General features: G+C 43.8%; 41 protein-coding genes and 1 pseudogene. 29 read left to right on the forward strand and 13 right to left on the reverse strand.

Annotation, left to right across the window (positions count from 1 at the left end; genetic code table 11):
- Positions 1-582: 582 nt before the first annotated feature.
- Together ACFO4R_RS06980 and mscL are read right to left on the reverse strand one after the other, a co-directional pair.
- Positions 583-957 (reverse strand): class II SORL domain-containing protein, encoded by a 375-nt coding sequence (locus tag ACFO4R_RS06980; RefSeq protein WP_379788346.1) that lies wholly within the window; start codon positions 955-957, stop codon positions 583-585.
- Between the two features lie 373 nt (positions 958-1,330).
- Positions 1,331-1,711 (reverse strand): large-conductance mechanosensitive channel protein MscL, encoded by a 381-nt coding sequence (mscL, locus tag ACFO4R_RS06985; RefSeq protein ID WP_379788347.1) that lies wholly within the window; start codon positions 1,709-1,711, stop codon positions 1,331-1,333.
- 685 nt (positions 1,712-2,396) lie between these two features.
- On the opposite strand from mscL, the gene ACFO4R_RS06990 reads away from it, so the two are divergent.
- The 5 genes from ACFO4R_RS06990 to ACFO4R_RS07010 all read left to right on the forward strand — a co-directional run bounded on the left by ACFO4R_RS06990 (position 2,397) and on the right by ACFO4R_RS07010 (position 7,379).
- Positions 2,397-4,070, forward strand: a complete 1,674-nt coding sequence (locus ACFO4R_RS06990; protein WP_379788348.1) for a phosphoenolpyruvate carboxykinase (ATP) — start codon at positions 2,397-2,399, stop codon at positions 4,068-4,070.
- 350 nt (positions 4,071-4,420) lie between these two features.
- Positions 4,421-5,419, forward strand: a complete 999-nt coding sequence (gene trpS, locus ACFO4R_RS06995) for a tryptophan--tRNA ligase (protein ID WP_379788349.1) — start codon at positions 4,421-4,423, stop codon at positions 5,417-5,419.
- A gap of 12 nt (positions 5,420-5,431) precedes the next feature.
- On the forward strand, positions 5,432-5,890 hold the full coding sequence (gene lspA / locus ACFO4R_RS07000; protein WP_379788351.1) for a signal peptidase II: 459 nt from the start codon (positions 5,432-5,434) through the stop codon (positions 5,888-5,890).
- A gap of 13 nt (positions 5,891-5,903) precedes the next feature.
- Complete coding sequence (mnmM, locus tag ACFO4R_RS07005; RefSeq protein ID WP_379788352.1) at positions 5,904-6,479, forward strand: tRNA 5-(aminomethyl)-2-thiouridylate-methyltransferase MnmM; 576 nt, start codon at positions 5,904-5,906, stop codon at positions 6,477-6,479.
- 18 nt (positions 6,480-6,497) lie between these two features.
- A complete protein-coding gene (locus ACFO4R_RS07010; RefSeq protein WP_379788353.1) occupies positions 6,498-7,379 on the forward strand; it encodes a DMT family transporter in 882 nt (293 codons plus the stop codon).
- Between the two features lie 771 nt (positions 7,380-8,150).
- Here the strand turns inward: ACFO4R_RS07010 and ACFO4R_RS07015 are convergent.
- Complete coding sequence (locus ACFO4R_RS07015; protein WP_379788354.1) at positions 8,151-9,233, reverse strand: pyridoxal phosphate-dependent aminotransferase; 1,083 nt, start codon at positions 9,231-9,233, stop codon at positions 8,151-8,153.
- 434 nt (positions 9,234-9,667) lie between these two features.
- Between ACFO4R_RS07015 and ACFO4R_RS07020 the strand changes: the two are divergent.
- Positions 9,668-10,066 (forward strand): annotated as a pseudogene (locus ACFO4R_RS07020) (kinase/pyrophosphorylase); the annotation flags it as partial.
- Positions 10,067-10,215: 149 nt separating this feature from the next.
- Here the strand turns inward: ACFO4R_RS07020 and ACFO4R_RS07025 are convergent.
- The 5 genes from ACFO4R_RS07025 to ACFO4R_RS07045 all read right to left on the reverse strand — a co-directional run bounded on the left by ACFO4R_RS07025 (position 10,216) and on the right by ACFO4R_RS07045 (position 13,734).
- Entirely contained in the window at positions 10,216-10,632 is a 417-nt protein-coding gene (locus ACFO4R_RS07025; protein WP_379788355.1) for a hypothetical protein, read from the reverse strand.
- A 257-nt stretch (positions 10,633-10,889) separates the two neighbouring features.
- Positions 10,890-11,306, reverse strand: coding sequence for a hypothetical protein (locus ACFO4R_RS07030; protein WP_379788356.1), 417 nt, complete (start codon positions 11,304-11,306; stop codon positions 10,890-10,892).
- 268 nt (positions 11,307-11,574) lie between these two features.
- Positions 11,575-11,991 (reverse strand): hypothetical protein, encoded by a 417-nt coding sequence (locus tag ACFO4R_RS07035; RefSeq protein ID WP_379788357.1) that lies wholly within the window; start codon positions 11,989-11,991, stop codon positions 11,575-11,577.
- Positions 11,992-12,138: 147 nt separating this feature from the next.
- On the reverse strand, positions 12,139-12,549 hold the full coding sequence (locus ACFO4R_RS07040) for a hypothetical protein (RefSeq protein ID WP_379788358.1): 411 nt from the start codon (positions 12,547-12,549) through the stop codon (positions 12,139-12,141).
- Positions 12,550-13,512: 963 nt separating this feature from the next.
- On the reverse strand, positions 13,513-13,734 hold the full coding sequence (locus tag ACFO4R_RS07045; protein ID WP_379788359.1) for a hypothetical protein: 222 nt from the start codon (positions 13,732-13,734) through the stop codon (positions 13,513-13,515).
- 319 nt (positions 13,735-14,053) lie between these two features.
- Between ACFO4R_RS07045 and ACFO4R_RS07050 the strand changes: the two genes are divergently transcribed.
- The 6 genes from ACFO4R_RS07050 to ACFO4R_RS07075 all read left to right on the forward strand — a co-directional run bounded on the left by ACFO4R_RS07050 (position 14,054) and on the right by ACFO4R_RS07075 (position 22,442).
- A complete protein-coding gene (locus ACFO4R_RS07050) occupies positions 14,054-14,533 on the forward strand; it encodes a cell division protein ZapA (RefSeq protein WP_379788360.1) in 480 nt (159 codons plus the stop codon).
- A gap of 348 nt (positions 14,534-14,881) precedes the next feature.
- Positions 14,882-17,176, forward strand: coding sequence for a peptidase U32 family protein (locus ACFO4R_RS07055; RefSeq protein ID WP_379788361.1), 2,295 nt, complete (start codon positions 14,882-14,884; stop codon positions 17,174-17,176).
- Positions 17,173-19,536 (forward strand): endonuclease MutS2, encoded by a 2,364-nt coding sequence (locus ACFO4R_RS07060; protein WP_379788362.1) that lies wholly within the window; start codon positions 17,173-17,175, stop codon positions 19,534-19,536. Before ACFO4R_RS07055 ends, ACFO4R_RS07060 begins: the two co-directional genes overlap by 4 nt.
- 538 nt (positions 19,537-20,074) lie before the next feature.
- Positions 20,075-20,929: an S-layer homology domain-containing protein gene (locus ACFO4R_RS07065; RefSeq protein WP_379788363.1), complete on the forward strand. Its 855-nt coding sequence runs from the start codon at positions 20,075-20,077 to the stop codon at positions 20,927-20,929.
- Between the two features lie 18 nt (positions 20,930-20,947).
- Complete coding sequence (locus ACFO4R_RS07070; RefSeq protein WP_379788364.1) at positions 20,948-21,523, forward strand: nitroreductase family protein; 576 nt, start codon at positions 20,948-20,950, stop codon at positions 21,521-21,523.
- Positions 21,524-21,929: 406 nt separating this feature from the next.
- Positions 21,930-22,442 (forward strand): ferritin, encoded by a 513-nt coding sequence (locus ACFO4R_RS07075; protein WP_379788365.1) that lies wholly within the window; start codon positions 21,930-21,932, stop codon positions 22,440-22,442.
- Positions 22,443-22,899: 457 nt separating this feature from the next.
- Here the strand turns inward: ACFO4R_RS07075 and ACFO4R_RS07080 are convergent, their stop codons facing one another.
- Positions 22,900-23,646: a peptidylprolyl isomerase gene (locus ACFO4R_RS07080; protein WP_379788367.1), complete on the reverse strand. Its 747-nt coding sequence runs from the start codon at positions 23,644-23,646 to the stop codon at positions 22,900-22,902.
- A gap of 906 nt (positions 23,647-24,552) precedes the next feature.
- Between ACFO4R_RS07080 and ACFO4R_RS07085 the strand changes: the two genes are divergently transcribed.
- From ACFO4R_RS07085 to ACFO4R_RS07110, 6 genes are all read left to right on the forward strand, one after another.
- Positions 24,553-25,185 carry a helix-hairpin-helix domain-containing protein gene (locus ACFO4R_RS07085; RefSeq protein WP_379788369.1) on the forward strand — a complete coding sequence of 211 codons (633 nt, stop codon included), beginning with the start codon at positions 24,553-24,555 and terminating at the stop codon, positions 25,183-25,185.
- A gap of 275 nt (positions 25,186-25,460) precedes the next feature.
- A complete protein-coding gene (gene ybaK, locus ACFO4R_RS07090; RefSeq protein ID WP_379788370.1) occupies positions 25,461-25,937 on the forward strand; it encodes a Cys-tRNA(Pro) deacylase in 477 nt (158 codons plus the stop codon).
- 437 nt (positions 25,938-26,374) lie between these two features.
- A complete protein-coding gene (locus tag ACFO4R_RS07095; RefSeq protein ID WP_379788371.1) occupies positions 26,375-27,079 on the forward strand; it encodes a response regulator transcription factor in 705 nt (234 codons plus the stop codon).
- A gap of 10 nt (positions 27,080-27,089) precedes the next feature.
- Complete coding sequence (locus tag ACFO4R_RS07100) at positions 27,090-29,645, forward strand: sensor histidine kinase (RefSeq protein WP_379788372.1); 2,556 nt, start codon at positions 27,090-27,092, stop codon at positions 29,643-29,645.
- A 355-nt stretch (positions 29,646-30,000) separates the two neighbouring features.
- Positions 30,001-31,869, forward strand: a complete 1,869-nt coding sequence (gene htpG / locus ACFO4R_RS07105; RefSeq protein WP_379788373.1) for a molecular chaperone HtpG — start codon at positions 30,001-30,003, stop codon at positions 31,867-31,869.
- Between the two features lie 272 nt (positions 31,870-32,141).
- Positions 32,142-32,411 (forward strand): glutaredoxin family protein, encoded by a 270-nt coding sequence (locus ACFO4R_RS07110; protein WP_379788374.1) that lies wholly within the window; start codon positions 32,142-32,144, stop codon positions 32,409-32,411.
- A gap of 105 nt (positions 32,412-32,516) precedes the next feature.
- On the opposite strand, the gene ACFO4R_RS07115 is transcribed toward ACFO4R_RS07110, so the two are convergent.
- Positions 32,517-34,979 carry a transglycosylase domain-containing protein gene (locus ACFO4R_RS07115; RefSeq protein WP_379788375.1) on the reverse strand — a complete coding sequence of 821 codons (2,463 nt, stop codon included), beginning with the start codon at positions 34,977-34,979 and terminating at the stop codon, positions 32,517-32,519.
- A 365-nt stretch (positions 34,980-35,344) separates the two neighbouring features.
- Between ACFO4R_RS07115 and ACFO4R_RS07120 the strand changes: the two genes are divergently transcribed.
- A complete protein-coding gene (locus ACFO4R_RS07120) occupies positions 35,345-35,842 on the forward strand; it encodes a hypothetical protein (RefSeq protein WP_379788376.1) in 498 nt (165 codons plus the stop codon).
- A gap of 118 nt (positions 35,843-35,960) precedes the next feature.
- Here the strand turns inward: ACFO4R_RS07120 and ACFO4R_RS07125 are convergent, their stop codons facing one another.
- The 3 genes from ACFO4R_RS07125 to ACFO4R_RS07135 are packed head-to-tail and all read right to left on the reverse strand — an operon-like array spanning position 35,961 to position 37,824.
- On the reverse strand, positions 35,961-36,131 hold the full coding sequence (locus tag ACFO4R_RS07125) for a hypothetical protein (RefSeq protein ID WP_379788377.1): 171 nt from the start codon (positions 36,129-36,131) through the stop codon (positions 35,961-35,963).
- 6 nt (positions 36,132-36,137) lie between these two features.
- Complete coding sequence (locus ACFO4R_RS07130) at positions 36,138-36,509, reverse strand: hypothetical protein (protein ID WP_379788378.1); 372 nt, start codon at positions 36,507-36,509, stop codon at positions 36,138-36,140.
- Positions 36,510-36,534: 25 nt separating this feature from the next.
- Positions 36,535-37,824 carry a DUF1576 domain-containing protein gene (locus ACFO4R_RS07135; RefSeq protein ID WP_379788379.1) on the reverse strand — a complete coding sequence of 430 codons (1,290 nt, stop codon included), beginning with the start codon at positions 37,822-37,824 and terminating at the stop codon, positions 36,535-36,537.
- Between the two features lie 659 nt (positions 37,825-38,483).
- Between ACFO4R_RS07135 and ruvC the strand changes: the two genes are divergently transcribed.
- The 10 genes from ruvC to ACFO4R_RS07185 all read left to right on the forward strand — a co-directional run bounded on the left by ruvC (position 38,484) and on the right by ACFO4R_RS07185 (position 57,279).
- Complete coding sequence (gene ruvC / locus ACFO4R_RS07140) at positions 38,484-38,978, forward strand: crossover junction endodeoxyribonuclease RuvC (RefSeq protein WP_379788380.1); 495 nt, start codon at positions 38,484-38,486, stop codon at positions 38,976-38,978.
- A 60-nt stretch (positions 38,979-39,038) separates the two neighbouring features.
- Positions 39,039-39,629, forward strand: a complete 591-nt coding sequence (gene ruvA / locus ACFO4R_RS07145) for a Holliday junction branch migration protein RuvA (protein ID WP_379788381.1) — start codon at positions 39,039-39,041, stop codon at positions 39,627-39,629.
- A 381-nt stretch (positions 39,630-40,010) separates the two neighbouring features.
- A complete protein-coding gene (ruvB, locus tag ACFO4R_RS07150; RefSeq protein ID WP_379788382.1) occupies positions 40,011-41,027 on the forward strand; it encodes a Holliday junction branch migration DNA helicase RuvB in 1,017 nt (338 codons plus the stop codon).
- A gap of 20 nt (positions 41,028-41,047) precedes the next feature.
- Positions 41,048-42,448, forward strand: coding sequence for a SpoIID/LytB domain-containing protein (locus ACFO4R_RS07155; RefSeq protein WP_379788383.1), 1,401 nt, complete (start codon positions 41,048-41,050; stop codon positions 42,446-42,448).
- Between the two features lie 50 nt (positions 42,449-42,498).
- Entirely contained in the window at positions 42,499-43,518 is a 1,020-nt protein-coding gene (gene queA, locus ACFO4R_RS07160; protein WP_379788384.1) for a tRNA preQ1(34) S-adenosylmethionine ribosyltransferase-isomerase QueA, read from the forward strand.
- Positions 43,519-43,827: 309 nt separating this feature from the next.
- Positions 43,828-44,955, forward strand: coding sequence for a tRNA guanosine(34) transglycosylase Tgt (tgt, locus tag ACFO4R_RS07165; RefSeq protein WP_379788385.1), 1,128 nt, complete (start codon positions 43,828-43,830; stop codon positions 44,953-44,955).
- A 161-nt stretch (positions 44,956-45,116) separates the two neighbouring features.
- Positions 45,117-45,635: a flavodoxin family protein gene (locus ACFO4R_RS07170; protein WP_379788387.1), complete on the forward strand. Its 519-nt coding sequence runs from the start codon at positions 45,117-45,119 to the stop codon at positions 45,633-45,635.
- A 1,051-nt stretch (positions 45,636-46,686) separates the two neighbouring features.
- Complete coding sequence (locus ACFO4R_RS07175; RefSeq protein WP_379788388.1) at positions 46,687-47,133, forward strand: hypothetical protein; 447 nt, start codon at positions 46,687-46,689, stop codon at positions 47,131-47,133.
- Positions 47,134-47,287: 154 nt separating this feature from the next.
- Positions 47,288-52,348, forward strand: a complete 5,061-nt coding sequence (locus ACFO4R_RS07180) for an S-layer homology domain-containing protein (protein ID WP_379788389.1) — start codon at positions 47,288-47,290, stop codon at positions 52,346-52,348.
- Between the two features lie 398 nt (positions 52,349-52,746).
- On the forward strand, positions 52,747-57,279 hold the full coding sequence (locus tag ACFO4R_RS07185) for a stalk domain-containing protein (protein WP_379788390.1): 4,533 nt from the start codon (positions 52,747-52,749) through the stop codon (positions 57,277-57,279).
- Positions 57,280-57,671: the final 392 nt, after the last annotated feature.

The raw sequence follows: 57,671 nt of genomic DNA on the forward strand, positions 1-57,671 counted from the left end.
TGTAGGAAAAGATGCAGCGAGCCCGAACATCCTTGAAAAACAAAACAACAACTAATCGAGAGGTATTCAGGAAGCTATAAATGCGGAAGAACATTTTGAAGAAGTAAGATGAATAAAGATTAATAAATAAAGACTATCGGAGGCAACACTCCGAGAGTCTTTATTTATACGACACTCATCTCAGAGTATTTATTATTCATTACTTTGTCGATATCAGTGATTTGTGCTCTGTAGGAAATAAATGTTCGAGTCACAGGATCGATAAGACAACATTTCTAATGGATAATAATGTACAAGTTCTTGTCATTCTATACAAATCAATTCTTTTAATCATCTATATGTTCTATTACAGATGACATTTCAATGGAATAGGAATTTTAAATAGGGTACCGCATATTTAAGGCTGCGGTATCCTATTTTATTATATTTTTGTTTTTCACAAGGGACTATCGGATCATTTTGTGCAGTATATTTCCCTGATAAAAACATCAGGCTTATGAGAAGTGGTGTTTTTATCGGAAGAAGTATCATAAAAAAGGTTGCTTCTCTATTGAGAGAAGCAACCTTACATACTTTTAGAAATTATTTTACGACGACATCCTTACTGTTTTCCCATAGACCATGGATGTTGCAATAACTAAGAGCAACCAGTTTTCCGGAAGAAGGAAGTTTTACTCCTACAACAGCCTTGGGCTCAGAGAAAGAATTTGTCTCACCGTGTGCGGAAAACTTTGCATCTGCAAGCTCAATGATGTTCTTTCCGCCTTCGGGAATAAAGAAAAGTTTAAACCATGCAATATAGTGCTCCGGAGTATTCGGATGCGCGATTGCATCTCCTATCGATAGACTTACCTCTGTAACCTCGTCTTTTGAAAAGGTATCAGGACAGTTGATAACAGGAACGTGTTTTTCGCCCTTCCAATCTCCACTCTTGATAAAATCATTAAAAATACTCATAGTCATAATCCTCCCTAAAAAATTCATGAAATCTTATTACAGCTTATAATATACCCAATTGAGAAAAAAGAAAACATAAAACCTTGTTTTATCTGTGACACATTTCTGTTCCTTTGTAGTGCTATTCTCCTTTTGAAGTATCAGAGAAATAGAATGTGTATTTACCGAAACCGTTTTGAGCAATCATATACCCAAATTATATGACCGAACAGTTTGAGTAGATAAGAATATAATTTTATAAGTGAAATAGTAAAAAAATCCTGTTGAAAGAGCGGTGAAACTTTTTCAACAGGACAGATCTGATCAAATAATTGTATGAAGAGCTTGTCAACAACGGTTCGGATGGAACATGATGTGAGCAAGCGAGAACATACTATTTATTCTTTAATAGATCACGGATTTCCGTAAGTAGAACTTCTTCGTTCGACGGTGCCGGAGGAGCTGCAGGTGCCGCTTCTTCTTTTTTCTTGAACGCGTTCATCGATTTTACCACCATAAAGATCGAGAATGCAATGATCAAAAAGTTTACGACTTGTTGGATAAAGTTTCCATAAGCGACAGTTGCTTCTCCAACCTGAACCGAGAGCGAGGTAAAATCGACTCCTCCGATGATTACACCGACAATAGGCATAATGATATCATCGACTAATGAAGCTACGATTTTTCCGAAAGCACCTCCGATAACAACTGCAACTGCAAGGTCAAGTACATTTCCCTTCATGGCAAAGTCTTTGAATTCTTTTAATAGTTTCATAGAAAACACCCTTTCAAAACTTCTGAATACAATGAAATAATTACTTTTAGACCTATACCCCTGATACAAATTATTTAATCAAAAAATTTACACAATTTTATAAAATACAAGTATTTCATATGAGAGAAAACCTTTTGTTATACTATTCTCCAATAGAAGTGTGGTTATATTTATTTTATGACCACAAAAACCGTTTTATCTCTTGTTGAATACAGATTACTGATATCTATAACTCAAATGAATAATAGTATCAGTTATTTCAAACACGAAATAAGATATACAATATAAACAAAAAAGAAGAGAACGAGTGCCTTATAGGAGCAAAAGATGGAAAACTTTCAATTTTATTATAAATCATTCCATTGAAATATAAAGGAAAAAGAAAAAAATATCGGAGGAAGCAACTTCGAAAAAATGGGATGAGACTAAGTGATATATATAAAAGTATTGAAATTTCAAATAAAATTATATAGATCATGTGATGGATTTCATCTTAAAAAATGCAATTTCACAAAAAGTCAAAAAAGTATATCGTACTTGCAAAAAATATAGGGTTTATGAATGAAAAATATAGCAAATAGAATAAAAATAATAACATATTTGCAGGAAACATCTTTTCATTTTAAAAAACTTTGATATAATAGGGGATGTAAGACAATACAAAATATATCAAAGAGGTGCGGTTATGTCTACGATTAGAAATTACAAACGAGATGAAATAAATAAGAAAAATGAGAAGTTCTCAGCCTTGAGAACGACAATCGAAACTGTCTTTTACGGCAATAATGTAATCTATGTCAGGAACCTTGCACAAGCCTACGAGCTTGCCAAGAATTCGAGCGGGACCGTCGTGACCGGAATGGATGTATATGAGCCTGAAAAACTCGACCTTCCTTCCGATGCAAAGGTACTTCTGTATAACGATGGAGAAGTTACGGGGCGCTATGCCAAGGCGAGGGTGATCTTGAATAATAGGGATACAGATAAGGAAAAGACATTTTCCGCTCTTGCCAGAGAAGCTGCCTTCTATGCGCGAGATAAAAAACTTTACTACGCTCAGGCCTATGTCGGTCTGCATGAAGACTTTATGCTCAAGGCTCATCTGTTGATACAGGAAGGATATGAAAACACACTCTACAACTGGTTGCTGAACTTCCAAGCCGTCAATGAAAAATATGAAGAGATGTATCGAAATTCGAAGGAGTGGAACGAGACGGACATCTACGTCCTTTCTCTGCCCGATTATCTCCCCAAGGAACACGAAAAAGGATTGGCCTTGTTTGAGCCTTCACACAACTGTCTTTTGCTTTGTGGAATGAGGTACTTCGGAGAACATAAGAAGGGGACCTTGACCCTCAGTTGGGAGGTCGCGAACCGAAACGGCTATGTATCCTGTCATGGAGGATTAAAGAGATACAACTTGGAGAAGGAAGCCTATACCATCGCATTTTTCGGTCTTTCCGGATCGGGCAAATCGACTCTGACCCACGATAAACACGAGGACAAATTCGATATCAGTATCCTGCATGACGATGCGTTTATAATTTCCGAGAGCGATCTGTCGACGGTCGCATTGGAGCCGTCCTACTTTGATAAGACCCAGGACTATCCTGCGGGACATGAGGCAAACAAGTACCTTCTCTCCATCCAAAACTGCGGTGCGACCTTGGATGAGAATAACAAAATCGTACCCGTAACCGAAGACATTCGAAACGGGAACGGTCGTGCAATCAAATCTCATCTTTGGACAACGAATAGGATCAATAAGGTGGATGATCGCCTTAATGCTATCGTATGGCTGATGAGAGATTCTTCAATCCCTCCGATCATCAAGATCAAGAACCCTGTAGTAGCCTCCGTCTTCGGGGCGGTACTTGCGACCAAGAGGACGACTGCAGAGAGATTGGACAACAGTGCCGAGATGGAAAAACTCGTCATTGTGCCTTATGCAAACCCATTTAGGACCTATGCCTTGAGTGAAGATTACGAGAAGTTTAAGAATCTATTTGATAAGAAGGAGATCAACTGCTATATTATCAATACAGGGAGTTATATGGACAAAAAGATCCCCAAAGAGATTACCTTAGGTATCTTGGAGAAACTCGTGGAAGACTCTTTGGACTTTAAGCCTCTTTGTTGTTTCGACGAGATCGACTATGCCGAAGTCGAAGGTTTTGAAGTCGATTGCGACAACAGGAACTTCGATAAAATGTGGAAGAATGCTCTGGTCTATCGTATGGAGTATGTCAAGAGTCTTGAGGGAAGCCCTGACGAGCTTCCGACAGAAGTTATGAAGGAACTCGAAAAGTTGAAGTCCGAAGTGGAAGAGCATGCAAGACTTGCAACGCTGAAAAAGTAAATCTTGAAACTGTTTGATAGGTAAGCTATCGGCCCTCTTTGCCAACGGTGAGGAGGGCATCTTTTATTGCAGAGGCGGATTCGATGCTATTTTCCGGAAAAAGTATGGTTATATTCACGTGTTTTGTAATACTATGATCTATTAGAATTGACAGGCGCTAATGTCATAGTATGTGCTTTTTTTGTCCTTTAGCATACAGGATCGTGAAGTTTATCAAGTCTTTTCCAAGAATAATTCCGTAAAACTCGTCTAAGTGTGATATAATAATAAAATCACGAAAAATAACGCTTGCACCCATGCCTGTCTTTTGGGCAAGTGGTGTGATCGATAAGAATAAGGGAGAGAACACTATGGAGAAAAAAAGATTGTTCAGCGGAATACAGCCATCGGGCAAAATTACCCTCGGAAACTACCTCGGATCGATCTCGAACTGGATCGGTCTGCAAGATGAGTTCGACTGCCTGTTTTCGGTCGTGGATCTTCACGCGATCACGGTTCCTCAAGTAGCGAAGGAACTTAGGGAAAATACTTTGTTGTTGTTGGCACAGTACCTTGCCTGCGGGATCGACCCCCAAAAAAGCACAGTCTTTATACAGTCGCACGTTCCGGCCCATGCGGAGTTGAGCTGGGTGCTCAACACCATGACCTATATGGGAGAACTTTCGCGGATGACACAGTACAAGGACAAGTCGAAGAAGAGTTCCGACAACCTCAATGCGGGCCTGTTTACCTATCCCGTGCTCATGGCGGCGGACATCCTCTTATACAATACCGACCTTGTGCCGATCGGTGCCGATCAGAAACAGCATTTGGAATTGGCGAGGGATCTGGCGATTCGATTTAACGGAAGATACAGTGATACTTTCACCGTGCCCGAAGGGTACTTTCCGCCCATTGCCGCAAGGGTAATGAGTTTGCAGGAACCTACCAAGAAGATGAGCAAGTCCGACAGCAATGAGAACGGTTTTATCTCGCTTCTCGATACCGAAGATGTCATCGTCAAAAAGATAAAGAGGGCGGTGACCGATTCCGAGGGAGTGGTACGCTATAGCACGGAACAACCGGGGATCAAAAATCTTTTGGAGATTTACAGCAAGATGACATCGGAGAGTATCGAGGACATCGTTGCAAGGTATGAAGGAAGGGGTTACGGAGACTTCAAGGCGGATACTGCTGAAGTGGTCGCTCAAGGTCTGAGACCCATTCGCGAAAAGGCGGAAGAATTGCTCAAGGACAAGGCCTACCTCGACGAAGTCTATCGAGATGGAGCGCAGAGGGCGAACTCCATGGCAGGCAAAATGCTGCGTAAGGTGTTTAAAAAAGTCGGGTTTATTCCCCGTTCGATATAAGAAGGAGACAAGATGATATATGTGATCTCGTGTATTGTGATGGTTCTGCTGGATCAGGCGAGCAAGTATTATGCGAAGACTGTGATAAGATCGAGCGGAAGTATAGCGGTAATAAAAGGATTTTTTCATCTGACCTATCTTGAGAACAGAGGAGCGGCCTTCGGGATGTTGCAGGGGCAGAGAGTCATCTTTACAATTATGACGGTGCTCATCATTGCCATAATCCTCTCCTATGTTTCAAAGAACAAGGGAAGTATAGCTTTGAAGTGGATAGCTACTTTTATTATTGCAGGTGCGATAGGTAACCTCATCGACCGGTTGTTGTTGGGTTATGTCGTTGATTTTATCGATTTTAGAGGGATATGGAGTTATGTCTTCAATGTGGCCGATATGTTTGTAGTGTGCGGAGCCTTCGCCATGGCTCTGCGACTTTTATTGGAAGAGAAGGCGACAAAGAAGATACGGGAATAGAAAGGAAGAAGGTATGAATCGTATCACAAACTTAAATGATATTTCACTGTTCTTATGTGAACGTTATATGCCAAAGGTGGAAGTCGCTGTCGACATTACTTTGGGAAACGGTTTGGATGTTGAGAAGTTTTTGCCTTATATCGGCTGCAAACTCATTGCCATCGACATTCAGCAGGAGGCAATCGACAATGCCAGGAACAGGCTGGCAAAGACCGTGCCGGCAGAACAACTGCAAAAGGTCGAATTTGTGCATGATACCCATACCAATATCGATAAGTATGTGGAAAAGGCGGATCTGATCTTCGGAAACTTGGGTTATCTTCCCAATTCGAATCATAAGATCATGACAAGACCGGAAAGCACTCTGATCTGCTTGGGTAAGGCGCTCGATATCTTGAATGTGAACGGCCTGCTTTCGGTCGTGAGCTATCTGGGACAAGATAGGGGCAAGGAACATTCCATCATCAAATCATTTTTTGAAAGTTTGGATCCGAGACAGTTTAAGGTCATTGACATCAACCCTTTAAATCAGGACGAGATGGCTCCTACCTTGTTTCTCTGTCAGAAGGTCGATGAAACGAGGGAGTAAAAGATAGGGGGGACAAGTATGTCGAACAAAAGATGGGTTTCGTGGTTTCTTCTTATATTTACCTGTTTTGCGTGGGGAGGTTCCTATGTAAGTATCGAAATATGTCTCCGGGCTTTGGGACCGGCATACCTTCCGTTTTTTCGGTACCTGATCTCATCGGTCATCCTCTTTGTAGCTTTAAAGCTCGGCAAATCTCCTCTTTATCTTGAGAAGAAGGACTTGGGAAGAATCATCCTCTCCGCCTTGGCAAGTATCACCTTCTACTTTTACTTTGAGAATGTAGGTATCATGAAGATAGGGGCAAATGAAGCTGCGGTGCTCGTTGCAATGATGCCGATCATCGCCTTGGTGGCCAATCGGATCTTTCTGAAACAAAAGATCCTTCTCAGAAACATCATAAGCTCGCTGATCTCGATAGCGGGGATCTATCTGGTTATCGGAGGAGCGGAGTTCAACAGCAACTATGTCGGCTACCTCTATATGATGATGGCCTCTATAAGCTGGGTCACCTATATGATATGTACCAAACCCCTTGTTCAGAAGTACGACGGGCTGTTGATCACCTTCTACCAATGTCTGATCGGGACAGTGGGTTTTATCCCCATGTTGAAGACGGACTATGTGTATATAGAGAGGATCGACCTGCCCATCATGTTGCATTTTCTGTTTTTAGCCCTGATATGTTCGGCGGCCTGTACGTGGTTTTATGCAATCTCGATCAAAGAGCTCGGGGTCAGCATCTCGGCGATGTTGCTTAACTTTATACCGGTTGCGACCTTTATCTTCAGTTTCGTCTTTCTCAACGAGGTGCTTGCACCGATGAAACTGCTGGGCTCCGCCATTGCGATCGGCGGACTCTTGATGATGAAGGGCGATGAAGCTGTCGAAGAAGCAGCATAAACAAAGCGGTACCGAGAACAAACTTCCGGTACCGCTTACTCTTGCAACATAGGAAAACATCATACAAAGATATGGACCGAAGTTCCTGTTGTTTTGCAGAGAACAATAAGTTCATAAAAAGATTGTTTTTACGGTATTGTCTGTTTCAGGCGACCGGGGGTGAGGTTTTGCTTCCATCGTCACACAGCAATGTTCGATACATCCATACTGCGTTTCCCTGATCGCTTGATTCCAATACTACTCTTCAAGAAAGGTATGCTTATATCCGTCTTGACTATCAAAACAACGTTTTTTCGGATCTGAAAAAATCAAAACTTATTTAAAGGATAGAAGTATAAATATAGTATTACGATTTTGTTAAGGAAACACCGCACAAAGGCAAACTTCCGATTTTTCTTCGACTTTATAAAACACAAAGGTCTCTCATATCAATATTTTCAAGAATTTTATCCTTTGTACAAAATCGATTTTATGCTGATTTTCTGAATTATGCGGTATCGCCTTAATACTATATTTCAGTAGAGGGGTGATGGCGTTTATTTTGTGTCCACAAATATTCGTTTCATCTTCTATGCAATACAATTGTGGATTACTCAAAGAAAGAACGATATAATACTATTCTCCGTTTGAAATGTCGGGTACAAAAATATATAATTGTCGAAAAACAATTTGGAGGATCATGATTTTTAAAAGTATTCAACCTGTGTCAATTCTAATAGACAATAGTATAAAGTGCCAACACGCTGTTTTTTGGAGTTACAAGCGAGTTTCTTAGCGGAGCACCTCGGAGAGTTTCTCGATCAGAAGGCGGTTCTCTTTTGGAAGCAAGGTACATACTCGGAAAAAGTAAGGGCTCAGGTAGGAGAACGAGGTACAGTTGCGGATTGCCAACGCATCCTTAATCAACGCATTGTAGACTTGTGCCGCATCGATCCGTTTGGAGATGATTTCACATAGAATAAAGTTGCCATACGAATTATAGACCTTGAGTTCTTCAAAACGGCGGAGGCTCTCCAACAGGAATTCTCTTTCCGCAGTGATTTTTCGGAAGGTATCTTCGATATACTCCTTGTCAGTAAACATATGCTCGCCCATCATGGTCGCTATAATATTGATGTTCCACAGATCGGTGTGCGTTTCAAAATACTCCCTGACATCGGGATCGGAGCAGAGAGCATAACCGAGCCTCAAGCCCGGGGTGGAGAAGAATTTGCTCGTCCCTCGGATTACAAAGAGGTTTCGGTACTTTTTCGTCAAAGCACAGGAGGAAAAAACCTCCGTATCTGTAAACTCGACATAGGTTTCGTCAATCAAAATCTTGGAAGGGATGTTTTGTGCCAAGGTCTCGATCTCGCTGTAAGAAAAACAACTTCCGGTAGGGTTATTGGGGTTACAGAGGATGAGTAGATCGACCTCTTCTTCGAGGGAGAGTTGCACGATCTCTTCGACACTGCCCTTGAAACCTCGGTTCTTGGAAAGCACATAGTGGAAGATCTCACAGCCGCCTGTTTTTTTGATCTGTGTCTCATACTCCGAATAGGAAGGCATGACAATCAAAGCGCGTTTGGGCGAGGTGGCATTGATAAAACCGCTGATCAAGCCTGTTGCACCTTCTCCGAGAAGGATATCGTCGGGATCTGACTTGGAATAGGAGGCGATGGCCTCGCGTAGGGTGCGGTACTCGGGATCGGGATAGATGGAGATATTCTCAAGATGTGCTCTTACATAGTCGAGAGCCTTGCGACTTGTACCGAAGGGGTTGATATTTGAACTGTAGTCTTTGATATCTTCAGGTTTGAACTTGTATTTTTGAGACAGCTCAAAGAGGTTTGCACCGTGAGAGTTTTTTTTCATAAGGCACACTTCCTTTCGTATATATGGAAACTCATAGTTTATCTATTCGGATAAATCCTTCTTAACATTATTATATCATAGTTTCGGGAAGAAATTTTTGTGTTTTTCGTTGTTCAATCGGATGATATGACAATTCGATGGAACTTTTGCCAAGACAATACTGCACAATTTCAAAAATCCGCATAATACTATCCTTCCTTTATAATACACCGATGATGAAGTTCTTGCACGGCTCTAACAAACCCCCGTATTCCATAAAATGCAAGAGAAAATAAACAGTATGCTTTTAAACGTTTTCCTAATGTAACAGGAAAAAATAATCATCTTTATTTCAAAAAAATCATCACCATAAAGAAGGAGGTAAGTGTATGAACAGGCAATACTTCAATCGGGCGGCACAAGTTTTGAAAGAGTTGAATGCGTTTGCCATTCCTCTTATCACAAACCACATCATCGGTCCTACTCTTACACAGATCAACGCTATGACGGGCAAAGAACCTCGGAGAGAACCCGGGGTTATCCGGCAGTTGAACGACAGCTACTACAAAAGGGTGGAATCGATCGAGTTTGCAGTAAAATACGATGACGGAAAAGATCCGCGAGGAGCTTTGAAGGCGGACATCGTCCTTCTCGGGATCTCAAGGACCTCAAAGACTCCGTTGTCGATGTATCTGGCAAATAAAAACATCAAGGTCGCAAACATTCCTTTGGTACCGGAGTCGCCCTTGCCGGACGAAGTCTTTGAGGTGCAGAAGACGAGGGTCGTCGGACTTACAAATTCCCCTCAGAAACTCAATCAGATACGGACCGAGCGTTTAAAGGCTCTGGGTCTTCCAAAGGGAAAACGGAACTCTCCCTGTCTTTGACAGTATCTTCTTCTTGTATCCGATCATCTGTTAGCATTATTTATATCAAGGAACTGTACTCTGCAAGTACCGAGATCATAAAACAGATATTCCCATACCCTGATCGCAGAAGGGTGTTAATCATATTTTGATTTAGGAATAAAGGGAAAGTATTCCCAGAATTTTTTACCGTATTCTGCGAGAGGAGCAAATGCGTTGTAGTTTAGTACTCCAATAAAAAGTAGGCAAATTGATATAAATAAAAGGCAGACAAATCGTTTCAAGGTCAATTCGTTGTTTCTCTTTAATACATAGAGGTTGATGGAGAACAGACCTACTAGAGGTAAGAGGTAGAGAGGAGGATAACCAAAACCAAAAACGATACCTCCGCCAAATATAAAAATAATTTTTAAATCCAAAAAAAGGTCAAAGATCCAATTGCCCCAAGGATCAAAAACATCCGTATGGTAACGCACGAAAAAAAGAAAATGTAAAGCGCTGTAGAATATACAATACAGGGCGCCAAGTCTTATAGTATTTTTATAGAGTTTCATAAAGATATGCTCCTTGCTCTTTGTTAACATGTTATTTTTATTGACGGTCTACCCTTGCTGTCAATGTTTATTCCGCTTATTTAAGACAAGAGAAAGTTTTGCCGTTTCCGGATCGTGCGGAACTCTCCCTGTGTTTAATGATATTCGTATACTATTCTCCGTTTAAAATATCAGGCAAACAGTATATTTGCCGGAAACGCTTTGAGTGATCGTGGAATTCAAACTTTACGACCGGACAATCTTAATAGATAATCGTATTAATCATATTTCGGTCCGGGAATAAAGGGAAAGTATTCCCAGAATTTTTTACCGGACTCCACCATTACAGAGAACTCATCGTGGTTTCGGACCCCGATCAAAAGGATAAAGATCGATATAAACAAGAGGCAGGCAAATCGTTTCAAGGTCAATTCGTTTTTTCTCTTTAATACATAGAGGTTGATGGAGAACAGACCTACTGTAAGCAAGAGATATAGGGGAGGTAGATTAAAACCAAAACCGAAAGCTCCGAAGCCAATAAAAAGAATATCTAAATCCAGTAGAAGATCAAATACCCAGTCGCCCCAAGAAGAAAAAGTGTCTGTATAGTAATATAAAAAACGAAAAAGATGTAAAGCGCTGTAGAATATACAATACAGGGCGCCAAGTTTTATAGTATTTTTATAGAGTTTCATAACGATATGCTCCTTGCTCTTTGTTAACATGTTATTTTTATTGACGGTCTACCCTTGCTGTCAATGTTTAATCCGCTTATTTAAGACAAGAAGGAGAGTTCTTTGGAATGTTTTGCCGTTTCCGGATTGTGCGGAATTCTCTCTGTCTTTGGCGGTATCTTCTTCTTGTATCCGATCATCTGTTAGCATTATTTATATCAAAGATCTGTACTTTGCAAGTACCGAGATCGCAAAACAGATATCCCCATACCTTGATCGAAGAAGGGTGTTAATCATATTTTGATTTAGGAATAAAGGGAAAGTATTCCCAGAATTTTTTACCGGACTCCACCATTACAGAGAACTCATCGTGGTTTCGGACTCCGATCAAAAGGATAAAGATCGATATAAACAAGAGGCAGGCAAATCGTTTCAAGGACAATTCGTTTTTTCTCTTTAACACATAGAGGTTGATGGAGAACAGACCTGTTACAAGCAAGAGATATAGGGGAGGTAGATTAAAACCAAAACCGAAAGCTCCTAAGACAATAAAAATCGTTTTTAAATCCAAAACAAGGTCAAAGATCCAATCGCCCCAAGAGTCAAAAACATCCGTATGGTAACGCAGGAAAAAAAGAAGATGTAAAGCACTGTAGAATATACAATACAGGGCGCCAAGTCTTATAGTATTTTTATAGAGTTTCATAACGATATGCTCCTTGCTCTTTGTTAACATGTTATTTTTATTGACGGTCTACCCTTGCTGTCAATGTTTATTCCGCTTATTTAAGACAAGAGAAAGTTTTGCCGTTTCCAAATAGCGCGGAACTCTCTCTGTCTTTAATGACACTCTTTAATCATATTTTGATTCAGGAACAAAGGGAAAAGCTTTCCAAAAGTCTGTAGAAGATTCGGTGATCAGTCCATATCCTTTATAATTCAGTATTCCTACAAACAAGAGACAAACGAAAACAAGCAACAGGCAGGCAAATCGTTTAAAGGTCAATTCGTTATTTCTCTTTAACACATAGAGGTTGATCAAAATCAGACCGGCTATAAGTAGGAGATAGAGCGGAGGAGAACTAAAACCAAAAACCGTTCCTCCCCAGAAAAGAAGCATACTTCTTGTCCATACAAAAACAAAGAAAAACAAACCGCCTAAAAAACTATTTTCATCTGGAAGGATAAATACAGTATAATATAACGAAGCATAGAGTATACAATATAAGACAGCAAATCTTATAGTGATTTTATATAGTTTCATTGGATACACTTCCTACTCTTTTTCAATGTGTTATTTTTTATTGACGATCTACCCTTGCTGTCAATGTTTGATCCGCTTATTTAAGACAAGAAGGAGAGTTCTTTGGAATGTTTTGCCGTTTCCGGATCGTGCGGAACTCTCTCTGTCTTTGGCGGTATCTTCTTCTTTTATCCGATCATCTGTTAGCGTTGTTTATATCAAGGATCTGTACTCTGCAAGTACTGAGATCGCAAAACAGATATCCCCATACCTTGATCAAAGAAGGGTGTTATACTACCATTCCTTTGAATTATGGATATAAACAATCTATGATCCATAGAAGATAAACCGATTTTTCGTGATTTGAAAAATAGATATATCTATACTTTTATTGAAAAATAGTATTAATCATATTTTTGATTTAGGAATAAAGGGAAAGTATTCCCAAAATCCTTTGCCGGATTCTATAAAAGGTGAAAATTCATTGTGGTTTAGGACTCCGATCAAAAGGATAAAGAACGATATAAACAAAAGGCAGGCAAATCGTTTCAAGGACAATTCGTTTTTTTTCTTTAATACATAGAGGTTGATGGAGAACAGACCTACTGTAAGCAAGAGATAGAGAGGAGGATAAGCAAAACCAAAAACCATACTTGCGCCAAACATAAAAATAATATCTAAATCCAAAAAAAGGTCAAAGATCCAATCGCCCCAAGAGTCAAAAACATCCGTATGGTAACGCACGAAAAAAAGAAAATGTAAAGCGCTGTAGAATATACAATACAGGGCGCCAAGTCTTATAGTATTTTTATAGAGTTTCATAACGATATGCTCCTTGCTCTTTGTTAACATGTTATTTTTTATTGACGATCTACCCTTGCTGTCAATGTTTATTCCGCTTATTTAAGACAAGAGAAAGTTTTGCCGTTTCCAAATAGTGCGGAACTCTCCCTGTCTTTGACAGTATCTTCTTCTTGTATCCGATCATCTGTTAGCATTATTTATATCAAAGATCTGTACTTTGCAAGTACCGAGATCGCAAAACAGATATTCCCATACCTTGATCGAAGAATAGAAGGGTTTAATGAGTTCTATCCATTCTTCCCAAGGGATGATTTGATCGATTTGCTTGAGAAATTCTTTTTTCTTTGTTTTGACACTTAGAAGTTCGTCTGTAAGAATGGATAGATTTAGTTGTTTGTTCATGGCTCTCCCTCGTTCTCTATTATGCAGTATGGTTTCTAATTACTGGGTTTGATTCTGTTTTATATCTTTTATTTTATCATAGTTTTGTTCCTTATAGGGAACTATTAGCTCTTTTTGTGCGGTATTTCCCTAAATATAAAGAATAAACAAGTCTGTTGCGGCGATACCGGAATAAGAGTGATGTATTCGAACCGAAATGATCATCGGGACAAGAAAAATATAACAAGTATATGACATTTCGACATAAATAAGACGAAATTACTGAAAAAAAATACATAGTGTGATAAAATAAATCAAACGGTGCATCGGAGGAGCCTTTATGAATAAAATAACAATAAAGATTTTAAATCATGAATATACGATAGTCGGAGAAGAGTCGAAGGACTATCTTCTCGAACTTGCCTCTTATGTGGCTCAGGAGATGGAAGTTATCCTGCAGAAAAATCCGAAATTCAATTACACAAATTGTGCTGTTTTAACGGCAATAAATATCACGGACCAACTGTTTCGGGAGAAGAAAAAGAGCGAGGCTCCGGAGAGGGAGTACAATGTTCTCTTGCAAAAGCAGGAGAGTTTGGAGTTGGAACTGATCGAGAGGAATCTCGAGATTGAGCGCCTGCGAAAACAGTTGGATGAACAAGGTGTACAGGGAATGGATGTACAGAGGATGAAGGAAGAGTTTGAGGAGAAGTTGGCGGAAAAACAGAAAGAGGTGGAAGAGGCGGATCGTATTTCCAATGAGTTCCAAAACAGGATGTATCGCTTGCAGTTGGAATTGGAGAAACTGAAGCAAAAATGAGATAGGGTAATGGAAGGGCATTGTGGTTTACCATGAAGTCCTTTTTTTATAGGTAGTGTCAAAAGAGTAGCGGGTAATGCTTTGATATACTATATTTTTCTTGAAAAACCGGTGTATTGACATATTGATAGTTTATATTTAGTTTTTATCTTCGTTATAAACCAAAAGTGTTTATATCAAAGTCGGAATTACTATGAATTTCAACGTGCCGTCACACCGGAGTTATAGAATATGGGATCAATCCAATACCGTAGTATCTGCCGGTCTGAAAGTCCGGTAAGATTGTTGAATACAGTGTCCCCGTTTATTAGAGGAACTTACATTATATGTAGAAATTAAAGGAGATTTATGAAAGAGAAGATAGAATTGTTGGCTCCGGCAGGGAACAAAGAAGCTCTTTATGCAGCTGTCGCAAACGGTGCGGATGCGGTCTACCTCGCCGGAACCTACTTCGGAGCAAGAGCGTTTGCCGGAAATTTTACAGCGGAAGGACTGGTCGAGGCCATTGAGTATGCACATGAGAGAAAGGTCAAGGTCTTTGTGACCACCAATACCATCGTGATGGAGGGAGAGGTCGAGAGGTTTCTGGAGTATATCGGGTTTTTGTACCGAAACGATGCCGATGCCATCATCATTCAAGATATCGGGATGGCACATCTGGTTCGAAGATTGTATCCTGAGTTGCCCGTACATGCATCCACTCAGATGACCTCCTTGAATTCTCTTGATACCTTGTATCTGAAAGAACTCGGTTTTGAGAGGGTCGTCTATGCGAGGGAACATTCTTTGGACGAGCTCGAGACCATCAAACGCAAGACGGGGATGGAATCGGAGACCTTTGTCCATGGAGCACTGTGCATCTGTTACAGCGGAAACTGTCTGTTCAGCGCAATGACAACGGGGCGTTCCGGCAACCGCGGCTCGTGCAGTCAGCCCTGTCGTATGAAGTACAGCCTTCTTAGGAACAACAAGGTCGAGCAGGAGGGCTATCTGCTCAGTGCAAAGGATCTAAGCTGTATCAAGAAGTCCGAGGCTCTGCTGGATTCGTCGGTGGACTCATGGAAGATGGAAGGGCGGATGAAGAGAAGCGAGTATGTTGCTACGGTCGTCAAGCACTACAGACATTTGAGAGATGAAGGAGAGATCCTCTCCGACAGGGACAAGGCGGAGATGGAAGGTGAGTTGGGGCATATTTTTCAGAGGGAGTATACGCACGGGTATCTTCTATCGGCGGACAAGAAGGAGATCGTAAATCCCAAGAGCCCGAAAAACAAAGGTGTCCCGGTAGCCAAACTTCTCTATTACGACAGGAAGAGGAGGAGAATCGGTCTGAAACTTCTCGACAGTCTTGAAGTCGGAGACGGTCTTTCGACAGGAGAGAAGGTCGGCAGGATCCTAAAAGGCCGATCGATTCTTAGATCCGCGTCGGCGGAAGAAGAAGTGGAACTTGACTTTGTGGGAGAGATCGAGAAGGGAGAACTCATCTATAAGACCTATGCGAGGTCGATCATGGAAGAGGCGGTAAGGTCCTATGAACAAAAACGTTTTGATCTTCCCCTGAAGATGAAGTTGTTTCTTTCGGTAGGTGAGAAGGCAAAGCTCTTCCTTGCGGATGAAGAAGGGAATTCTTTGACCTATGAGGACGATAAAGTGTTGGAAGAAGCGAGAACCTCCCTCCCGGATTTTGAACTGGTCTACGCTCAGATGTCAAAGCTTGGAGATACTCCTTACAAGCTCGACAGGAAGGACTTTGAAGCGGAGATGGAGGGAAGGGTGTTTATCGGAAAATCCGATTTGAACCGCATCCGGAGAACGGCGGTGGAGGAGTTGTCCAAACTCAGAAGAAAAAGATACGATCGAAGTATGCAGGAGATTGAACCGCAAGACTTCCTCAAAGAGATCGAGGCTCTGAGGAAGAAGGAGTATTCTAAAAAGGCCGAGATTTCGGTCAGATGCCGAACGCAAGAACAGCTTCTTGCAGCGAAGGAGGAAGGCGTCGATAGGGTGTATGTCGATACAGCTCAGTTGTACAAGAAGGCGGAAGAACTGTTTGAAAGAGAAAAAATCTGTTATGTTCTTCCCGATGCGGTCAAAGAAGAAGATTTGGATAAGGTCGAAAAAGAGATGCAAGCCTACGGAGACAGTTATATGACCAATTCCTTGGGTCTTTTGTGGAAGTATAGGGATAAGAAGATGGTAGGGGACTACCTCTTGAATTTGTCCAACAGATACAGCTTGCATTTTTTGGAGGCGCAGAGTTTGACTCCGTCCTTGGAGTGGATCTATTCCTCCCGATTTGAGCAGTTGGATGAAGTAATAGACAAGGAGAAGGTGGAGATACCGGCCTATCTGACCCCGATGTTTATGATCATGGAATATCCCCTGTTCGACAAAAATGCAAAAAGTGGGAGAGATATCTTGGAGTTGAAAGATATGAAGGGGAACAGAACTCCCGTGGTTCGAGATGAATTAGGCAAGACCAAGATCTTTTCTTACGAGGTGAAGGAACTGGAGCAGGATGTACAGATTCTGTATCAGATGGGATACAGGCATTACAGACTGGAGTTTCTCAAAGAAGGCAAGGATGAGACACGAAAGGTAATACGTAGATATCGAAGTTATTTAAAGGAAGTAGAGAGATGATAGAGAGCAGAACAATGAAGGTTTTGGAGTATGATGCCATCTTGGAAAAACTCAAGGCTCATGCGGTCTCCGAACTCGGAAAAAAAAGGATAGAAGAGATGAAGGTCTCAACCGATGAACAGGAGATCCTTCTGTGGCAGGGTCAGACGACGGAGGCGCAGACCATCGTACTGCAAAGCGGATCGATCCCCTTCGGAGCGTTTTATGACACGAGGGAGGCGGTCAAGCGTGCAGAGTTGGGGGCGGTCTTGGATATGCAACAGCTTTTGCATATCGCTTCCGGCCTTGCGAGCGCCAGGAGGATGAAGGATTTCTTGGATCAGAAAACTGAGGCGAAAAGGTTGTTGAGCTTATCGAGCTTTTTGACTGCGGACAGGGAGCTGGAGGAGGATGTGTTTTCGGCGATTATTTCTCCGACGGAGATGTCGGACAATGCGAGCGGAGAACTCAGGAGGATTCGGAGAAGCATTGTAACCATGCAGGAGAACGTGAGAAAGAAGCTGGACGATATCGTCTCCTCCTCTCAGGCAAAGTATTTGCAGGACAGCCTCGTTACTATGCGACAGGACAGGTTTGTCGTGCCGGTAAAACTCGAATACAGGGACAAGGTCCCCGGGATTGTGCATGATACATCTTCGTCAGGTGCGACCCTGTTTGTCGAACCGATTGCTGTGGTCGAGATCAACAATAAGTTGCAGACCCTGCGAAGCGACGAAAAAAAGGAGATTCAAAGGATCTTGGGAGAGTTTACCCTTCGGGTAGGAGAGATCTGCGATGCCTTAAGGGATAATCAAGTCTATCTGACGGAGCTGGACTTTATCTTTGCAAGGGGAAAGCTCTCCGTAGAGATGAAGGCGGAAGAGGCAGGGTTCAATCCACAGATGTATTTGAGGTTGAAACAGGCCAGACATCCCCTGATCGATCGCAAGAAGGTAATTGCCTCGGACATAGAGATCGGAGAAGGGTATCGGACTCTTGTGATCACCGGTCCAAATACAGGTGGAAAGACCGTGACCCTAAAGACGATAGGCCTGTTTGCCCTGATGTTTCAAAGCGGTCTGCACCTGCCTTGCGACTACGGCAGCAACATGTGTATCTTTGAGCATATCTTTGCGGACATCGGAGATGAGCAGAGTATTGAACAGAGTCTCTCGACCTTTTCTTCTCATATGACACATATTGTAAAGATACTGGAAAACTTGGGCGATCGGAATTTGGTGCTCTTCGATGAGCTCGGAGCGGGTACCGATCCCGTGGAGGGAGCCGCACTGGCGATCTCCATTCTGGAAGAAGTGAGACAAAACGACTCTCTGTGCATAGCTACCACGCATTACAGTGAACTCAAACACTATGCCTTGACACAGGAGGGGGTTGAGAATGCGTCGATGGAGTTTGATGTCGACACCCTATCGCCCACCTACCGTATGATGATCGGAATCCCCGGAAAGTCGAATGCCTTTGAGATCTCAAAGAGGCTGGGTCTGTCCGAACGATTGATCGAGAACTCCAGATCGAGGATCCATACGGATAAACTTTTGATGGAGGACGTGCTCAAGGAGATCGAAGATGAGAGGAAGGAGATGGCACTTCAAAAGAAGGAGAGCGATGCTATCTATCTTCGTGCCAAAGAGTTGGAATCGAAACTGGAAGAGAGGGAGAGAAGGACAAAGCGAAGGTTGGAGCAGGAACTTCTCGAAGGAAAGAAACAGGCGGCCAAGCTTCTGAAAGAGGCTCAAGATGAAGTGGAAGATCAACTTAGGGAGATCGCAAAACTCAAAGAAGAACTCGACAGGGAAGACTTGAACAAGCAGCTTGAGAAGGCGCGAAAGCGGATCAAAGACACATTGAAGGCCTCCTCCTACGATGAGAACATTCTCTATACGCAGGAAGATGCCGAAAAGTCGCTGAATGAGGTAAAAGAAGGCATGAGGGTCTATGTATCGACCTTCCATCAGGAGGGAGTCGTCCTCTCCGCCGATGATAAAAAACGGGAAGCAAGCGTACAGCTGGGAGCGATGAAGATGAACCTACCCTATGAGATTCTTCAACCTCCCAAAAAGCAAAAGAGCCAAAACGCTTATACCGGTGCAGGCAAGATAAGAAAAGATAAGAGTATGCACATCAAGACGGAGATAGATCTTCGGGGTATGGATATGGAGTCGGCTCGAATGGAGTTGGAGAAGTACCTTGACGATGCGGTGTTGTCCAATTTGCCGCAGGTTACGATCATTCACGGAGTGGGGACGATGGTACTCAAAAAGGGTGTGGAACAGTTTCTTAAGACCTACAAACCGGTAAAGAGTTTTCGCCAAGGAAAGTATGGCGAAGGAGGTCCCGGAGTTACGATTGTACGTTTTTAAATCGAGAAAAAAGGTCGGAAGCAACTCTTTCTTTGTTGATGCGGACGGAAGGGATTTAGGCGATTTCATACTGTTCTCCGATAAAGGTGCAGATATATCCGCATCCACAAACATAAAAATTTGTTTTATCGCCCATAGAATAAAAAACATTGATATCCATAGTTCGAACGGAAGCGGTAGCGGATGGAAAAAAAGTTTGTCAAATCCGCATTTTCAACAGTTTGACCCTTCGCATAACATCGATTCTATGCTGATTTTTTAAAATATATTCTATTTCCATAGAGTGATTTGTTCGTACAGGCTTCACAAAAAACGTTTTTTCGCGTAAAAATCGGCAAGATTCGAACCAATAGTTCGAACTTTAGGAAAAAAGCACAGCTATTACATTGTAAATGATAAAAATATCAGTTAAAATAATCTTAGATAAGGGAAAGATCCTTATAAATAGACGTTCTCCTGAAGATAGAATCCGGAAAATGGGCAAAATTTGTTTCTTTCGTAGGGAGAGGAGGATTTTTTGAAAGCGAGATAGGGAGGGATGAGATTGAAGACGGACAAAAAACGCCAAATCACGCTTTTGATCGCCGTGTTGATGATGATACAACCGACAATGATCTTTGCAAAAGGAACAAAAACGTTCAAGGCGGTAAGAAGTTACGAAAATGGATTTTCCGATGTCAAACAGAGTGACTGGTTCTACCATTCGGTGAAGAAGGCTTATATGGCTTCTCTTATAAGCGGACGTACTTCGACAAATTTTGAGCCGAAGTCCGATATCGATCTGTGCGAGGTTATTACGATAGCTTGTAAGATTCATTCCATCTACAACAACAAGGAAATTGTGGATACAAAGCAGATGGAAAGGTGGTATGATACCTATATCCAATATGCGGTGAAGAACGGGATCATCAGAGCATATGATTTTGAAGGCAGATATGACAGGCCGGCCACAAGAGGAGAGACTGCTTACATCTTGCACAACAGCGTACCGAAGTCGGAGTTTAAGTCAAAAACCGACAGAAAGATTCCCGATGTTTCAACAGCAACGCGTTATCACAATGAAATCTATCGTCTTTTTCAATCGGGTGTGATAGAGGGCAAGGACATCGCGGGAGCTTTCAGACCTAACGAGCCGATTGCGAGGATGGAGGTCGCCGTTATTGCCGTGAAGGTTCTCTATGAGGAGGAAAGGCTTCCTTCGTCGCCGGTCAACAACAAATCTTCAGAGATTGAGAAGGAAGACGAAAAGGAGGAAAGTCAAGGCAAGTATGAAAGCCCTGTCGGCATTGCACGAGAGGAAGGCGGTACTAATGGAAGTCGGCTTTTGATGGAGGAAGAGACCATCTTTGAGAAACAGCCTGAAAATATAATGGAAGACGAAGCATCCAAGTAGAGAATGGAGGTAAGGCGGATGTTAAAGGATTTGATACGCAAAAACAGAACCTATCGTAGGTATAAGCAGGAAGAACCGATTTCTATCGAGATGTTGAAGGAACTCGTCGATGCGGCAAGAATCTCATCAAACGGAAACAATATGCAGGCTCTGAAATATATCGTTTCGAATCAGAAGGAGATGAATGAATCGATTTTTTCTTCCTTGAAATGGGCGGCATCTTTGAGCGATTGGAACGGACCTGAAGAGGGAGAGAGACCGTCCGCGTACATCGTCATTCTTTTGGATAAGCAAATTCGTTCCAACCCTTTCTGGGATCACGGGATAGCGGCTACCAACATTCTGCTCTGTGCAACGGAAGGCGGATATGGAGGTTGTATGTTTGCTTCCTTCAACAAAGAAGTTTTGGGACGAATACTTGAGCTTCCGGAGCACCTTGAACCCCTTATGGTCATCTCTCTGGGGGTCGTGAAGGAGGTTGTTGTGCTCGAGGAGATGAAAGATGGAACATACAAGTATTATAGAGATGAACATGCAGTTCACCATGTACCCAAAAGGAGTTTGGAAGAAGTGCTATACAAGGAGTTCGTATAACTTTATTTCACTAATGACACTGAAATAAAGTTCGTGTATAAATGAAGTCTATGGTTGTGGTAGAGGGCAGGTTTATCCGCTTGAAGCGTGCAGTCATTGACGCTACAGCCCGGCAAATGGTATTTCAAATCCTATAAAGTACAAACGATCGATCGCTGAGGCAGATAGTGGTGTAAGAACTGCAAAACTGCAAGAATCTACTGTGTGGGATCGATCATTTGTGTTGTCATCCAATAAATTGTCATATCCATTTTGGGACGATGAATCTTTGTTTTACCTCCGGGGAGTACAAATTGTTGATATCGACAGTGCGACGAATAACAGTACAAATAGGGAACAATGAGAATCTAAACAGGGGGACATTTAGAAAACCGGTTTATCTAAATTTGAATAGGGGGATATCACTATGATAAGCAAAAATTTGAACAAGGCATTAAATGAGCAGGTGAATTTTGAATTTCAGTCTTCTTATGACTACATTGCTATGGAGGTGTATTTCAAGGAGAAGAACTTGGACGGTTTTGCAAACTACTTCCACGTACAGGCTTTGGAAGAGAGAATCCATGCTTATATGATCATGGATTACATTGCTCGAACCGGAGGAAGGATTGAGTTGTCTGCGATCAGCAAGCCGAATATGAAGTTTGAAAACAACGTTGCTGTTTTGAAATCCGCTTTGGAGCATGAAGAGGCAGTTACCAGATCGATATACAAGTTGATGGATATGGCGATCGATGAGAACAATCACTCCGCGAGAAACTTCCTCAACCAGTTTATCGCAGAACAGGATGAGGAAGAAGAGCAGGCGAGAGACTTGCTCGAAAAAATGAAGATGATCGGCGATGAACCGTCGGGAATCTTCTTGATCGATGCACAGCTGAAGCAGAGGACTTTGCCGCAAGAGGGCTCTCAACAATAAAGTCGACCATCAGCTTCTGTTGGTGCAAACAATCAACGGGTGAGGAGACGATTTTGAATATCGTTCTCTCTTTATGTAGTAGCAGTTTCATCGATACAGGCAATGGAAGAAGATAGGATCTCACGGAGAAGTCCGGTCAGAGTTCCTGCAATATCAAATTTGTAAGGTTTGAAGGTATCGAAGCGAGTGCGGAACCTGAGATTCTATCGGCAGGCAATATGGGATATGAAACAAAAAGAGGGGAGGGATCAAGCTCAGGCTTGGATCCTCCCCTCTTTGAATCTTCGATGATGCTAAGGAAATACCTCATAATTTGAACAACCGTCGTAACACTATTCTTCCTTTAAGTGATGAATATAAATAATCCGTGACCCATAGAAAACAAAACCATTTTTCGTGATCGACAAATAGATATAACCGCACTTCTATCGAAGAATAGTATTAGTGTAAAACGTGTCTACATCATTTCGACGGGATATTTGTCGAGCAGTGATTTGATACGCTCTTGGTAGGCCTGATGTTGTTTTTGAGACAGAAGATTTGCTTCGATATCGTTGGAAACACTCTCATAATGAAGTTGCTCCGCTTCCTGCTTGCCCGTTAATTTGATCAGATGATAGCCGAACTGTGTTTTTACGGGTTTGCTCACTTCGCCAAGTTCAAGGGAAAAGGCGGCCTGTTCAAACTCGGGAACCATCTGTCCGCGTCCGAACTGTCCCAAACTTCCTCCGCTTGTCTTGGAAGGACAGGAGGAATGTTCGCTTGCGAGTGAAGCGAAGTCTTCTCCTTCTTCCACCTTTATATAGAGTTCATTCGCCTTTTCTTCACTGTCTACCAGTATATGGGAGGCTTCGATCTTTTCGCCTTGAAGGAAGTGGGATCTGTTCTCCTCATAGAAGGCCTTCTTCTCTTCCTCGCTCACGGAAACGGAATTTAAGATCTGCTTTATAGCAAGCTGTGTCAATAAATTTTCCGTTACGGATGCCAACTGTTCTTTAAATTCGCTGTTTTCGTCAAGCTTGTTCGCCTTTGCATCCAAGTACATCAGTTTCTGATTGATCATCTCTCCTAAAAAAGCCTTGTCTCCTTCGCTCCCCTGAAAGCTTCTCAAGATTTCGGGACTTAAGGACTGCTTCATAAAATCGAGATCTTTTTGGGTAATCTCGTGGCCGTTGACCTTTGCAAGTAATTTTGAATTTGACATAGTTTTTCTCCTAACTTGATTATAGTGATAAAACATACAAGAACTATTATAGTCCAAAATAAGATATTTACCAAATAAATTTAAGATAATACTGCATAATTTGAAACATGGGCATAAAATCCGCTTGAAGAAAGGGCGAGCTTGTTAAAGGCACTCATCCGATAAATTTTTGTATCTTGGCATCCATATGAAGAAGTGTAATACTATTATTCTTTTGAGTTGTGGATATAAATAATCTGTGACCCATAGAAGATAAACCGACTTTTCGCAGTTTGAAAAACAGATATATCTATACTTCTATTGAAAAATAGTATAAACTTGCCTCTGTACATTCTTTCCCTAAGCGTTGTCCTTTTTCGAGCGGATTTCGGTACCGGATGAGGATATCGCTTATATGAGCGGCAACCTTCTCAAGTAACCTCGGATCCGTTCTTGATATTATACCTTTGAGAGCATATTTATAAACAGGGATAACGGGCAGGATGAGGAAGAAGGGATTTTGTTTTTTTATATTGAAGAGGTTGAAAAAAAGAGATAGAATAAAATAAAACAATGGTTTATTCGGATTGAACCGAAGCTCTTGAAGCTCCTTTTTGAAACCTTTGATTTTCTCTTATAGTCTTATTATACTATTCTACGATTGAGCTGTTGGGGAAGAAAACTATAAGGTTTGTCCAAAACGTGTAGGAATCAAACCGTGCAAGCGATCAAGTGAAACGGAGAAGGGAAGAATACTATTTATTCGATAGAACAGGTGTTATATCCATTCCATAACCGGGAATCTTCTAACGAAATGCAAACCATTTATTTCAAGACTTCAAATGAAGAATAGTAATAACAAGGAAAAAGAGTTTTTTAACCCTATGTTTCGACTTCCACTACATATTGATCGGAGGGGAGAAGTTTATGTACTCCAAATTTTCTGTTGAACCGAAAAAACTGAAAAAAGTTGCCGTGGTTATAGTTTGTCTTGTAGCGGTCTTTATGATACAGAAACTGAGAATGCCCTACTACAAGATCCCTCCGAGGCAAGAAGCTGTTGACCGGGAACAAGTCTTGTCGTCGGATGTAGAAGAAGGCAAAGAAGAAGTCTTGGATATGGAACCTCATAAGGTGGTGATCTATGTAACCGGAGAAGTAAAACAGCCCGGGATCGTAGAACTCTCCTCCGATATGAGGTTGAAAGATGCGCTGCAGATGGTTGGAGGGTTTACGGCGGAAGCGGACATCAACAGTATCAATTTGGCTCAAAAAGTCGAGGATGAAAGGCATTACGTTGTAACAAAAATCGGTGAAACTATTACTGAGGCCGGGATTCCATCTTCGTCTACATCGAAAGAAGACAGTTTGATAAACATCAATATAGCGACTGCGGAAGAGCTTAAGCGTTTGGACGGGATCGGAGACGGACTTGCTCAAAGGATCATAAATCATAGAACGGAGCAGGGGGCTTTTTCTTCCATAGAGGAGATCAAGAATGTGAACGGGATCGGAGAAAAAAAGTTTGAGGCGATCAAAGACAGTATCTGTGTGAAGTGATAGAAGATGGGAGAAGAACTTTTTTATTAAGCTGATACCGCATAAGGGGAAACTTCCGATATTCTTATGAGTGCATAAAATATGAAAGTCCTTGGGAACGATAGATCCAAGACTTTTATTGTTCATATAACTCGGACTTTATGCTGATTTTCAGTGTCTTGAGTCTATGATGAAATTATAGCGGAGAAGTATTTTGACAAGTCAGGATGTTTATTTTTCGTTTGGAAGATTTTTTGTTACCTTAGATAGCAAAAAACAAAGGGAGGGGGAGCTTTGTGTCGGAAAAGAAAACAAATGCCATGAGGATTTTGGAGAAACATAAGGTGGCTTATCAGACCCTGCATTACTCTATCGATGAGGAACACTTGGATGCAGTAACGGTAGCTAAAGAGGTGGGAAAGGATATTGCACTTGTCTATAAGACCCTCATTCTTCAAGGAAGCGATCGAAACTACTATGTATGTGTGATCAACGGAGCGGATGAGCTTGACTTGAAAAAGACGGCGAAGGCCTTTGATCTTAAAAGTATCGATATGATACAGGTCAAGGACATCAACAAAATAACGGGCTATATTCGAGGAGGCTGTTCTCCAATAGGGATGAAGAAGCTGTATCCGACTCTCTTTGACAAGAAGGCCCAAGATTTGGAATACATTGTCGTCAGTGGAGGACGAAGGGGAATACAGATGGAGGTTAAGACTTGTGAACTCGTTGCCTTGAGCGATGGCAGGTATGCCGATATCATCAAGTAACGGATGGAAGCAAGACGGTTCTTTACAATAAGGGTTTTTGTTCCGGCCCTTTTCGGGAAGGGTAGGGATAAAGCTCTTTTTTTGTTGATACTAAAACCTAATTAACACTAATACTATTCTCCAATAGAAGTATGGATATATTTATTCTGCGACCGTGAAAATCACTTTTATATTCTGTTGGGTACAGGTTGTTGATATCCATAACTCAAATATATAGTATAAAACACATATCATGACCTATTATAACTGAAAAACAATTTGGAGGATGTTATGCTTCAACGCGTTCAAACTGCAAATTCTAATAGATAATGGTATAAGACAGTTCCTTTAAGAAATTTGTAAGAACTATGGTAAGGTTTTTTTCATATTCTTGTGCTAGGATAAGAGTAAGAGATATCTCGAAGAAGAACTTCTTCTTCCAAATTACCGCGGGAGGAATGAACTTGAAACAATATAAGATACTGGTCGTAGACGACGATTATGAAATTGCAAACTCGATACGCATCTATTTGTCGAACCAAAACTATCTCGTGCATTTGGCACATGACGGTCTGCAGGCCCTCCAAATTTTTGAGAAGGAAGAGATTGACCTTGTCATCATGGACCTTATGATGCCCAAGATGAATGGAGAGGATGCCACGATGAAAATTCGTGAGAAGAGTATTGTTCCTATTATCATGCTCTCTGCGAAATCGGAGGATGTCGATAAGATCATGGGACTCAATATCGGTGCGGACGACTATATCACCAAGCCCTTCAACCCTATGGAACTCATTGCAAGGGTCAACTCCGCTCTTCGTCGCTATGCCAAATACGGAACAAGCCAAGGTGTCGGAACGGATAAGGTCATTCGTATCGGAGGTATAGAACTCGATGAGGAAAGCAAGCAGTTGAGGGTTGATGACAATGAGGTTAGGGTAACTCCTCTGGAATACAAGATCCTCCTTCTTTTGATGAGCCATCCGGGTCGGGTGTTTTCTATTGAGGAGATCTATGAAAGGGTTTGGGAGGAGCCGGCTTATAGTCCGGAGACCGTAACGGTCCATATCCGAAGGATAAGGGAGAAGATAGAGATCAATCCCAAAGACCCCAGATATTTGAAGGTCGTTTGGGGCATCGGATACAAATTTGAAAAACATTGAGGTGAAGATCATGCAAGAGAAGGATCATATAGAAAAGAAAGAAGTTGAAATACAGGAGGTACAAACCGAAGAACAGTCGGATCGCAGAGAAGAGAGGGAGATCTTTCTCGTAGAAGAAGAGGAAGTGCCCCCAAAGAGCAAGCGTCTGAAAATAAGATGGGAGGAAAAACGCGATTTTAAGAACCGAAGGGAAGAGATAAGGGAGGAAGGGGAAGAGAGGGGATTTTTTGCCTCCGGAGCAAAGACGACAACCCTGATCTTCTTGATCTCCCTACTTATCATAAGCATGTATCCTCTTATCTTAAAAACCTTGGAACGCCACTACCCTCAAATCTCTTATATCAACAGTGAAAACTATGTAAGTGATAACTTTGAGACGATATGGGATGCCTGGACGGTGGGACGCTTAGAGAACCAATCTCAAAGAGGAGATGCTTCCGTGATCCTTGATATCGAGCAGGAGGGTATGCAAACGGAAACGGTTCTCATAACAAGCCACAACGACGAAAATACAGTAAGCTACAACGGAGGAAAACCTCGGTTGATGTATTACATCGCAGACAAAGAGAAGAAACATATTGCGACTAATCTGGAGAAGGATGAACTGAACAAACTGTATGACGAGAAAAACAAGCAGGTCTACGCCCGTTACCTCATCTACCCTGACGGAAGGGTGGAACAGATCAGGATGGTCGGAGTTGACAAGTATGAAAAATATATGAATCAGATGCATCGCCGTATCCTCGCCCAATTGGGTCCGACAAGGGATGAGGACTTCTATATCCGCAATGCTGCGAATAAATACGGCTTTCGCTATAAAGAAGAAGACACTCAGAGGTTCAGGTCTTATCAAAACGAGTTTGAGTTTGATAAAGAAGGAAACTATATCATCTCAAAAGGGGAGGAATATAGAGAAGCTCCTGACGAGAAGACGAGGGAAGAGGCAAAGAGGAAGATATCGAGACTCCTCAAAGAAGCGGAAGAACTCAACAAGTTGATGCAGGGAGAACAGGAACTTGTCTTCTACTTTACCTCCGAAAATATAAGTCTTGAAAACCCGGAGTTTTTCTACGGATATATGGAGTATAATTCGATGAGATCCGCCCTTTTGATTGCTCTTTTGGCGCTGGCGGGGATCCTCCTTGTCTTCCTGATCGCCCTCCTTGTACCCTATAAGAGACAGAGAAAGGCGGGGATTGTCAGGGTATTCAATCATATGTTTCTGGAACTGAAGTTTCTTGTCCCCCTCGGTGTGGGAGGCCTCATCGTCGGTGGCGGGGTCGCGATGGCCGAGAGCGGTCTTCTGCTTTTGCCCTATCAAAAACTGAGGGTCTATTCTCCCGTGGAAGACTTGATCTTTCGGATCATGGAGGGAAACAACGCTCATTATTTTGTGTTTGCAGCCCTTGTCGCCTTCTTCGGTCTGTTGTTTGTCTACCTCTGTACGACCTACTTTAAGTACATCTACTATATGGGTTTTATCGAAGGAGTCTTTAAGAACAGTATATTCGGACGATCAATCAGTGCGGTTATAGGTTTTGTGTACAGACCTCTTCGAACCCTGTTGCGTTTGGATCTCGACAAAAACTTTAAGATGAAGTGGCTCCTTGTCGTTATCGGACACTGCCTGTTTATCTTTTTCTCCTACCTGTTCTCCGGCGGAGATGCGGTGAGTTTTCTGTTTGCCTATGTGCTTTACAGTGCGGCTCTGTTCTACTTTTCGACCAAGTTCCTCCAGAACCTTTCCTATATTCAGGCCTATACCGGGGAGCTCGCCGGAGGAAGGTTCGACTTGCAGGCAGAGGAGGAGGTCGGAGTCTTTTCTCCTATGGCGAAGAACCTCAACTCCATCAAGGAAGGATTTAAGATTGCAGTGGAGGAGGAGACGAGAAGTCAGAATATGAAGACGGAGTTGATCTCGAACGTATCCCACGACCTCAAAACTCCCTTGACCTCGATTATCAACTATTCCGACCTTCTCCAAAAGGAAGGTCTCGGAGAGAAGGAAAGACAGGAGTACATCGACATCATCCACAAAAAGTCTCAGAGACTCAAGGTGTTGATCGAAGACCTGTTTGAGGCGAGTAAAGCAAGCAGCGGGAACATCTCCATCCAAAAGGAGGAGCTTAACATCATCTCTCTCCTGCAACAGACCCTTGGAGAGCTGGAGGAGAAGATAGAAAAAAGCAGGCTGGATTTTCGCCCGGACCTTCCCAAAGAACCTGTGATCTGCTTTATTGACGGACGAAGGACCTACCGCATCTTCTCCAACATCATCGGAAACATCACCAAGTATGCGATGGAGGGCACGAGGGTCTACATCGATGCAAGAGCGGAGGCAGGAGAGGTCCGGTTCATATTCAAGAACATCTCCAACTATGAGATGAACTTCGATGCGCAGGAGATTACCGAGAGGTTCCGCCGTGGAGACGAGTCCAGAAACACCGAAGGTTCCGGATTGGGGCTTGCCATCGCCAAGAGTTTGATTGAACTTCAGGGAGGAAGGATCGAGATTGAAGTGGACGGAGATTTGTTCAAACTGACAGCTACCTTTCCGACGCTGTAGGGATAGATACCGCATCATTCGAAAAGCCGGAAACTTGACTTTGTACGGTATTTCCATAGAACTTCGTTTTGTCCTGTCCGAAAGAAAAACTTCGATAGTGTTGACAGAAGGACGAGGACTGATTTATAATAAGAGTTGTTAGCAATCAACGCGATAGAGTGCTAACAACTCTTATTTATATATAAGTGCAGTATTTTTCCAAGTTCTTTACAGATCGGGCAGGACAAAAGAGAAGAACGAACGGGACCGGGTGAATATAGGGGTGCTGTTTGTAAAATTCATACTTCACCGTTTTGTTAAGGAATGAGGAGGCACTGAGATATATGAAAAAATAAATCGAGACGGAGGAAACACTATGGAGAAAAAACAGTTTAAGGCGGAATCCAAACGGTTGATGGAGCTTATGATTCATTCCATCTATACGCATAAAGAGATCTTTTTGAGGGAGCTGATCTCCAATGCGAGCGATGCGATCGACAAACTCTACTATGAGGCCCTAACCAATGAAGAACTGACCTTCAACAAGGACGACTACTATATTCATCTTTCGGCAGACAAGGAAGGAAGGACCTTAACCATTGAGGATACCGGCATCGGGATGAACATGGAAGAGCTTGAGAACAACTTGGGGACCATCGCTCAGAGCGGTTCTCTGGCATTTAAGGAAGGACTGGAAAAAGAAGAAGGCTTCGACATCATAGGTCAGTTCGGAGTGGGATTCTACTCCGCCTTTATGGTCGCCGACAAAGTCAGTGTCCTGACCAAGCGTTTGGGCGAAGATCAGGCCTATCTGTGGGAGTCCGAAGGAGTCGAAGGCTACACGATCACGGAAGCTCAGAAGGACAAGAGCGGAACGAAGATCACCATTTGGCTCAAAGAAAACACCGAAGACGAAAACTACGATGAATACTTAGAGTCTTATTACCTTCGCAGTCTGGTCAAGAAGTATTCCGATTTTATCTCTTATCCGATCAAGACCGAGGTCGAAAAGAGCAGGCTGAAAGAAGGCAGTGAGGACGAGTATGAAGAATACACCGAGGTGCAGACGCTCAACAGCATGGTTCCTCTCTGGAGAAAGAACAAGAACGAATTGAAGGACGAGGACTATGAGAATTTCTACCACGAAAAACACTACGGTTTCGACAAACCTGTCAGTCACCTCCACCTTCATGTGGATGGGATGATAAGATACGACTCCGTTCTGTTCCTGCCTTCCAAGCCCTCTTACGACTTCTATACTCCGGACTACGAAAAAGGTCTAGAACTTTACAGTTCGGGAGTTTTGATTATGCAGAAGTGTGCAGATCTGCTTCCCGATTATTTCAGCTTTGTCAAAGGAATGGTCGATTCCGAGGATTTGTCTCTCAATATCTCTCGTGAATTGTTGCAGCACGACAGACAACTCAAGGCGATTGCAAAGAATATCAAGGGCAAGATCAAGGGAGAACTCGAAAATCTTCTTAAAAATGAACGGGAGAAGTATGAGGCCTTCTTCAGGGAGTTCGGTCGTCAGCTCAAATACGGAGTTTACAGCGACTTTGGGGCAAACAAGGAGACTTTGCAGGATCTTCTCCTGTTCACCTCGTCCTTTGAAGACAAGTTGAGTACCTTGGCGGAGTATGTCGGTCGAATGAAGGAGGACCAAAAATACATCTTCTATGCAACCGGATCTTCTCTTTCTAAACTCAAGAAACTCCCTCAGGCGGAGCTGCTCTTGGATAAAGGGTATGAGATCCTCTATCTGACCGATGACGTGGATGAGTTCGCTCTCAAGATGATGGCAAACTATGAGGAGAAGGAGTTCAAGAACATCTCTTCCAAGGACTTGGGTCTGGATGAAGATGAAGTCAAGGAAGAAGAGTTGAACGAGGAGGAAAAGAACCTCTTGGTTTCGATGAAGGAGATCCTTGGGGACAAGGTGTCCGAGATCAAGGCTACCAACCGCTTAAAGACGCATCCCGTCTTTCTTTCGGCAGGCGGAGATATCTCTATCGAGATGGAGAAGGTTCTCAGTAATATGCCGGGCAATCCGGGGATGAAAGCGGATAAGGTTTTGGAGATCAACAGAAAGCATGAGATTTTCAGTAAGCTGCTCAAGTTCAAGGATGAGGAAGCTATGCTTATACTCTATACCAATCTTCTGTATCAACAGGCGAGGTTGATCGAAGGACTGGAGATCGAAGACCCGGTCGAGTTTACAAACGATATCTGCAAACTTATGTAATATCACTTGTTGAAAGTGCCTGCGGAAGCATTGCGAGTGATATGAAGAAGTAGCGTACAATTCGAACCGTCAGCATAAAATTCATTTGATAAAAAGGATAGACTTCCTAAAAATATTGATTTGACAAAGTTCTGTTTTTCTATGGGTTCATAGGAAAACCAAGAGTCCGCTTTTGTGTGGTATTTTTCGCGGATCGCAACAAACAGGAAAAGTGATTAGTGTAAACTCACAGGGGGTAGAGATAAAATATTCATATCAAAAGGAGGATGAGTATGAAACCGGTATATATGTTGATCACGGATTGGTGTCCTCACTGTAAGAGGGCGAAGGAATGGATGAAAGAGCTTGTTGAGGAAAATCCCGAATATGCGAAGGTAGAGATTGAGATCATTGATGAGGAAAAAACTCCTGAAAAAATCAAAGAGCACAACTTCAATTATTATTATGTGCCAACCTACTATGTTGAAGGAGACAAGGTGCATGAGGGAGTGCCTACCAAGGAGATCATAAAGTCCGTATATGAGAAGGCTCTTGGAAGATAGGGTAGTGTAATCAAATAAGTGAAAGAAGTTTTGATGTTGTGAAAAACAAACAAGCCGCTGCGGATGCTCGTAGCGGCTTGTTCTTTAAAAGGATAGCTCTTTTCCTTAGAATAGGGGAGAGTCCGGCTCGGAATCCGATTCGGGTTGCTCGGGTTGTTCCGGTTCGGGAGATTGAGGCTGTAAAGGTACGGGAATCGTTTCGTTTTCGGGTTGGTTTTGTGATGAACTTGTGTTGTCTTCGGGACTTAATTCGATCAGGTTGCCGTCCTCATCATACATAGCATCTTCTTCGGTAACGATGGATTCGGAGGAGTATTCCTGCGGTTCGGTTCCTGCTCGGAACACTTCCGTATATCCTCTTCGGGATAAGAGACCCGTGACGGGAGAAACCTTGACCTCCACAACATTGGCAGGTTTCTTAAATCCGACATTTTCCAAACCTTTGTGAACATCTTCCATAACCAGCTTCCATAGACGAGCTGCCATAATGCTGCCTTCATTGAGCTCCTTGGGCATATCCGAACCGATCCATAGAGCGGAAGTGTAGTATGGGGTAATTCCGACGAACCAAGCATCCTTCTTGTCGTTTGTAGTTCCTGTCTTTCCTGCGGTCGTCATATTGGAAAGTTTTGCGGGAAGTCCTGTTCCTCTCGGAGATTTGCTGTTTACGACCCCGTAGAGCATATGCTTGAGGATGAACGCATTTGCAGGGTTCATCACTTTTTTTGTGAAGGGTTTGTTTTCCAAAAGAACCTTTCCGTTGGAGTCCTCAATTCTGGTAAAGAATACCGGCTTGATATAGGTGCCCTCATTTGCGATTGCGGCATAGGCGGCAGTCATCTCCAAAGGACTTATTCCGTGGGACATTCCACCCAGAGCCAAAGATTCCACTTCGTCGTGATGGGCGGGATTTTGATCCCGGGTTACGACAGACGTGATACCGAAATCCTTCAAGTAACGAATCATTTCGCGAATCGAAGCATCCTTGCTTCCTGCGATGATGCTTGTACCCACTTCTACCGCACCGACATTGGATGAGCGGATCAAAAGATTACGCATAACGGTCTGGCCCATATAACCGGTTGAGTTTTTAGGCCACATCTTTCCCTTCTCCTTATCATATCGAGGAGAATCTTTGAATACCGTTGCCGCCGTCATTCCATTTTCCAAAGCGGGAGCATAAACGGCGAGAGGCTTGATGCTCGAACCCGGAGAACGCGGGTTGATAGCACGGTTGTAGATCTCGTTTCCGCCGATCCCTCTTCCTCCTACCAAGGCTCGAATTTCTCCCGTATTAGGTCGCATAATAACCATGGACACTTGAGGCTGAACGATCCCCTCCTTATCGATATACGAACCCGGAAAGTTTTCGGGATTGTTTACAGTTTTTTCCAATTTCTTTTGAACGTCCATATTCAATGTGGAATAGATGCGAAGCCCTCCCTGATAGAAGAGCTTTTCAGCTTCTTCCTGAGTCCGTCCGTCCGCAACGAAACTTTTGATTACTTCATTTTTCAAAACATCCGTAAAGTAGCTTGAAATTCCTGAAGCTTTTCGTTTTCCTATCTTAATATGAATCTCTTCATTCAAAGCTTCCTGTTTTTCCGTCTCGGTAATATAACCCAGCTCCAACATCTTGTCGAGAACTACAGCCTGACGCTCCTTTGCGTAGGGATTGAGTACGGCCTTACGCATATAGTAGTCGCCCTTCTTCAGCTGAGAGAGCATAAATCGGTCGATTTTGCCGAAACTGTAAGCTTTGTAGTAGTTGGAGATGTCCTGTTCCGTAGGTTGATAGGGCTCCTTTGTGCTTAGGATGGTAAGGATTTGAAGAGTTCCCACATCATCATCGGCGGCAATCTCCTCGGTTTTGTAAGGAGAATAGTAGACGGGTCTGCGGGGAACACCCGCTAAAAGAGCGGATTCACCCAAACTGAGTTCCGAGACATCCTTGTTGAAAAACGTATTTGCTGCAGCCTGCACACCCTTTACATTTCGGCTGAAATCCGCCACATTCATATAGGCTAGAAGAATCTCGTCCTTACTGAGTTGCTTTTCGATCTCGATGGCATAGTAGGCATCCTGGATCTTTCTTTTGTAGGATTTTTCAAAAGACGTATAGAGGTTTTTGGCAAGCTGCATGGTAATGGTGGAGGCTCCCTGTCCCAGAGAACGTGTCCTCAAATTGTACCACACCGCACCGAACAGGCGTTTGAAGTCAACACCTTTGTGCTCATAAAAACGCTCATCCTCAATAGCTACGATCGCCTGTTTCAGAGTTTTTGGAATTTCATCGGTAGATGCGACCACTCGATAACCGTCCTGGTGGGCGATTTTTTCGATGAGATTCCCTTCATAGTCATAGACGAAGGTACTTTCGTCCAACAGCTCCCCGATCTTCGTAGGATCTATTTCGGGAGTCGTATTGATAACTCCCATGACGGCATACAACGCAAAGCCGACAGTCGAAAGCAAAAACAGAAAGAACAGCAAAAAAATAAAATTCCATACTTTAATCTTTCTTCTTTTGCGTTTCGGTTTTGTGGTTTCGTTATCCGACTGCTTCATTGATAACATTCCTCCATTTCTCTTATGACACAAACTATTCATAAGTTATTTTGAAAGGATGGACCAAGGTCCGATCCTTTGTTGGAACAAAATGGGTTTTTCAAGCGGAACAGCCTGAAAAAAACACATTTTTAAAAACAGTAAAAATTAGTCCTGCGTTTTTATTATACCATAAAATCGTATGAATTTATAGGTAGGATGTATGACAAATATATTAAGGAGGTAGACGGTGGAAGAGGTTGAAGATAAAAAGACTACAAATGTGGATAAAAAGAGGAATGAAAGCAAGGTGCTTGACTGAACTCCTTTCATATGTAATAATTGTATGGAACAAACTTTGGATCATAGCCGAAAGGATGAAACAGATGATTAGAAAACCGCCGAAAAAACAAGCACTTTTGGGAATACTGATGGTATTGATGATGATGGTAATGTTTCATCGTTTGGCGACGATGAACACCGGCGGGGACTGGAAGAAAAAACTTGACAAATACCCCGAAGTCAACCGTATCGTTATTCAACCGTCGAAAGGAGATTCCATAGAGATAGAGAGTGAGACGATGTTGCAACAGGTTAAACGTTATTTCGAGATCAAGGAAGACATCTCGATTCACAAGAACGTCATTGAGTCAAAGATAAAGGGAACCCCTTCAAATATAGAGTTCTACATTGATGAGAAACCCTTGTTTTCGGTGCAGATCTATGCGTTGAAGGAGGCAGCCTTGAATGCAGACAACCCCGGAGAAAGTTTTTCCGGTTATATTGCAGGCAAACCGTATGCATTTAAAATGGAAGGCAGGAATGTTTCGATTACGGCTTCGGATGCCCAACTCGACAAGTACCTTGATAAATTGCTGAGGTAGAGAACCTTTGCCTTGGTTGTGATAAGGAAAAAAAGAGGCCTTTTCAGGATGAACCTGTCAAGGACCTCTTTTTTTATTGTGTATAACCGTATTCAATTTTTTGACGATGGGGTCAGTGCTATAGAATACCCTTCAAATCGGAATCATCGGGCAGCTCTCCCGTTTGGCAGTAGGTGCATTTCGCTTTGGTATGGGTCCTTTGCCATACGAGATACTCATTCATAAGATCCTCCATCATATCTTCCGAATAATCGGGATAAAATTGTTGTAACCATTCTTGAAATGTCATAATGATCTATCCTTTCTTCAGTTTCTTTGACGTGTTGGATTTTTCCCTTACCAAGGTAACCGAGATTGTATCCTCATCGATTTGAATATCGGTACTCTCGACCATCATTCCCACAATCGAAATTTCACTGTCGGAGTCCGTTGCTCCCAGAAGCTCCCAATAATATTCCTCCATAGCGGCCTGCCTGGGAGACTGAATCCAATGGATGAAATCATCGATTCGGGACTTTTTTTCTTGCAGATAATTACAGTGCAAACTGATCAGAAACTCGCTCTCTTTTTCCTCAATTTGAAGTGAGATGTTGGTAGAGCCTATCATAAAAAAGTAGTTAATGAGCTCGTTTGCAATAAAGCTGATCCGTTGTTTTTCGTGTCTCATTGACAAAACCTCCGTTATTTTAAACTTATGATTCTTCCGGAAGGAAGGATTCTATAACCGGAATCAGGAAGGCTGCAACCAGACCTCCGGAAAAACCGTTGTTGTAAAGATTTACTCCGTCATAGAGAGAGCCGACGTTGAGGACGACGCAGGAATGTAAGAAACCTGCTGCGATACCGAAATACCAACCGAAGGCTCCCGAGATAGGAGCAAGGGTAGTTCCGAATAAGGCTGCCAGAACAATGGAAGGATTGTTCACCTCGACCTTGTTGAAAATAGAAGCGATAAATACTCCGGCGAAAATAGGGATAATGTTTTTGGGATGTTTTCCGAAAGCTCCGAAACCCACGATGGCAAAGATACCGCCTATGGTAGGACCGTTAAGCTCGCTTCCGACAAGCAAGACATAGAAGACTCCTACCAGTCCGACAAGACCCATATTGATCAAGGTCAGAGCAAAGCCTTCAAAGTTCAAAAAATCTGTAATGGAACGTCCCGTGTAAGAAAGGATTTTGCCATAGTTTTTAAAACTCCTCCCATTCAGGATGAAACCGGTCAGGATCAGTGCAAGCATAAATACACAGAGGGATATGCCCATCAAAAGATTATTTCCGCTGCTCCAAATCAACTGTGGAGTAATTTCGTAGCCGAAGGCGGCAACAACGGAAATAAACACCGTGCTGATCAAGCCGGAGGTAAAGCCGATGTTGTACAAACTGAATCCGCGATGTAAACGAAACATATGAGTGGATAGCGGAGGAAGGACGAAACCCAGCATAATCCCTGTTATAAGGCTCAAACCGAAATTCAGCGGGAAACGGTAACCCGGAAGTATGAGAGCTTCGGTCACCATCGGTGCCATCGCGGTCCCGAACAAGGCAATATAGATGTACTTGGAGAACTCCGTCTTCTGAGTACGTGCATAGACAAAGACTCCAAGGATGATGGGCCAAATGTTGACCAAATTCTTACCGAAGAGCCCGAAGCCTGCCATCATAAACAAGGAAGAGATCGAAGTTCCGCTCAAGGTAATATTCATACGATACATCATGGTCAAGGAGATCAGATAGAGCAGAGCGGCGTTGACCGTTGCAGCACCTATCCCTCCCACACTGAAATAGTCGGAGATAAGATTGTCCGGTGTCGTGATGATCCGATAGAGGCCCTCTCCGATCCTTTGAGGAGGATCCGTGCCGATGCCGAACAAGAGAAAGGACAGACCGATACACATCATCACCAGATAACGAAAGCGATTGATATCTTTTCGATGTTCAAAGTGCATTTTTTTTGAAGCGGGATTCGTATGTTCTCTCATAAATAACCTTTCTTAAGGCACACAGGACCTTTCCTTCGTTTTCTCACGTTTGAACAGGAGCAAGCCCTGAACATAGCGTGAGGTTGGACAAGTGTTTTTCGTAGAAGGTTTCTCTGTTGCCCGTTCTGCAATAGTTTCTTGGTGTACATATACGGATGTCGATGATACAAAAATCTTGAATACAAGGAGGAGAAAGATTCGTAGGCAAAACTCCTTATGTTTTATACCAAAGAAGCTTGTTGCAAGAAGGACCTTTCCTCCTCGCCTGAACCTGACGCGTCTTGTTTCCATGCGGTGCTCCGGCAGGACCTCTCAAGAGATCCTCTAATCCTTATTTTACCATAAAAAGCGGAGTTATACTATTGTCTGTTTGAATTGTCATTTTATGTCGGTATCCATTTGGGTTATGGATATCGGTAATCTGTACTCTACAGAAGATCAAACAAATTTTTGAGGTCGCAAACAGATAGGATCTCACTTCTATCGGAGAACAGTATTGATAAGCTCTTCGTATAAAACCGGGTTTTCTCTTTTTTTTGGATTGTGCAGTATCATCACGGACTTGGGAGGAGGGATAAACAGACGATAGGTTACAGATTACGTGAACTTATGGTATAATAGCCTAAGGAAAACACAAGACATGAGGTAAGGAGACAGAGATGATAGTTCTTGGTATTGATCCGGGATATGCAATCGTCGGATACGGAGTATTGAATTATGACGGAAATCACTTTTCCGTAGTGGATTACGGTTCCATTCAAACCTCGTCCGGCGAGCAGTTCATAGACCGGATAGAAAAGATCCATAGGGGAGTGAGCCTTTTGCTTCAGAGGTACAAGGTCGACGAAGTCGCAATCGAAGAACTGTTTTTCAGTAAGAATACCAAAACGGCCATTGATGTAGCTCAGGCTCGGGGCGTTATCCTGCTTGCAGCCAAGCAGCATAACGCCGCGATTTATGAATATACTCCCATGCAGGTAAAACAAGGCATCTGTGGCTATGGAGGTGCTCCCAAAGAGCAGATCCAAGGCATTGTAAAGACCGTTCTCAACTTGAAGCAAGTCCCTAAGCCCGATGATACGGCGGACGCTTTAGCGATCGCGGTAAGTCACTGTCACACCAATAAGTTCTCCAAACTATTCAAGATCAAATAAAAAAGAAGGCGTTGATGTATTATCTGAAAAGTATACACTCAATACCGGGAAAGGAAGACTATGATAGGTAGATTGACAGGAACTGTGGTAGAGAAGGAAAAAGATACCATAGTCCTCATGTGTAACGGGGTGGGATTTGAGATTGCAGTCTCCGAGTTTACAATGAGGGAGTTTTCTCTTGAACAGGACATTCAACTGTACACCAAGATGATCGTAAGAGAGGACTCTCTCTCGATGGTAGGCTTCTATACAAGGGAAGAAAAGGAACTCTTTGAATTGCTGACATCGGTATCCAAGGTGGGAACGAAGGTCGGTTTGAGTATTCTCTCGTCCTATGACATCCATACGGTCAAAGGAGCCATCCTCAGAGGAGATGCAGTCCTGTTATCCAAGGTTCCGGGGATAGGAAAGAAGACGGCGGAACGCCTCATCTTGGAGCTGAAAGACAAGATTTCTCCTCTGGAGGGGTCTTTGGAGGAAGGGGTAAAGATGAATGTCGATGAAACGGATGATGTTCTGTTAGCTTTGACGGCTCTGGGCTTCTCGAGAACGGAGGCTTTGAACGCGATTCGTGCGGTTGCACTCAAGTATCCCAATTTGACCGCACAGGAGATGATACCCAAGGCTTTGGCGGTATTGAGCAAGGCTTAGGAGAAAGAAGGAACTGAGGGAGAATGGTGGAATATTGTATCTACACATGCAAAGAGACCTGTCAAACTCCGAAATGGAACCCATTTTTCGAAGAACTGTGGTGATATCTGCCTTTATAAGCACAAAAATTTGTTTGATCACCCATAGAATAAAGGTTCTTGATGTCATTCGAATGAATAATTGTATGAAACAGGAAAGGTGCAGAATATTTTAGTTAAGTCGGCAGAAATATGAGGCATAGGGATCAATAGATTGAAATTTCAATAGAGAATATCTGAATTTGAACTCGAAACGCTCCAAAAAAACAAGTTGAGAAATAGAAGGTGTTCGAATTTGGATTTCGCAAAAGACAAGGGAAATAAATAAAAATGGAGAAAAACTATGTTTGAGTTTGGAGAAGAACAAAGAATCATCAGTTCGTCCTTTCAGTCTGAAGACAGGGAAGTAGAGCAGTCGCTCAGACCCAAGACTTTGGAGGATTATATAGGGCAGGACAAGGTAAAAAGTCAGTTGGATATATTTATACAGGCAGCACGACTTCGGCAGGAAAACCTCGATCATGTCCTGTTGTATGGGCCACCCGGACTGGGGAAAACGACTCTGTCCTACATTATAGCAAACGAGATGGGGGCCAATATCAAAATCACTTCGGGACCTGCCATCGAACGTGCCGGAGATCTGGCGGCAATCTTGACCAATCTTACGGATAGGGATGTACTCTTTATCGACGAGATTCACAGGTTGAACCGAACCGTCGAAGAGATTCTTTATCCGGCAATGGAGGACAGATGCTTGGATATCATCATAGGCAAGGGACCGTCTGCAAGGTCGATCAGGATTGATCTTCCTTCTTTTACCTTGGTGGGAGCGACTACTCGAAGCGGTATGCTGACCTCGCCTCTGAGAGATCGTTTCGGTGTGATATTGAACTTGGAACTGTACTCGCCCAAAGATCTCAGCAAAATCATCGAACGCTCCTCAAACATCCTCGGTGTATCGATCGAAGGGAGTGCAACCGATGAGATTGCAAGACGATCAAGGGGAACTCCCCGTATTTCCAACAGACTTTTGAAGAGGGTACGAGACTATGCTTTGGTAAAAGGGGACGGAACGATAAGCCTTTCGATTACCAAAGAAGCCTTGGAAATGTTCGAAGTGGATGAAGAAGGCTTGGATAACACGGACAAAAAACTTCTATTGACGATTATACAAAAGTTCCGTGGAGGACCTGTGGGAATTGAAACCTTGACTGCATCGATAGGAGAGGATAGAGAAACCGTTGAAGAAGTGTACGAACCCTATCTGATCCAGAAGGGATTTTTGAATCGAACACCGAGGGGAAGAGTGGCGACCGCTTCGGCATACGAGCATTTTGGCATTGAAATACTGAACAGATAATCAGGAAATGAGGAGTCTTTATGAAAAAAATAAGCCGTACCTTTGTTGTTTTTTTGGGGTTTATGATGATGTTTGCCGTTTCATCTTACGCACAAACTTACGATAACAGCTACAAGATGAGGATAGGCCTTCACTATGCAGGAAATGCCAAAACAAGTTATGAACTCATTATGAACGCTCCGAGATTGCTTGATCACTCTTCTGTTGTGGTATTTTCGACTCTGCCTTCAAGAAAGATCTCCTATCAGAGTATAACCCTAGGCAATGCCTATGACAGTTTTGAGAAGGCGAAATTTTCCGCCGAACGCAACGGAGGATTCGTATGCTACAAGGATGGAAGTTATTATGAAGCTGCGTTGGCATCTTCTTCGTATTGGAAGGTGGAAACGGCGGTGGTGACAGAAGGTTCTGACCATATTCTGTTTGCTTTCGTGCCCAAAAAAGACCTCCTTTTATCCTCGGAGGATGAACGTTTTATGCTCAACAAGCGCAACTATCGGGGAGAGTTGGAACTGCTTGCCTCAAACTCCAAGCTGACTGCGATCAACTACATCGGCCTCCAGGACTATCTCTATGGGGTGGTGCCTAAGGAAATTCAATACAATTGGGAGATGGAGGCTCTCAAAGCTCAAGCGATTTGTTCGCGTAACTTCTCCATCAAAAATAAAGGAAAGTATGCAAAACATGGTTTCGACCTCGACACCTCGACCTACTCGCAGGTCTACGGAGGTCTGGATGCGGAGAACGAAAGAACTAACAGAGCAGTGGATGAGACCTTGTCCAAACTCGGCTACTACAACGACGAGATCGCGGACCTCTTCTTTTTTGCGGAGAGCGGAGGACGAACCGAGAGCAGTGAAAATGTCTGGGGGATGAAACGCTCCTATCTCATAGGTGTTGACGATCCCTATTCTCTGGGAGGTTCCTATGCGAACTGGAAGTTCAGTATCAGTCGCTCAAGTCTTGAGGGCAAAATGTCCAAGGCGGGCAGCTCCGTCGGAGATATCGAGAGGATATCGATCGACGACAGGACGGAAAACGACAGAGTCAAACTTATTACCGTCCACGGCAGTAAGGGAAGTCGTACTTTTAAGAGAGAAGAGTTCAGAAGACTGATCGGCAACACTCAACTCAAGAGTATGTATTTCGATATCGAGGTTCGAGAAGGCGACAAGTCTTCCTCCGAACTCGATGATATCTTCTTCGAACTCGAACAGGTCGTAGACGGGAAGAAAGACATCACTCCCGCACCCGAACGAAGAGGAAGCGGCAGTAAGGTTGGAGATACGATAACCTTTCTCGGACATGGATACGGACACGGGGTGGGTATGAGCCAGTATGGAGCTCACAAGATGGCTCAACAGGGAAGGGACTACACACAGATCCTCGCCCACTACTTCAAAGGCGTGGAAGTGAGATAACTTTTGCCCGATATAGAAGAATAAGACGCAGAAAGAAGGAGAATTACTTATTGAATACAAAAGATTTTTATTATTACTTGCCCGAGGAGAGAATCGCACAGGAACCCCTCGCCAAACGAGATGACTCCAAACTGCTCATCGTCGATAAAAAGAGAGGAGATTTGGAGCATAGCAGCTTCTCTGAAATCAAACACCGCCTTCGAAGCGGCGATGTGCTCGTGTTGAACAACACGAGGGTTATTCCGGCAAGGCTTTTCGGAACCAAGAAGGAGACCGGTGCGTCCATCGAGTTTCTTTTGCTTAAGCGACTCGATATGAAGAAGTGGGAAGTGATGTGTAAGCCGGCCAAGAGGCTCAAGGAGGGAACAATCGTAGACTTCCACTCGACTTTGTCGGCAAAAGTACTTGAAATCAAGGACGAAGGCATCCGCATCGTCGAATTTATCTACAAAGGAGTCTTTGAAGAGATCCTCGATGACCTGGGGACCATGCCCCTGCCTCCCTATATCCATAAGAAACTTGAAGATAAGGAGAGGTATCAAACCGTCTATTCCAAGGTGGAAGGCTCTTGTGCCGCTCCGACGGCGGGACTTCACTTTACTCCGGAGCTCTTGGAAAAACTTGGAGAAGAAGGGGTACAGATTGAATATGTGACCCTGCACGTCGGTCTGGGTACCTTCCGACCGGTGATGGTCGAAGATATCGAAAACCACAGGATGCACAGTGAATACTATCGAATCGATGAGGACGTCGCTGAGAGAATCAACCGGGCAAAGGAAGAGGGCAGGCGTATCATCTGTGTGGGGACCACATCGGTGAGGACCTTGGAATCCGCTGCCGAAAACGAAAGGCTCACCAAACTGGAAGGTTGGACGGACATCTTTATCTATCCGCCCTATACGTTTCAGATGGCAGAGGGGCTGATCACCAATTTTCATCTGCCGGAGTCTACCTTGCTTATGCTCGTCAGTGCCTTTTGTGACAAAGAAAAGATATTGAACGCCTATCAAAGGGCGATTGAGGCAGAATATCGATTTTTCAGTTTCGGGGACGCGATGCTTCTTATATGAACCGAAATCTTACCTTTGTGAAGGAAGGGGAAAGCATCACTGAATTGTTCCGACACGTTAAGGTCGAATGTGCTATGGATAATTTCGACCTAGGCAATACCGCATCATTCAAAGGATCGATACAAAATCAAGTTTATACGAAGGGTAGAATCTTTGAATATATCGATTTGACAAAGCTTTGTATTTATAAACTCAAAGAAAAATTAGGAATTTACTTTCTTTCAGAAGAAATATAAAGTAAATTTGGCTGTCAATATGTCATCACACTGTTGCGGGAAAAGTGAAAAAACTGCTATGAATGGAGGAAGAATGGAAGCAATAAGATATGAACTGATCAAAACCTGTAAACAATCGGGGGCAAGACTGGGGCGTCTGCACACTCCCCACGGAGTGATCGACACCCCGATCTTTATGCCGGTAGGCACCCAAGCGACCGTAAAGTCGATGACTCCGGAAGAACTCAAGGAGATGGAAGCCAAGATCATCCTCTCCAACACCTACCACCTCTTCTTGAGGCCGGGGCATAAATTGGTCGAAAAGGCGGGGGGCCTCCATAAGTTTATGAACTGGGACAGGGCGATCCTTACCGACTCGGGAGGATTTCAGGTGTTCAGCTTGGGAGACCTTCGTAAGATCACGGAGGAAGGAGTTCTGTTTCGCTCCCATTTGGATGGGAGCAAGCAGTTCCTCAGTCCTGAAATCGCCATCGGAGTCCAAAACTCCTTGGGCGCCGACATCATCATGTCCTTTGACGAATGTACGCCCTACCCTGCCGACCACTCCTACACCAAACACTCGATGGAAAGGACGACCCGATGGGCAAAACGGGGAAAAGATGCACACAAGTACCCTGACAGACAGGCCCTGTTCGGCATCGTTCAGGGCGGAATGTACAAAGAACTGCGCTATGAATCCGCCATGCAATTGCAGGAGATTGACTTCCCTGGCTACTCCATAGGAGGATTATCCGTTGGAGAACCCAAGGGGATGATGAGGGAGATCCTGTCTCACACCACACGGTTTTTGCCCAAGGACAAACCTCGTTATCTTATGGGAGTAGGCACTCCCGACGACCTCATCGACGGAGTCATTCTCGGAGTCGATATGTTTGACTGCGTTCTGCCTACACGGATTGCTCGAAACGGCACGGCCATGACCTCCCGGGGTAGGTTGGTCGTACGCAATGCCACCTATATGGAGGACTTCTCCAAACTCGACGAAAACTGTGATTGCTACACCTGTCGCAACTACAGCAGGGCCTACCTGCGCCATCTGGTCAAAACCGACGAGATTCTTGGAGCTCGGCTCATCAGCTACCACAACCTCTACTTCTTGCTCAATCTGATGAAGAAGATCAGGGAGGCGATTATGGAAGACAGGCTCCTCGACTTCAAAAAAGAATTTTTTGAAAGTTACGGATATGAGAAGAATTTTTAGGAGTTTTGTATTATAATAAAAGAGGAAGACACAGTTGGAAGCAGGACCTGCCAACACTGTGAATACAATCGGTTATTCGGGATAAGAGATCGCTTGCTCAGAGATTCGGCAAACCCTGCCGGTGAGTGAGAAGGATACGAAAAGTTAAAGGAGAAAAACGTATGAAAGGGATTGTAGTATATTCATCAAAAACAGGAAACACAAAGAAAATGGCGGAGGTCATCTATGAGGCACTCAAGAATACGGAGGGAGTGGATGCGGAGCTCTTCGACATCAAAGATAAACCCGACATCGAAGGCTATGACTTCGCTTTGATCGGAGGTTGGGTCGATAAAGCCCTGCCTGACAACCTTGCTATGAAACTGATCAAGTCCACGGCACAAAACAACCTGGGACTCTTTGTCACCCTCGGCGCTATGCCCGACTCCGAGCACGGCTTGCAGGTGGAAGATAACCTCAATGAACTCCTGCAAGGCAAAAATTCCTTCGGGACCTATAAGTGCCCCGGTTTGGTAGATCCCAAACTTGTTCAGAAAATGAGGGGCTTCACGGGCAAGATCGTTCCGGCACACATTCGGGACAAGATGGTAAAGGCGGGGGAAGAGTCCAGGTATGCGACCGATGAAGAGCTGGCACAAGCGGCTCAGTACTTTGTTGACAAAGTAAGAGAAAAGATGTAGGAGATTAGGAAGGATACCTCTCGACATAACTACGGGACCGTGTATATCGCTACCTGCTGCATTGTTGACAGGATCGATCCGTACTCATAGGAGATGAAACGGATTTTCGCAGTTGCGGGATAGAGAGGACAACAGTTCTCTCGGATAATGGGATTATACTATTCTCCGTTTGAAATGCCGGGTATACGGAACATACAATTGCTGAAAACGATTTGGATGATCCTATGCCTTCAAAGTATTCAACCTGTCAATTCTGATAGTATTATACTATTATTCTTTTGAGTTATGGATATAAACGATCTGTGAGGAATAGAAGATAGAATAATTTTTCGCAGTCAAAAAATAGATATATCAATACATCTATTGGATAATGGTATTAGACGATCGGAAAGGATCGATAGGATACTCCATAAGTAGACAAGGCAAATAACCAAAACTACTTATGGAGTTTTTTTATTGCAAAAATTTGATACAAATTTGTCGTGGTAGAAGGATATTCCGTTTGGAGAAAACTGTTCAATAATATACGCGAAAAAAATTATATACTTATAAGCTTTGGAAATAAAGGAGAATATAAGTACAAAAAAATATTTTTTAAAAAAATCCTTGAATACAGATGATAAATATTATACAATAATAACGATAATAATTATCAGTATTACTTATTGCGATTTCCGAATACGGAGGAATAAGATTGCATGAAACCATATGGAAGATCTCCTGTTGTTCGGATCGAGTGAAATAGGAAGACGGAGGACTTGAGGAGGCCTGTGTCGAGACGGGTCGCAAGAGTCGAAAACAAGGTGGTGGATCTGCAGACCTGCGTTGTTTTGTTCGTTTTTCCTTGTCGAAAGAGAGGTAGTTATTATCGCATATTAGGTATTAGTCCGGATCGCTTTGGAAGTTTTTGAGGATCTTTATAAGAGCTGATGCAATGTTGACGATAGGGCTGCTTTCTTACGGGCCGTGTTCTTTGTTTCGGTTCTACGATTTGATCTTTGAAGGGACCGGGGCGGATTTCGGGCAGCATATAATGAAAAGGAGGAGACAAATGAAAAACATCTTAAAAAAGCTATCGGTACTATTGACATTGGTACTCGTCTTGGGAAGCCTTAGCTCTCAAGCCTTTGCAACGGGACAGAGGTATAAGATAACAGTGTATAAAAATGAGGAGTGCACCCAACTGGCATCCGCTCACGCACAGGAGGCTTTTATCAGGGCGGAAAAAGACGGCTCGACGTTCAAGGTTATTACGCACAAAAAAATCTCCGGACCTCCACCGTTTTCCTGGATAAAGGGAGAGATTGAAAGTTTGAAGATCGATAATGTGGGACAAGGAAGAATTGAAAATAGCTCTTCGGACCCGAGGGTGTTTATATTTGACAACGTACCTCAAGAAATTCCAACGAACAGTGCTTATAAGGCTGAGTTTCGTTTTTCGGTGGGCGTAATCCATCCCAAAAAAACGGTATACCTTAAGTTTACACCGATCCGATAAGAGATGTTTATACAGAGTCGGATAGAGGGAAGACCTCCCTCTATCCCTCTGTTTTTTGTGCGTTGAGAGACCTCGAGGGCCGAAGATGTTCGGCAAGGGTCATAAAAAACATATAGGGTTATTTACAGATAAGAGAGAAGAAAGGAATGAGAACATGAATCGAAGATGGAGAAGAAGCATCGCCTTCCTCCTGATATGGACGATGCTGTCCGGAGTATGGGGACTTCCGATCAGGAGGGTGTATGCAGAGGGAGTAACCGAGCCTATGGAGGAGGTCTTGATATCCGCAAGGAGTGTTGAAGAGGGCTTACATACATCTTTTGAAACGGAGAACTTCCTTGAGGAGAAGGGAGATCTGTCGCTACAGGCGGAAGAGGTGAAGGTTGTAGGGTATTCGATCGAAAAGTGGTATTCTTCTGAAAACAGATGGAATAAGGTAGGGGAGGGCTATAACAGAAATCCTTATTTCAAAGTCTATGTGGAAGAAAAGGACGGGGATAGGAGAGCCTATTGTTATCTGCCCAAGTCGATCTATGAGCAACAGCCCGTCTCGGCGGGGAACGTATATGAGAGAGATTATACGTATGAATGGGTGGAGCCCGATCCCGAGGGAGCACCCCTTACAACGGGGACGGCGATCGCATTGGATCGTCCTTACGACAAGGGGAGCGGGGACTATGCCTACTATCGCCATGAAGTCTGCAAGGTGGAGATTCCGATGGCGGAGGGAGATCTGCCCCGACAGCTGCATCTGCGTTGTAAAAGCAAGGGGCAGGAGAATGGTTACCCGGCTTCCTCCGATACCGTATGGAGACTAACCAAGTCGGGGGAGAAGGAGGGGACACAAAGGAACAAACTTTCCGCCCCCGTCGCCATAAGCAGTACCGGAAGTTTTATCAATACGGCAAAACTGGAAGGCGGCGACATCTACCAACAGGGCTATGGGAATAATCTCGAAATCCAGGTCTATTCTCCCGATATGAATGAAGAGCCGTTTTGTCAATCGATCGATATTCGCTATACCTTGGACGGAACGGAGCCGACGGCGGAGTCTCCCAAGATAAGACGAAATCAACCTCCATCGGAGACGCTGTCTGAGAAGATAAATTATAGCACGAATATCACTTATACTAAAGATGCAAGTGATGTTCAAAACGCTCCCGAAAGACTGCCCTATGATTGGAAGAAGGGGGGGCGCCATGTCCTCAAGCTCAAGGCCTTTGCCCCGGGGTTGGAGGCCTCCGATACGGTAACGCAGGAGTTTGAGTTGGAGAAGTTTCCGGAACATGATCTCAGTCAATCCCGTCTATTGGGCTGCAGAACGGTGGTGGCAAATCTCAAGGACGGAATAAAAGCGGATATCTACTATGACAGCAAGATCGCTCTGAGGCAGGAGACCGAGGGCAGGATCTATGAGGTTGCGAGGGAGTTCTGCAACTCGAGGTCGGAGTCGCGCTTCCTCCCCATAACCTTGGAGGTGACCAATCCGGAAGGTTATGTTTTGAAGCCATTGAACAAATCGTCAAGACAGTTGTTTTTTACATTAAAGAACCTGAGGCAGGGAGATCTGTCCTTATTGGAACTGTCGGAAGATAAGTTGGAAGCCTACGAGATAAAGGATGACGGAAGCATCGAAAAGCTCGAGTATCCTCAAGGTTTCAATGTGCAGGACGTCTTCGGGATAAAGAGTCTGATGTTCTCGGTGATCCCCGAAGATGAACAGGGACAGGGGGTCGATCCCGCGGTTGAAAAGATTGTTCGCCATTATATCGTTGTAGAAAAAGGCTCCGACAACAGCGTGCTTTCTTTGGAGGAGTTGAAGAAGAAGGCGAAGGAGACCGTGAGCTATGCCAAGAATCTTCCGCAGGAAGTTTTGGAAGAGGAGAGCAGACAGAAGATCAAGGACAAAACGGCTGTCTTGCAGTCGACTCTGAAGGATGAAGCGGTCACGCAGGAGAGATTGCTCAAGGAGCTCGAGAGTTTGCAGGAGGCGATCCTGAGACTGAAGGCAAAGGAGCAGGAGTACGGGGATGCCAAAACTTTGAGAGAGAAACTCAAGACACTGATCGAAGATAGTAAGGGCAATAAGGTAAGAGGTTTTAAGAATGTGGCTTACCTGCAATATATGTTTGATCCCGTAGTAAAACAAATAGAGGAGGGAGCATATTCCAATCCCGAAGCGACTGCGGAGGAATTACAGCAGGCCATCGATACCCTGCAGTCCGCAATCAACTCTCTGCCCGAGGTGGACGAGTTTGCGAAGCAGCCCGATGACTTGGAAGACGGGATCTATAAGGTGCCGGTCCAGCTTCGCAATTTCGGAGACGAGGGACAGCCTTCCATGGGAAACGCGGCGATAGGCAAAACGGGTTATCTCTTTGTGGAAAACGGAAAACAAAGGCTGAGAGTGCAGTTTGTCCCTCTCTATGTATTGGGGATGTGGGGACATTTGATCGATGCATGGTACTACAATCCCGAACAGGAGATTGTGAAACCTAAGGAAGTATCCCTTCTCGGAGAGCGTCACCACATCATCCCCGTGGAGAAAAAGAACGGGATCGGTCTGGACATGAAACCCTATGATTTCCTGACGATCGTGGATATTCCGATCGAGAAATTTACGGAGTCTCCGAGGCGTTATGTATCGGTATCCGTGGATGCGATGAATCTTATCTTCAGCGGAAAGCCTTACAGCAACGATCCGAAGGATCTCAAAGATGCCGTCTTTGCCATCGACTACAACCAAATAACAAAGCTCAACGACGCAAGTGAGATCGTATGGGAAGATGAGATGAAGCAAGATCAGACTGAGGGCGAATTGGACAAACGTCTGAACTCTTTGATCGAAAAGACGACCAAAGCGATAAAGGGAAGTTATCCGGCGGATAAAACAGAAGCTCTGAAAAAAATGCTCGAAGCAGCTCAAAACCTTGCGGTGAATCCGTCTGCGACAAACGAGCAAAAAGAAGAAATGTGCGAGAGTTTGGAAGCGCTCTTAAAAGAAATAGGGTTTGAGGATAACAAACCGACACCGCCCGGCGGAGGAAGCTACGGTTACGATGTAGACACCGAAGCGACGGGAGAAGAACTGCCCCAAGGCAAACGCTACGAAGTGCCCGTCACCCTGTGGCACTACTACCAGGACCAACCCTCCATGGGAAATGAAGCGATGGAAGGCATGGCCACCGTCGTCGAAAAAGACGGAAAGGCAACCTATCGTATTACATTTAAGGGGCTGAAAATGCCCTTCGGAGGAAAAGAATTCTACGGACACCTCACCCAATTCTTCGTCTACGACGATCAGGCATCCTCCTCCGACATGAATAGCGCGAAAAAGGCGACCTTGATCGAAACCATGGAAGACATCGGACTGGACGGCAACACCCACACCTTCCCGAGGATCTACCAATTCACCAGAGGCAGCCTTAGAGAAAAAGAGATCTACGTCAAAGTCAACGTAGACGCTATGACCCAAATCGGAAAAGAAATGGGACAGGAAGGAATGGGGATCCAAAACGCCATCTTAAGACTCAACTGGGATGCGGTAAAAGACACCTCCGCCGGGGGAAGCATCGGCTCCTACGACAGTGAGACCGACAAAACCGGCATCCAAATTCAAGTATTGGGAAGCGAAAGCTTGGAAGAAGGAGTCAAAATGCAGGCCAAACAGCTCACGGCAAACGACAAAGCCTACCAAAACCTGCAACAAACCTTGAACAAATTCGCTCAAAAACTTGAAGAAGGAAGCGTAAAAGGAGCAAACAAAGGACAGTGGAAGGGAGCAAGGGTAAGCAAATTCGTCGCCTATGACATCAACCTCAAAAAAGGAGAAGAGAACTACGAACTCAAAGACGGCAAACAAGTCCTTCTTAAACTGCCCATCCCCAAAGACTTCGACGCGGAAAAACTTGCCCTCCTGCACGTGGGAGATAAGGGAGAACTCGAACTCCTCCAAGGAAAAGTCAATGCAGGGATGTATGAAGCTGCGGTAGAGCACTTCAGTACCTACGTCCTTGCCCAAGTGGAACAAGCCGAACCGATAGCGATCCGAGCGAAGAACAAAGTCTACCGCGCCTATGTAAGCGGATACGAAGACAACACCTTCAAACCCGATGCCAAGATCACCAGAGCCGAAGCGGCCTACCTACTTGCAAAAGCCGTCTTTGGAGAAGAAGAACTCTCGGGCGCCGACACGGCGAGCAAATTTGCCGACACCCAAGCGGGAGCATGGTATGCCAAAGCACTCAACCTCATGGCAGAAAAAGGCATCCTCAAAGGTTACCGAGGCAACCTCTTCAAACCCGACCAAGCCGTCAGCAGGGCGGAATTCATCGCCATGGCGGTCAAAGCTCTTCAAGTAAGAGAAGGAAGTCTTGAAGTTCGAGAATTCAAAGACCTCAAACAAAACCACTGGGCTTACGCAATGATCAAAACCGCATTGAGCAACGGCTATGTCAAAGGATATGAAGACACCACCTTCCGCCCCGATGCCAACATCACCAGAGCCGAAGCCGTCACCATGACGAACGCCTTTACACAAAGACCCGTAAGTGCGGAGGAACTCAAGGGAGTTTCCAAGAACTTCCAAGATGTCTCTGAGAGCCACTGGGCATATTGGAACATCGTTTCCGCGACCAACGACATTGCAATAAACCTTACACCGAATCCCGCGCCCGAACTCAAAAAAGAAGAGGCGGGCAAAAAGAAGGAGCAGAAAACGGAGTTGGAAGACGGGTTTTATCAAGTGCCGGCAGAAATGATGAAGGCAGTCGGAAGAACAAGACCCAAGGATCATTCCATGTCGAACAATGCGATTGACCACAAAGTCCTCATTGAAGTACAGGGGGACAAAACCTTTCTGTATCTGACAATGAGAGGGATGGTCATCAAAGCCTTCGGAGACAAGAAGGGACATTTGAGACAGGCGTGGTATTATCCGAGTGTAGAAGAGTATTACAGAAGTTTGGAAGAAAAGAAAGACCTGAGCAAGGCGGTAGAAGTACTCAACACCTACAAGGAAACGGCTTTTGAGAGCGATGACATCAAAGAATTTCCCAAGACGATCAAATTCCCGATCGAAAGAAGGGCGGAGTTTGTATACATCAAGGTGGAAGTCGATGCGATGACGGCGATCGGAGGAGTAGGTTCCCCGGATGCGGCGATGAAACTCGACTGGAGCAAGATTGAGAAGTACAGCGGAGAACTTCCGAAGTAGGAAACAGGTCGTAGAAATAAGGAAGAGAATTTAGTCAGAAAGAGACAAAGGAAGGGAAGAGGCGGATTTAAAGCCCTTCTCTTCTTCCTCTTTCGATACGGGCTCCGTATCAGGCAGGTGATATCACGATCGCCTTTTCAGCTGTTTGCGATAAGGTGTTTTGCAGTGATGTTGTTTTTACGGTCAGTTCTTGCCTGACAGCACGAATGATGAGAAGAAATTGGGAAAGATAAAGACAGACAGTAAGTTACAAAGCCGTATTCGGTCGCGGATCCATTGCCGAAGAGGAGCGGATCTGTCACCGGATACGAGTCTGTAACGGAAGACTTTGCTTCGGAGGCTTGTGATGTCGCCGAAGGAAATCGAATAGAAAAGGACAGAAGGAGAAGAAATCATCAATGAAGAAAAACACAAGGAAGAAGATCAACGGTTATATCTCCGTAGCCCTGAGTACGGCTATGATAATGGGGATGAATACCGGAGTTTTTGCACAGGGTGCACAGGAGACACCCGGTTCGGATAAGGTTTTGCAGGAGCAGTCCCTACAGGAGACAGGACAAGCGCAATTGCCTCAAGTAAACGAAGGTTCTAAGGCTATCACGGAAGGAGAGGGCGCAGATCCTTTGTTGAAACCGGAAGATGAGAGCAAGAAACAAAGTGAGATACAAGAGTTGAGTACGCCGCAGCCGGAAGAGATGATGACAGAAACGGTAATGCCGACCGCTCAGGAAGATGAGCTTGCAGCTCTCAACAGGGAGTTTGCCCGGAAGATAGAAGAGGCTAAGGTGATACAGGATGACGGCAACAGGTTTCCCGGAGCCTATGACCTCTTACAAAAGGATATTGAGTTTGCAGAGGCTTCCTTGGTTAAGAATTCTTCCGAACTGCAAAAATTGAAGTCGGATTATAAGACATTTCTGATTTCGCTTACTGCCTATCAAGACAGTCAGTATATGACGAGGGAAGAATTTGAACAAAAGCTGAAGGAAGAAGATTCCCAAGAGGTCATTCTTCAGGAGGGAACGGTTTCGGTTGAGGTTTTGGAATACTATGAGTATCAAAGCGGAAAAAAATCGATGGCAGACGGCGCTATCGTAAAACCTGTGAGAATTTTTAAGACAAATAAGGGATATAAGGCGGGAATTACCTTTAAGGCCTTGAATATTTTTTCGATGAAGGGATTTTTGGGGGTTTTGAATATAGCTGACAAAAATTCTCAAGATGGAAGTGAGACCTTCACGGAGGCAAAGAAAATCAGCGAGTATAATGTAGTGGACAACTTCAATGACCCTGATTCGGGAACGGATGATTTTATGAAAGGGAAGAGTTATCCGAAGGAGTTTATCGTACCTGTGGAAGAGGGTACTGAGATGTTTACGGTTCAAGTCTATGTTCCGATTATGGAAGGGATCATGCCGGGTGCGGGAACGAAGAAGGCGAGATTGAAGATTGACTGGAATTCTCTGGAGTTAAGGGCTGCGGACAAAACTCCCCTTGAAAACAAGATAAAAGAGGCAAAGCAGATCCAAATAGGCAAGAAAAAGGCGGAAGCGTTCCAACTTCTTCAGGAAGCAATCGCTCGTTCCGAACAACGTTTGGCACAGATAACTACAGCGCAAGAAGTTCAAGAGGAGGTCCAAATACTTCAGGAAGAAATCGATGCATTCAAAAATTCACAAGATGAGGTTGCGAATGAAAAAGCGGAACATGTTCGCTATGTAAAATTGAAGGTTGAAGACGGGGGAGTTGCGGAGCCTCAAATCAGGAGGATGTTGGATGATTATGCCAGCATTGTAAGAAAGTCAAATCAATTATATCTGAGACTTACCTATTTTTCCATTCAGAAGGATTCTCGAGGTTATAACGATGGTTCGAAGGTGCTTCAATATTCATATGAGGAGGCCGAGGAGAGCAACAGAACGGAAATTAAAGATATGAAGGTCATTGAAAGCGGAATCATAGGCGGAGAGTACGAGTTGTCTCAGGCGGATATTCCGATAGACGGGAAGGATAAGGTCTATCTCTATGGAAAGTTCAGCACTTTGAATATTCCCGATGCGCCAACTTGGGAAAAGTTCGGGATTGTTCGTTGGGAAGATACGGATAAGTCGGTGAGCGACTCTCTCGACGAGCTTAAACTGCTTACAGTGGAACAAGGGCCGATGAGGGTCAAACAAAGCGGGGAGGAGAAGCTGCCTTTCGATATTGAAAAAGACGGGTTGATTTACAGCCCCTACACATCCAAGGATGGTAAAAAGTTTAAACTCAACGATGGAAGGTATTCGGTTGAGATCAATGTTGATCGTTCTTCGTTTGCTCTTAACGGATTAAGGCATATTAAGTTTACAGTAGACGGCAGTGAACCGAATTTCCAATCGGAAGAAGCGAATATTTACTTTACGAACAAGGATCCCTATCTTCCGGACAAATATTACAGATTTAATATTGAACCTCTTTCTATGCAGGCGTTTTCTAAAGACGGAGGCGATCTGATCGTTAAAATTAAAGGATACAGTTTAGACGGGACAAAGAGTACACAAACACAAACCATTATAGTTCCTTTTGAAGAACAGACCATTGACGAAGTTGAAGCGGGAGCGGGAATTGCAGATACGAGTTGGAAACTTGGAGCTGACACCAACTCCAACTATGGGTTTTATCGAGGAACAAAGTTGGAGGTAAACGAGCTTAAGGAAGAGGAGATTGTCAAAAGTATTGAAGCTATGGTGGAACAGGACGGAGCAAAGTCTCCCGTCATTGCAAAGATAGGTCTGGTCAATGCAGGAGGAGAACTGACAGAACTTGCTTACAGAGATGGATGGAAGAGCTCGATATATCCCATGGTAAGGCTGTTGTTGAAAGACGAAAGCGGAGCAATAAAACCGGAAGATCTCATTGTATATGAGTATCGTTTCGGGAAGCTAAACCAAATTTCCGCCAAGCAAGATCGTGTGAAGAAGGTTCTGGCGATTAATATCGGACAGGCGGAAGGCTACTATGTGATTGCACAAAAAGAGTATTCTTTGCAGCTTGAAGAAGCGAAGAATATGTTGAATAAGAAACTGGAAGAGGCGAAAAAGTTTGTGGATGGGACATCCTTAGATGCAGTCGAGTTGAGAAACTTGGTTGAAGGAGCTAAAAAGGAGTTGAAAAAGAAGAAGCCCGTCGCAGGGAACCTGATGTCTTTTGTCAACAGAATGGACAAAATCTTTGAGAAATTGAAGGCGGATGAAGGCAACATCAGTGAATTTGATAAGATGAGAGCAAAGTCTTTGGTCGATTTGAGCAGACAGGAAGCCTTCACCGGACTTTTGGAAGAATCTTATGCTCAAAAACTTATAAAGCTTGCACAGGAACTGGAGGAGGAGTACAAGAACTCGGCTTCGGCAAGTTTGCCCGGGAAAACACAGGAGCTCAAGAAGTTGTTACAGGACCCCAAATACAAGTATCCGACGCGAAAAGCGAATATCACAATTTTGAAGCATAGGGAAGATGTGCCTTCTATGGCAAACAACGTGTTTGAACAAAAGGCTCTGCTGGTGGAAAAAGAAGACAAGACATATCTTGTAATCGACCTGAAAACATTGACCTTCGGTTCGATTCGTGGCCACTTGACTAATTTGAGTATGTTTAAAGAAGCTTTGGACTATTCGGACAAGTATCCCGTTTACAGCATCAGTAAGATGGATGATATAGGGATGGATGGTAGACAGACCCTCTTCGACTCCAAGATTATGGTTGAGTTGGACACTCCGACCAAAGAGGTCTATTATGTCCGTGTGGATAACGATGCAATGAACGGAGCTAATCCGGCAGCAAGGATGAAGATCGAAAAGGGAGAACTTATTCCGAAGGAAAATCCTCCAATGGAGGAAAGCTTTGAGTTAAAACTCGAAGGAGAGAGAATAACGGTACTTCCGGACAAGAAGGTGTTCAACAAGGGAGAGATGGTGAAGGTCAAAGTCGAGCCGAAGGCGGACGAGGTCGTAAGCTCCTTTGTCGTCAATGGCGTAGAGAGCAAGCATTTGCTCCAAAACAACGAGTACAGTTTCGAGATCGGGCAAGAGACGACGATTAGAGTTGAGTACGCCAAGAAACCTGTTGAAGAAAGCTTTGAGCTGAAACTCGAAGGAGAGAGAATAACGGTACTTCCGGACAAGAAGGTGTTCAACAAGGGAGAGATGGTGAAGGTCAAAGTCGAGCCGAAGGCGGACGAGGTCGTAAGCTCCTTTGTCGTCAATGGCGTAGAGAGTAAGCATTTGCTCCAAAACAACGAGTACAGTTTCGAGATCGGGCAAGAGACGACGATTAGAGTTGAGTATGTGAAGAAACCCGGCGGAGGTTCATCTGGTGGAGGAAGTTCTTCCGGAGGAGGAAGTTCGTCAGGCGGGGGAAGTTCGTCAGGCGCAGGTGCAGGGGATAAGGCGTTGCCGCCTTCGACTCCACAGGCCACTCCGAGCATTCCGACTCCCAAGCAAGAAGAGCGTTTGCCGGAACCGAAGGTTGAGGCGCGTGAGGAAGTCAAGGTCATCAAGACGAAGTTCAAGATGAACTCGCCCACCATGACAAAGGTAGTCAACGGTGTTCCTAAAGAAGTCCCGATGGATGCAAAAATCTTTATTGAGAAGGGAAGGACGATGGTTCCTCTACGATATGTAGCGGAAAGCTTAGGATTTGAAGTGAAGTGGGATCAAAAATCGAAGTCTGTCATCCTGCAAAACGCTCAGGTAAAGGTCGAGTTGATTGTAAACAGCAGTCAAATCAAGATAGGGGACAAGATTTATCTTGCGGATGTAGCTCCGATGGTCAAGGACGGGAGGACTTATCTTTCTGTTGGCAATCTCGCCAAGGCCTTGGGAATGAAAATGGGAGAAGATATTTCCTGGGACAATAAGACGAAGGAACTTTCTCTCAATGTGATGATGAAGTAGAATAAGCGGTATCTCGTCCGAAGGGGAAAGAGATGAAGTTGGAAACAGGTCTGATCCAAGAGAGTGCTAACTCTTTGTTTTGTTGAAATTTCAATGTATTTGAGAGGATTTGTCATACTGATACTATTCTCCAATACAAGTATGGATATGTCTGTTTTTCAATCCACGAAACATCGGTTTAACTTCTATGGGGCACAGATTGTTTATATCCATAACTCAAAGGAAGGATAGTGTGAAACCTGACAGAAATACCATGAAGACAAGAGGGATCCTTGTGAAAGAGTGTTTCCGATAAAGGAAGGTAAACATGGAACGAATACTACATGTTTCACTTTCCTATCGGAATCTTGTGTTAAAAAAACTCATACGGATAACCGGGCGATTTAAACAGG

This window comes from Filifactor villosus (assembly GCF_042652965.1).
GTDB classification, from domain to species: domain Bacteria; phylum Bacillota; class Clostridia; order Peptostreptococcales; family Filifactoraceae; genus Filifactor; species Filifactor villosus.

Bases quoted from the DNA above. Each gene is read 5' to 3' on its own strand.
- lspA (WP_379788351.1), top strand. From the start codon at position 5,432: ATGATATATGTGATCTCGTGTATTGTGATGGTTCTGCTGGATCAGGCG.
- tgt (WP_379788385.1), top strand. From the start codon at position 43,828: ATGGAAGCAATAAGATATGAACTGATCAAAACCTGTAAACAATCGGGG.
- ruvB (WP_379788382.1), top strand. From the start codon at position 40,011: ATGTTTGAGTTTGGAGAAGAACAAAGAATCATCAGTTCGTCCTTTCAG.
- ACFO4R_RS07130 (WP_379788378.1), bottom strand. From the start codon at position 36,509: ATGAGACACGAAAAACAACGGATCAGCTTTATTGCAAACGAGCTCATT.
- ACFO4R_RS07085 (WP_379788369.1), top strand. From the start codon at position 24,553: ATGTACTCCAAATTTTCTGTTGAACCGAAAAAACTGAAAAAAGTTGCC.
- ACFO4R_RS07175 (WP_379788388.1), top strand. From the start codon at position 46,687: ATGAAAAACATCTTAAAAAAGCTATCGGTACTATTGACATTGGTACTC.
- htpG (WP_379788373.1), top strand. From the start codon at position 30,001: ATGGAGAAAAAACAGTTTAAGGCGGAATCCAAACGGTTGATGGAGCTT.
- ruvC (WP_379788380.1), top strand. From the start codon at position 38,484: ATGATAGTTCTTGGTATTGATCCGGGATATGCAATCGTCGGATACGGA.
- ACFO4R_RS07065 (WP_379788363.1), top strand. From the start codon at position 20,075: ATGAGATTGAAGACGGACAAAAAACGCCAAATCACGCTTTTGATCGCC.
- ACFO4R_RS07060 (WP_379788362.1), top strand. From the start codon at position 17,173: ATGATAGAGAGCAGAACAATGAAGGTTTTGGAGTATGATGCCATCTTG.
- ACFO4R_RS07100 (WP_379788372.1), top strand. From the start codon at position 27,090: ATGCAAGAGAAGGATCATATAGAAAAGAAAGAAGTTGAAATACAGGAG.
- ACFO4R_RS07170 (WP_379788387.1), top strand. From the start codon at position 45,117: ATGAAAGGGATTGTAGTATATTCATCAAAAACAGGAAACACAAAGAAA.
- ACFO4R_RS07125 (WP_379788377.1), bottom strand. From the start codon at position 36,131: ATGACATTTCAAGAATGGTTACAACAATTTTATCCCGATTATTCGGAA.
- ACFO4R_RS07055 (WP_379788361.1), top strand. From the start codon at position 14,882: ATGAAAGAGAAGATAGAATTGTTGGCTCCGGCAGGGAACAAAGAAGCT.
- ACFO4R_RS07070 (WP_379788364.1), top strand. From the start codon at position 20,948: ATGTTAAAGGATTTGATACGCAAAAACAGAACCTATCGTAGGTATAAG.
- ruvA (WP_379788381.1), top strand. From the start codon at position 39,039: ATGATAGGTAGATTGACAGGAACTGTGGTAGAGAAGGAAAAAGATACC.
- ACFO4R_RS07030 (WP_379788356.1), bottom strand. From the start codon at position 11,306: ATGAAACTCTATAAAAATACTATAAAACTTGGCGCCCTGTATTGTATA.
- ACFO4R_RS07120 (WP_379788376.1), top strand. From the start codon at position 35,345: ATGATTAGAAAACCGCCGAAAAAACAAGCACTTTTGGGAATACTGATG.
- ACFO4R_RS07110 (WP_379788374.1), top strand. From the start codon at position 32,142: ATGAAACCGGTATATATGTTGATCACGGATTGGTGTCCTCACTGTAAG.
- ACFO4R_RS07075 (WP_379788365.1), top strand. From the start codon at position 21,930: ATGATAAGCAAAAATTTGAACAAGGCATTAAATGAGCAGGTGAATTTT.
- ACFO4R_RS07155 (WP_379788383.1), top strand. From the start codon at position 41,048: ATGAAAAAAATAAGCCGTACCTTTGTTGTTTTTTTGGGGTTTATGATG.
- ACFO4R_RS07050 (WP_379788360.1), top strand. From the start codon at position 14,054: ATGAATAAAATAACAATAAAGATTTTAAATCATGAATATACGATAGTC.
- ACFO4R_RS07180 (WP_379788389.1), top strand. From the start codon at position 47,288: ATGAATCGAAGATGGAGAAGAAGCATCGCCTTCCTCCTGATATGGACG.
- ACFO4R_RS07015 (WP_379788354.1), bottom strand. From the start codon at position 9,233: ATGAAAAAAAACTCTCACGGTGCAAACCTCTTTGAGCTGTCTCAAAAA.
- ACFO4R_RS07025 (WP_379788355.1), bottom strand. From the start codon at position 10,632: ATGAAACTCTATAAAAATACTATAAGACTTGGCGCCCTGTATTGTATA.
- mnmM (WP_379788352.1), top strand. From the start codon at position 5,904: ATGAATCGTATCACAAACTTAAATGATATTTCACTGTTCTTATGTGAA.
- ACFO4R_RS07040 (WP_379788358.1), bottom strand. From the start codon at position 12,549: ATGAAACTATATAAAATCACTATAAGATTTGCTGTCTTATATTGTATA.
- trpS (WP_379788349.1), top strand. From the start codon at position 4,421: ATGGAGAAAAAAAGATTGTTCAGCGGAATACAGCCATCGGGCAAAATT.
- ACFO4R_RS07010 (WP_379788353.1), top strand. From the start codon at position 6,498: ATGTCGAACAAAAGATGGGTTTCGTGGTTTCTTCTTATATTTACCTGT.
- ACFO4R_RS07045 (WP_379788359.1), bottom strand. From the start codon at position 13,734: ATGAACAAACAACTAAATCTATCCATTCTTACAGACGAACTTCTAAGT.
- ACFO4R_RS07185 (WP_379788390.1), top strand. From the start codon at position 52,747: ATGAAGAAAAACACAAGGAAGAAGATCAACGGTTATATCTCCGTAGCC.
- ACFO4R_RS06980 (WP_379788346.1), bottom strand. From the start codon at position 957: ATGAGTATTTTTAATGATTTTATCAAGAGTGGAGATTGGAAGGGCGAA.
- ACFO4R_RS07035 (WP_379788357.1), bottom strand. From the start codon at position 11,991: ATGAAACTCTATAAAAATACTATAAGACTTGGCGCCCTGTATTGTATA.
- ACFO4R_RS07095 (WP_379788371.1), top strand. From the start codon at position 26,375: ATGAACTTGAAACAATATAAGATACTGGTCGTAGACGACGATTATGAA.
- ACFO4R_RS06990 (WP_379788348.1), top strand. From the start codon at position 2,397: ATGTCTACGATTAGAAATTACAAACGAGATGAAATAAATAAGAAAAAT.
- mscL (WP_379788347.1), bottom strand. From the start codon at position 1,711: ATGAAACTATTAAAAGAATTCAAAGACTTTGCCATGAAGGGAAATGTA.
- ACFO4R_RS07135 (WP_379788379.1), bottom strand. From the start codon at position 37,824: ATGAGAGAACATACGAATCCCGCTTCAAAAAAAATGCACTTTGAACAT.
- ACFO4R_RS07080 (WP_379788367.1), bottom strand. From the start codon at position 23,646: ATGTCAAATTCAAAATTACTTGCAAAGGTCAACGGCCACGAGATTACC.
- ACFO4R_RS07115 (WP_379788375.1), bottom strand. From the start codon at position 34,979: ATGAAGCAGTCGGATAACGAAACCACAAAACCGAAACGCAAAAGAAGA.